A 40535-nucleotide genomic window follows, 5' to 3' on the forward strand; every position below is an offset into this window, starting at 1 on the left:
CCGCGAGGACCGCCGCCGAAAGACCGGCGGCGCCCGCCACCCACGAGCCCGGGGCGATGACCGAGAACGCCGGCAGCATCGCCGCGGCGAGGGCGACGAACAATCCGATGCTGAGCAGTGTCGCATCGCGTCGGCGCCGCGGGGAGCGCAGCACCGTCACATCACCGGTCGACACGGGTGTACCCCTGTTCCATCGCTGCGTCCCAGCTCTCGGCGATGTCGCCGCGGGGTCGCAGGGTGCTCGCGCGCCAGCCGGCGTGCCGAAGCGCGTCGAGCTCGGTGTGCTCGGCCACCGCGAGCAGCACCGCGAGAGACGATCGCGGAGCGGTCGATCCGAGAGCGGCGCGGTCGTCGGGGGTCAGCGCGCCCGTGACGACCACGAGCGGTCCGAGCAGGGCGGCGGCCGAGGCGGGCAGCACGCGCCGCGATTCGTCGTCGGGCCGCGCCGTGAGCGTGGCGAACATCGCCGCGGCAGCGCGCGCCTCGACGTCATCGCCCCCCTCGACGGGGTCGACCAGCAGGGTGCCGTCGCTGTCGACGACGTCGACCGTGTACCCCTCGTGCACGAGGCGCGCGAGAACCGAGACGCAGGCGCTCACGGCCGTCTCGAACGCGGGGTCGCTCGCGGGGGCGAGCGCAGCGGCCGGCGACCAGCGCGAGACGGCGCGGTCGAGGACGACGGTCGCCGCGGGGCTGGACTCCTGCTCCTCCTGGCGCACCATGAGCATGTCGCGGTGCGCGGTGGCGCGCCAATGGATGCGGCGCATCGAATCGCCGGGCGCGTAGGGACGGGCGACGAGGTTGTCGGCCCCCTGTCCCAGCTGCAGCGCGGCGGTCTGCCGTGTTCCCCCGGCCTCTCCCGACGCTGACGGCAGGGCCGCGAGGTCGATCATGGCCGGGGCGACGGTGACGGGGGTCGGTCGGCCCAGGCGCAGGCGTCGCCGGAGCACCCCGAACGGATCGGTCGTGGTCACCTCGAGCGGTCCGAGCGAATGGATGCCGCGCGCCGCGCCGACGACGTCGTAACGCAGCTCCACCGCGGCGGCGGCGGGGAAGCTGCCCCGGGCGCGCCCCGCGAGGCCGGCGGGAACGACGTCGCTCCATCGCCCGGCCGACGCGGGGAGGGCGCTGCGCAGACCCGCGCGCACGACCACCTCGGCCCGAGCGCCGACCTCGGGCACATCGGGTGAGACCGCGCGGGTCACCTCGCCCGCGCCGCGGGTCAGCAGCAGCACGACGGCCGAACCCGCGAGCAGCGCGACGAGCAGCGTGCCGAAGTACATCAGTTCGGGGATGCCGGCTTGCCGCGCCACCACGAACGACGTCACCGCCAGCACCAGCGCCCCCGTGCCTCGCAGGGTGAAGGGCCAGAGTCGACTCACGCGGGGCTCACGGTCGCGGGGCGAGCGGCACGCGCACGCTGGCGGCGATCCGATCGAGCGCCTCGGCGACCACCGCGGCTCCGGCACGCCCACCGGCCGCCGAGCGATTGGCGATGAGGCGGTGGGCGAAGACGGGCGACAGCAGCGCGGTGAGGTCGTCGGGAATGACGTACGAGCGCCCGTCGAGGGCCGCGCGCACCTTCGCCGCGCGCACGAGCTGCAGTGTCGCGCGCGGGCTGGCGCCCAGACGGATGTCGGGGTGGCTGCGGGTGGCCTGCGCGAGCGCCACGACGTACTCTTCGAGCGCGGGGGCGAGGTGAACACCGCGTGCCCACGCGATCATCGCGGTCACCTGTTTGGCCGTGACGGCGGGCGTCAGGGCGTCGAGCGGATTGACCGTTTCGCGCTGGCGCAGCATGAGCGCCTCGGCCGCGGCATCGGGGTAGCCCATCGAGATGCGCAGCAGGAAGCGGTCGCGCTGCGCCTCGGGAAGGGCGTACGTGCCCTCCATCTCGAGGGGGTTCTGGGTCGCGACGACCAGGAACGGCGAGGGGAGCACGTGCGTGCGCCCGTCGACGGTCACCTGGCGCTCCTCCATCGCCTCGAGCAGCGACGACTGCGTCTTGGGGGAGGAGCGGTTGATCTCGTCGGCGATGACGATGTGGGCGAACACCGCGCCGGGGGTGAATTCGAACTGCCGCTGGACCGGGTTGAACACCGACACGCCCGTGATGTCGCCGGGCAGCAGGTCGGGGGTGAACTGGATGCGACGGACGTCGGCGTCGACGGTCGCGGCCAGCGCCCGCGCGAGCATGGTCTTACCCACGCCCGGCACGTCTTCGATGAGCAGGTGGCCCTCGGCCAGCAGCGCGATCAGGGCACTCCGCACGGCATCCGGCTTGCCGTCGATGACGCGCGAGATGGATGCGACGATCTCCCCGGTCAGACGGGCGAACGTCGCCGCGGTGAGCGGCTCGTCGATCCCGGGGCGTGCGGGGGCGGTGTCGGAGCGGCGCATCCGTGAGGCCGCATCGGGCATGACCGTCTCGTCCATGGCATCCCTTGGGTCGCGAGCGGAGGCGCGTCGTGGCCACCGTGACCTGATCGTAACCCGGGCCGCGGACACCGGGGCCCGAAACCAGCGGGTGCCCAGGCGTCACTCGGCCGATGCACCGGCCCCTAGGATCGGGGAGCGTTGATCCACCCGAGGAGCCGCGCATGTCCGATGCCACCCCGTCCCTGCCCGCTTTCACCCACGTGCTCGCCGTCGACATCGGCGGGACCAAGGTCGATGCGGCCCTCGTGTCGGTCTCGGGCGAGGTGGTGCGCGAGAGCGTGACCCGCCGTCCGACCGGCCGCGAGAACGATCGCGCGACCATCGCGAGCAACGTGCGCGCAGCCGCCGAAGAAGCGCTCGCCGCGGTCCCCGGGGCCACCGTCGGGGCGATCGGGGTGGGCAGCGCCGGTCCCGTCGACCTGCCGTCGCGCTCGGTCTCGCCGCTGAATCTGCCGCTGGCGGCGGGCCTTCCGATCGACGACGTCCTGGCGGGCCTCGTCGACGGCCCCCTGCACCTCGCCCTCGACGGCACGTGCATCGCGCTCGCCGAGCACTGGCGCGGCGCCCTGGTCGGGTGCGACGACGCGATGGCCATCGTCGTGTCGACCGGGGTCGGCGGGGGCTTCGTGCTGGGAGGCCACCCCGTCACGGGTGCGAGCGGCAACGCGGGGCACCTCGGTCAGACCTTCGTGCGCACGATCGAGGGCGATGAGGTCGTGGCCTCCACGCTCGAGGCCGTCGCCGCCGGGCCCGGCACCGTCGCGTGGGCGCGCACCCAGGGCTGGACGGGCGAGACGGGTCTCGATCTGGCGGCCTCGCACGCCGCGGGAGACGCGATCGCGATCGCGGCCGTGAGCCGCTCGGCGACCGCGGTCGGGCAGGCGATCGCGGCGGCGGCGACGCTCTGCGACTTCGAGGCGGTGGCCATCGCCGGCGGGTTCTCCCAGGTCGCCCCCGACTACGTCGATCAGGTGCGCGCCGCAGCCCACGCGGCGTCGTTGCACGCCTACGCCCGCCGGTGCCGCGTGGTGGGTTCGGGTCTCGACGGTGACGGTCCGCTGCTCGGCGCGGCGGCGCTGGCGCTGCAGTCCTGACCTCCCACGGTGTCGCTGCGCCGCGTGGGGTCGATCCCCGCTCGGGCGTAATCTGAGGCGCAGGGCCCGCGCCGCGGACCGACGAGCGGAGGCGGGGCCATGCGTACGGGATCCAACCTGCCCGCCGTGGGCGAGTACAACCAGACGCTGGTGCTCGACCTCATCCGCCGCTCGCCCGAGGGGCTCAGTCGCGTGGAGCTCTCGGCACGCACGGGGCTGAGCGCCCAGACGCTGAGCAACGTGACGCGCCGTCTCGCCGACGAGGGACTCATCGTCGAGGCCGGCAAGGTCATCTCGGGACCGGGAAAGCCCCGCACCCTGCTCAAGCTGCAGCCGCGCTCGCGTTTCGCGGTCGGGGTGCACCTCGACCCCGTCGTCGACACGATCGTGGTCGTCGACATGGCGGGCGAGGTGATCGCGCACGACGAGATCCCGCGTCTGCCGCACGCCGATGCCGCTGAGCTCGTGGAGGCCGTGGGCGCCGCCGTCGACGCGATCGTCGAGCGCGCCGGCATCCCGCGGGAACGCGTGCTCGGCGTCGGCGTTGCGGCCCCGGGCCCCTTCGACGCGCGCGGGGGCCGGCTGCTCGACCCGCCCCTGCTTCCGCAGTGGCACAACGTCCACGTTCGCGAGGATCTCGGGGCGGTGACCGGGCTTCCCGTCGTCGTCGAGAAGGACGTCACCGCGGCCATGATCGGCGAGATGTGGTTCGACCGCTCCGACGTGCTGAGCGACGCGATGTTCCTGTACTACGGCGCCGGAGTCGGCCTGGGAGTCGCCATCTCGGGCGCTCCGGTGCGCGGACGCACCGGCAACGCCGGCGGCATCGCGCACGTGGTCGTCGATCCCGACGGACCGCCCTGCGCGTGCGGGTCGCGCGGGTGCCTCGGGGTGTCGATCGAGCCGCGCGTGCTGTTGGCCGAGGCGGGCTACGACGCGGTCTCCGCCGACGACACGCGCCCCGATCTCGACCGTCTCGTGCGCGAAGCACGCGACGGGCACGCTCCCGCCGTCGCGGTGCTGCAGCGCACGGGGGAGCGGATCGCGCGCGCGCTGGTCGTGACGAACAACCTGCTCGACGTCGACGAGGTGGTGCTGGGGGGGCCCGTCTGGGAGCGTCTGGCCGAGGTGCTGCACGACACGGTCGCCACCCGCGTGGCGACCGACCCGGTGTCGACGTCGACGCGGGCGATCGTCGTCCGCGCCTCGAGCGTGGGCCTCGACGTCGCGGCCGTCGGCGCCGCCTGCCTCATGCTCGACGGGGCCTTCGCGGCTCGCCCGGCGCGCATGATGATCGCGATCTGACCCGGAATCCCGCGGGTCATAGCGCGCCGTGTCCGGATCGTTACGTCGGTGGCAGCCGCGCGACTTGCCGAGTTAGTCCATTTGATTTATAAAAGGTTCTGGCGACGCGGTGTCTCCACCCGAGCAAGGGAGCTTCCATGAAGAAACTGACGATGGCGGGCGGTCTTCTGACCGCGACCGCCCTGACCGTGGCCCTGGCCGGCTGCTCCGGCGGCAGCGGCGACGCGGGCGACGCGAACACCATCCGCGTGGCGTACCAGACCACGGCGACCTTCAACTCGATGCAGACGTTGATGGAGAACGCCAAGACGCAGTACGAGGCCGCGCACGAGGGCATGACGGTCGAGCTCGTCCCGATCCAGGCCGAGGGCGCCGACTACTACACGAAGCTCGCGCTGATGAACAAGTCGGCCAGCACCGCCCCCGACGTGCAGTACGAAGACACGTTCAAGATCCAGTCCGACGCGGCCGCCGGCTACCTGCTGCCCCTCGACGACTACCTCGCGAAGTGGGAGGACTGGTCGCAGTTCGCCGAGGGCGCCAAGCAGGCCGGCCTCGGACCCGACGGCAAGACCTACGGCGTCTCGCTCGGCACCGACACCCGCGGCCTCTGGTACAACAAGGCCGTCTTCACCGCCGCCGGCATTCCCGTGCCGTGGCAGCCGAAGACCTGGGACGACGTGCTCTCGGCCGCCGAGAAGGTCAAGTCCTCGAACCCCGACGTCATCCCCCTCAACGTCTACTCCGGCAAGACCGCCGGTGAGGCCGCGTCCATGCAGGGCCTCGAGATGCTGCTCTACGGCACCGAGGACACGCTCTACGACACCGACGCCAAGAAGTGGGTCGTCGGCAGCCAGGGCTTCAAGGATTCGCTGCAGTTCGTCTCCGACGTCTACCAGGGCGGCCTCGGCCCGTCGCTGCAGCAGGCGCTCGACCCCAACATCTTCACCAGCGTGACGGCCGATTGGCTGCCGTCGGGCAAGCTCGCCATGGCGCTCGACGGCTCGTGGCAGTCGGCCGCGTGGGTCGAGGGCGGCTCGGCCGCGTGGCCGGAGTGGAGCGACGCCCTCGGCATCGCCGCCATGCCGACCCAGGACGGTCAGGCTCCCGGCTCCACGAGCATGTCGGGCGGCTGGACCCTCGCGATCGGCAAGAACACCAAGAACGCCGACGCCGCGTGGGACTTCCTCTCGACCGCGGTGAACAAGGACAACGCCACCGCGTACGGCATCGACAACAGCCAGATCGCCGTGCGTGCCGACGTCGCCGAGTCGAGCGAGTACCTCGACGCGAACCCGAGCTTCAAGACCTTCTCGAGCTTCGTCGACACCACCCACTTCCGCCCCGCCACCGAGGACTACGACAAGATCTCCAACCAGATCCAGGTCGCCATGGAGGCCGTCATGACGGGCCAGTCCAGCGTCGATGACGCCGCCGCCGCCTACGACCAGGCCGTCATCGGCATCGTCGGCGAAGAGAACACCCAGCAGGGCTGATCGTGACCGCCCTGGCTTCCCCCGGGGCGACCGGAACCGGCCGGGGGTCGCGCGTGAAGACGCGCGGCCTCCGGTCGTCGGCCCGGGCGCTCCCCCTTCTGCCGGCAGCCCTGCTGCTCGCGGTGTTCCTGCTCGGCCCCATCCTGGTGTCGCTGTGGGGTTCCCTCACCAACGCCACCCTCTCGGGGTCGACGGCCGTGGACTCGCAGTTCATCGGGTTCGACAACTACACGCAGCTCTTCCAGGCCCCCGACTTCCCGGTCTCGGTGATCAACACGATCGTGTTCGTGTTCTTCTCCGCCGTGATCGGTCAGAACGTGCTCGGCCTCGCTCTGGCGCTCATGATGCGCTCGGCGAACCGGGTCGTCACCGCGGTGGTCGGCACGATCGTCGTGACCGCGTGGGTGCTGCCGGAGATCGTCGCCGCGTTCGCCGCGTACGCCTTCTTCCGCGACAACGGCACGCTCAACGGCATCCTCGCGATCTTCGGTGCGGAGCCGGTGAGCTGGCTGTTCACGATGCCGGTGCTCATGATCATCTTCGCCAACATCTGGCGGGGCACGGCGTTCTCGATGATGGTCTACTCGGCCGCCCTCGCCGACGTCCCGCCCGAGATCACCGAGGCCGCCGAGGTCGACGGTGCCAGCGGCATCAAGCGCCTCTTCTTCATCACGATCCCGATGATCCGTTCCACCATCGGCACCAACTCGATGATCGTCACCCTGCAGACCCTCTCGGTCTTCACCCTGATCTTCGTCATGACCGGCGGTGGCCCGGGCAACAAGAGCACGACGCTGCCGATCCTCGCCTACCAGCAGGGTCTGAAGTTCGGCGAGCTGGGCTACGGCACGGCCATCGCGACGATCATGCTGCTCATCGGTGCGGTCTTCTCCTTCTTCTACGTCCGCGCCCTGCGCGAGGAGGTCTCGTCATGACCACCGCCACACTCCCCGAGGTGTCGGGCCGCACCCGGTCCGCCGCCCGAGCACCGAAGCGCACGAAGGCGTCCCTGTCGTCGCCCCGCACCCGCGTGCTGAGCTGGCTCTCGAACACGCTGCTGATCGTCGTCGCCATCCTGTTCGTGGTGCCGCTCATCTGGCTGGTCACCGCCTCGCTCGACGCGCAGCCGACGCTGGCGATCAAGATGCCCGAGGTCGTCACGCTCGACAACTTCGCCGCCGTGATGAAGCCCGACCTGCTGTTCCTGCCGCTGTGGAACAGCGTGATGCTCGCGGGTGGCACCGCGATCGCGACGGTCGTGCTCGCGTCGCTGGCGGCGTATCCGCTGTCGCGCTACAAGATGCGCGTCGGAAAGCCGTTCCTCTACGCGGTGCTGTTCGGCACGTGCCTGCCGATCACGGCGATCATGGTGCCCGTCTACAGCCTGTTCGTTCAGCTGAACCTCATCGACTCGGTCGGCGGGACGATCCTGTTCCTCACCGCCAGCGCGCTGCCCATCGCGATCTGGATGATGAAGAACTTCATGGACGGCGTCCCCGTCGAGCTCGAGCACGCCGCATGGATGGACGGCGCGGGTTCGATGCGCACGCTCGTGCAGATCGTGCTCCCGCTCATGCGCCCCGGCATCGCCGTGGTGTTCATCTTCACGTTCATCCAGGCGTGGGGGAACTTCTTCGTGCCCTTCGTACTGCTGCTCAGCCCCGACTACCAGCCGGCGGCCGTCAGCATCTTCAACTTCTTCGGGTCGTTCGGAGCCGTGGCGTACGGCCAGCTCGCCGCGTACTCGATCGTCTACTCCCTTCCCGTCCTCGGCCTGTACGTCCTCGTGCAGCGCGGCCTCGGTGGCCCGTCGGCACTCGCCGGCGCCGTCAAGGGCTGACCCGTCCCCCCAGACAAGGAACATTCCATGCACGACCGCACCGCGCTCATCGAGATGCGCATCGACCGCTTCATCCGCGAGCGGCTCGCCCCCGCCGTCTACCGCACGCGCGAACCCCTCGACGTCTCGGCCTGGGAGGCCCCGGGCGAGCCCGTGACCTTCGCCGAGGCCCGGGATGCCGCATACCGTCCCTTCGCCGTCGGCACGCCGTGGGGCCGGGCGTGGGGGACCACCTGGTTCGCCGTGTCGGGTCGGATCCCGACCCACTGGCGCGACGCCGCGGGCGACCTGCCCGAGGGCACGGTGGCCGAGCTGGTCATCGACCTCGGCTTCACCGCCGGCCAGAGCGGCTTCCAGTGCGAGGCCCTCGTCTGGAACCGCGACGGGGCGCCGATCAAGGGCGTCTCGCCGTTCAACAACGCCACCCCGGCGGCCCTCGACGCGGACGGCCGCGTCGACGTGCTCGTCGAGGCCGCGTCGAACCCCGACGTGGGAAGCCTCTTCACCTTCGAGCCCACGCACCTGGGCGACCTCGCCACCGCGGGCGACGCTCCTCTCTATACGCTCCGCGACATGTCGATCGGTCTGCGCGACCTCGCCGTGTGGGAGCTGCTGCAGGACTTCCGTCTGCTGCAGGGCCTGCTCGCCGAACTCGACGCGACCTCCGCGCGCCGCGCGACCCTGCTGCAGGGCATGGATGCCGCGATCGACGCGGTCGATCCCGACGACGTCGCGGGCACGGCCCCGGTCGCCCGCGAGGTGCTGGCTCCGCTGATGGCCGCGCCCGCGGCATCCAGTGCGCACGTGCTGCACGCCGTCGGCCACGCCCACATCGACTCGGCCTGGCTCTGGCCGGTGCGCGAGACCGCTCGCAAGGTCTCGCGCACGTTCAGCAACGTGCTCTCGCTCATGGACGAAGACCCCGAGTTCGTGTTCGCGAGCTCGTCGGCGCAGCAGTTCGCCTGGATGAAGGAGCACTACCCGGCCCTCTGGGAGCGGCTGAAGGCGCGTGTCGCCGAGGGGCGCTTCGTGCCCGTGGGCGGCATGTGGGTCGAGTCCGACACCAACATGGTCGGCGGCGAGGCCATGGCCCGTCAGTTCGTCGAGGGCAAGACGTTCTTCCTCGACGAGTTCGGCATCGACACCGAAGAGGTGTGGCTCCCCGACTCGTTCGGTTACAGCGGCGCGCTGCCGCAGATCATGAAGGCCGCGGGGGCGCGTTGGTTCCTCACGCAGAAGATCTCGTGGAACGAGACCAACCGCATCCCGCACCACACCTTCCGCTGGGAGGGCATCGACGGCTCGCGCATCTTCACCCACTTCCCGCCGGTCGACAAGTACAACTCCGAGGTCACCGCGGCCGACCTCGCCCACGCCGAGCGCAATTTCTCGGACAAGGGTCGTGCGCGCACCTCGCTCCTGCCCTACGGCTTCGGTGACGGCGGCGGCGGACCCACCCGCGAGATGACCGCGACGATCGCCCGCACGCACTCGCTCGAGGGCGCGCCGATCGTGAAGCACTCCACCCCGCGGGAGTTCTTCGAGACGGCCGAGGCCGAGTACGCCGACCCCGCCGTCTGGGCGGGGGAGCTGTACCTCGAGTTCCACCGCGGCACCTACACCAGCCAGCTCCGCACCAAGCAGGGCAACCGTCGCAGCGAGCACCTGCTGCGCGAGGCGGAGCTGTGGGCGGCGACCGCGACCGTGCGCACGGGAGCCGCCTACCCGGCCGAGACGTTCCAGCGGCTGTGGCGTCTGGTGCTGCTGCAGCAGTTCCACGACATCCTGCCCGGCACCTCGATCGCCTGGGTGCACCGCGACGCCGAGCGCAACTACGAGGCCATCGCCGCCGAGCTCGAACAGGTCATCGCCGACAGCCTCCGCGCCCTCGTGGGCACCGGCGACCGAGCGGTCGTGGCCAACGCCGCCCCGCACCGTCGCGCCGGCGCCCCCGCGCTCGCGATCGCCCCCGTCACGCCCGCGGGCGACGTCGCCCCGCGCGCCGCGGGCGAGGCGTTCGTGCTCGACAACGGCATCGTGCGCGCCGAGATCGACGGCCGGGGCCTGATCGTCTCGCTCGTGGATCTGGCATCCGGTCGCGAGGTCGTTCCGACGGGGCAGGTGGCGGGACTGTTCGAGGTGTTCCGTGACACGCCCACCCAGTGGGACGCGTGGGACATCGACGAGACGTACCGCCGACACGTCACGCCCCTCGACGCGGCCGACAGCGTACGCATCGAGGGCGACGCCCTCGTCGTCGAGCGATCCTTCGGCGAATCAACTCTCGTCACGCGCATCGCGCTCGGCGAGGGGGCGCGCACCGTGCGTCTGTCGCTCGACGTCGACTGGCACGAGCAGCAGAAGCTGCTCAAGCTCGGCGTCCCCGTCGACGTGCACACCGACCGCGCGGCATCCGAGATCCAGTTCGGGCACATCGTGCGCCCGACCCACACGAACACGTCGTGGGATGCCGCGCGTTTCGAGACCGCCGCGCACCGCTGGGTGCGTGTCGCCGAGCCCGGCTTCGGCGTCGCGGTGACGAACGACTCCACGTACGGCCACGACATCACGCGGCACGAGCGGGCGGCGGGCGGCACGTACTCGCTGGTGCGCCTGTCGATCATCCGCTCGGCGGTCTTCCCCGACCCCGGTCAGGATCAGGGCGCGCATCACCTCGAGGTGGGCATCGTCGTCGGCGCCGACGTGGTCGACGCGGTGGCCGAGGGCTACCGCACCAACCTGCCGGCCCGCGTCGTGGCCGACGCGGCCGAGGAGTCGGTCGCCCCGCTCGTCGCGATCGACGAGCCCGGCGTGGTCGTCGAGGCGGTCAAGCTCGCGCAGGACGGCTCGGGAGACGTGATCGTCCGCCTGTACGAGGCCCTCGGCCAGCGCTCGCACGCGCGGCTCGAGGCGGGCTTCGAGGTCGACGGCGTCATCGAGACCGATCTGCTCGAACGCGAGACCGACGCCGTCGCGGTGTCGAACGTCGCGGGCGGCGCGGTCGAGCTCGACCTGCGCCCCTTCCAGCTGGTGACGCTGCGGCTGAAGCGCTGACGACGGGCGCCGTCGGGCGCGAGAGAGACGCGGTGCGGCCGGGGTGCGAGATGCCCCCGGCCGCATCGTTCGTTCGCGGGTGCCCTGCCGGGGACGGTGGGGGTGACCACGAGCGCCCGTTCCCGTCGGGTAAGCTGTACACGGCTCTCCGCGTGGCGGTATCCCGGCCAACTCCCCCAGGACGGAAACGTAGCAAGGGTAACCAGGCTCTACCGGGTGCGCGGAGGGTCTTTTCTTTTGCCCCGACGCCCGTGCGGCGCCTCGTCTCAGGCCCGCGCGAAGGGTCCGTCGAGCACCGCCCACTGCAGCAGCAGGATGGTCTTCGCATCCTGGATCGCGCCGCCGCGGATCATCGACAGGGCGTGATCGATGTCGTACTCGAGGATCTCGATCTCTTCGCCCTCCTCGATCAGACCCCCGTGTGCGCCGACTCCGCTCGCGCCGTCGTAGGGGGCGGCGAAAAAGTGCAGGCGCTCGGTGACGGAGCCGGGGCTCATGTAGACGTCGAACACGTCCTGCACCTCGGCGACCCGCACCCCGGTCTCTTCCTCGGCCTCGCGGCGGATCGCGGTGACGGGGTCGTCGTCGTCGAGGAGCCCCGCCGCGGTCTCGATCAGCATCCCGTCGGGGTGGTCGTTGACGTACACGGGGTAGCGGAACTGCCGGGTGAGCAGCACCGTGCGCCGTGACGGGTCGAACAACAGGATCGTCGCCCCGTTTCCGCGGTCGTAGGTCTCGCGCGTCTGGGTGGACCACTCGCCGCGATCGTCGCGGTAGCGGAAGGTCGTCGCGCGCAGCACGTGCCACCCGGCGGCGAGGAGCTCCACGTCGGTGACCTGCACGCGGGGGTTGCGGTCGAGGTCGAGTCCGGTGAGGTGCAGGCCCGTGCGGCCGCGGTGGTCGGGGACGGTGGTGCCGGGGTGTGCGGGGGAGAGGTCAGCCATGATTCGGAACGATAATGCAGAAACGTGAAAGAATGCGAAGCGTGTTGCTCCCCGCCGCTCGCAGAGACGCCCTGCTCGACCGCCTGCGCCGAGACGGGCGCCTCGTCGTGAAAGACGTCGCGCTCGACCTCGGCCTCTCCGAGGACAGCATCCGTCGCGACCTCCGAGAATTGGATGCCGCGGGCCTCGCCGTGCGCGTCTACGGCGGTGCACTGCCGGCCTCGCCGGCGGTCGCCGACTACGACACCCGTGCCCGTGTCGCCCGAGACAGCAAGACGCGCGTGGCCGAGGCCGCGGTGGCCCTGATCGAACCCGGCGCCACCGTGCTGCTCGACGGCGGCACGACGACGCTCGCGCTCGTCGACGCGCTGCCCCGCACGTTCGCTGGCACGCTCATCACGCACTCGCCCACGGTCGCGGCGGCGCTGCTGCACCACGACGCCGAGGTCGTCATGCTCGGCGGGCGCCTCTTCAAACATTCCGCCGTGGCGTGCGGGGCTGCGGCCGCGGAGTCCGCCCGGGGGATCAGCGCCGACGTGTTCTTCCTCGGCGTCACGGGCGTCCACCCGTCGGCGGGATTCACCACCGGCGACGCCGACGAGGCGGCGATGAAACGCGTGCTCGCCGAGCGGGCCGCCGAGACGTTCGTGCTCGCGAGCGAAGAGAAGCTCGGCGCGGCCTCGCGATTCGGCATCCTCCCCCTCGACGCGGTGGCGGGAGTGGTCGCCGATCTCGATGGCGACGCGGTCCTCGCCGACGAGCTGACCCGGGCGGGCGCGCGGCTGATCGGCACGGGGGCGCGCCGCGAGACCTGAGCGGGCGAATCCCGATCACTCGACGCCGAAGCAACCCCGGTGCGATGTCCCCGGGCCGCAATAGGCTGGCTGCGTGACGCAGAGCATCTACATCACGTCCGCCGAGGGGCACTCGGGCAAATCCTCCGTCGCGCTCGGAGTGCTCGACGCACTCAGCCGCGTCACCCCGCGCGCGGGGGTGTTCCGGCCCATCGCGCGATCCACCGCCGAGCGCGACTACGTGCTCGAGATGCTGCTCGACCACGACAGCGTCGACCTGGCGTACGACGACTGCGTCGGCGTCACCTACGACGACGTGCGCGACGACGCCGACGCCGCGCTCGCCCGCATCGTCGAGCGCTACAAGGCCGTCGAGGCCCAGTGCGACGCCGTCGTCATCATCGGCAGCGACTACACCGACGTCGGCAGCCCCGCCGAGCTCGCCTACAACGCGCGCATCGCCGCCAACCTCGGCGCACCGGTGCTGCTGGTGCTCGGCGGTCGCGCGCAGCAGGGCCACAGCGAGACCCTGGGCCTGTCGGTCGCGCGCACCCCTCAAGAGGTCGGGCAGATCGCCTCGCTGGCGATCTCCGAGCTGCAGCACGAGCGCGCCGCGCTGTTCGCCATCATCGCGAACCGCGCCGACGCCGACCGGCTCGACGAGGTCGTGGCATCCGTCCGCCAGGTCGTCGACGCAGCGCACGTGGCAGACACCGCCGAGCGGCGCCGCGTGCCGGTCTGGGCCCTGCCCGAAGACCGCTTCCTCATCGCCCCGTCGGTGCGGGGCGTGCTGCGCTCGGTCGAGGGCGAGCTGATCAAGGGCGATCCGGCCCTGCTCACCCGCGAGGTGCTGGGCGTCGTCGTCGCCGGCATGTCGATGGTCAACGTGCTGCCCCGGCTGAAAGAGTCCGCGGTCGTGGTGATCCCGGCCGACCGCTCCGAGGTGCTGCTCGCCGCCCTGCTCGCCAACGCGTCGGGCACCTTCCCCTCCCTGGCCGGCATCGTGCTCAACGGCGGGTTCGAACTGCCCGACGCGATCGTTCGTCTCATCGACGGTCTCGGCTCGCCGCTGCCGATCATCGCCACCGACCTGGGCACGTACGACACCGCCGTGCGCATCATGAACACCCGCGGGCGCCTGGCCGCCGACTCGCAGCACCGGTACGACACGGCCCTCGCGCTGTTCGAGCGTCACGTCGACACCGAGCTGCTCACGAGCGAGCTCGGCGTCGCGCGCCCGAGCGTCGTCACCCCGCTCATGTTCGAGTACGGCCTGGTCGACCGCGCGCGCACCGACCGCCGCCGCATCGTGCTGCCCGAGGGCACCGACGATCGCGTGCTCCGCGCCGCCGCCACCGTGCTCGCGCGCGGCATCGCCGATCTCACCATCCTCGGTGAACCCATCGAGGTGCGCGGGCGGGCCATCGAGCTCGGCATCGACATCCGCGACGCCGAGGTGCTCAGCCCCTTCGACGCGGTGCACGTCGAGAAATTCGCCACCGAGTACGCACGGCTCCGCGCGCACAAGGGCGTCACCCACGCGCAGGCCGCCGACACCGTCACCGACGTGTCGTACTTCGGCACGCTGATGGTGCACCTGGGCCTGGCCGACGGCATGGTCTCGGGTGCCGCGCACACGACCGCTCACACGATCCGCCCCGCGTTCGAGATCATCAAGACCGCCCCCGGCGTCTCGGTCGTCTCGAGCGTGTTCCTCATGGCGCTCGCCGACCGCGTGCTCGTCTACGGCGACTGCGCCGTCATCCCCGATCCCACCAGCGAGCAGCTCGCCGACATCGCCGTGTCGTCGGCCGCGACCGCCGAGCAGTTCGGCATCGAGCCGCGCGTGGCGATGCTGTCGTACTCGACCGGTGAGTCGGGCACCGGCGCCGACGTCGAGAAGGTGCGCACCGCCACGGCCCTCGTGCGCGAGCGAGCCCCCGAGCTTCTCGTCGAGGGCCCGATCCAGTACGACGCCGCCGCCGACGCCGCGGTCGCCCAGGCCAAGATGCCCGGATCCGAGGTCGCGGGCCGCGCGACCGTGTTCGTCTTCCCCGATCTGAACACCGGCAACAACACCTACAAGGCCGTGCAGCGCTCGGCCGGAGCCGTCGCGATCGGCCCCGTGCTGCAGGGGCTCAACAAGCCCATCAACGACCTGTCGCGCGGCGCCCTCGTCGACGACATCGTCAACACGATCGCCATCACCGCGATCCAGGCCCAGGGGAGCCCCGCGTGAGTGTCGTACTGGTCGTCAACAGCGGTTCGTCGTCGTTCAAGTACCAGTTGCTCGACATGGAGCACGAGCAGGTGCTCGCCTCGGGACTGGTGGAGCGCATCGGCGAGCCCTCGACGGGGCCGGGGACCGGCGGAGTCGCCCAGCACACCGTGAAGGCGGCGGCCCTGGCCGCCGGCGACGGCCCCGCACCCGCGGTGACCGACGCCACCTTCACCATCGAGCGCGAGATCCCCGACCACACGGCGGGCTTCGCCGTCATGCTCGAGGCGTTCGCCGCGCACGGACCCTCGCTCACGCAGCGCCCGCCCGTCGCCGTCGGCCACCGGGTGGTGCACGGAGGCGCGCGCTTCTTCGAGCCGACGGTGATCACGCCCCTCGTCGAGATCAACATCGACGAGCTCTCGGTGCTCGCCCCGCTGCACAACCCCGCCAACCTCGCGGGCATCGTGGCGGCCAAGAAGGCCTTCCCCGACGTGCCGCACGTCGCCGTCTTCGACACCGCGTTCCACCAGTCGCTGGCGCCCGAGGCGTACACCTACGCCATCGACCGCGAGGTCGCCGAGGCCCACCGCATCCGCCGCTACGGGTTCCACGGCACGAGCCACAAGTTCGTCAGCGAGTCGGCGGCGGCCTTCCTCGGCCGCCCGCTCGGCGAGCTCAAGCAGATCGTCTTCCACCTCGGCAACGGTGCGTCGGCCGCCGCGATCGAAGGCGGTCGCTCGGTCGACACCTCGATGGGCCTGACCCCCCTCGAGGGGCTCGTGATGGGCACGCGGTCGGGCGACCTCGATCCCGCGGTGCTGTTCCAGCTCGCGCGCCGAGCCGACATGTCGATCGCCGACCTCGACACCCTGCTCAACAAGCAGTCGGGGCTCAAGGGGCTCGCCGGGGTCAGCGACATGCGCGACATCGGCGAGCGACGCGATGCCGGCGACCCGGCCGCCCAGCTGGCCTTCGACGTCTACATCCACCGGCTCCGCGCGTACGCCGGTGCCTACCTGGCGCAGCTCGACGGCGTCGACGTCATCTCGTTCACCGCCGGGGTGGGCGAGAACTCCTTCCGCGTGCGCGAAGAGGCGATGGCCACCCTGGGCTTCGCCGGCGTCGAGATCGACCCCGAGCGCAACGCGCGGCGCGAGCGCGGCATCCGTCGAATCTCCTCCGACGCCTCGCGCGTCGAGGTGCTCGTGGTTCCCACCGACGAAGAGCTCGAGATCGCCCGCCAGACCCTGTCGGTCACCTCCTGAGTCACCCCTCGCCGCTACGCTGATCACCGCGGCGCCAGGGGCGGCCGTTCGCCCTCTTCGCCGATTCGGAGCCCGCCATGACCGACACCTCCACGTTGCCCGATCTCACCGCCTACGACGCGGTGCTGTTCGACCTCGACGGAGTGCTCACGCCCACGGCCGAAGTGCACATGCGCGCGTGGAAAGAGATGTTCGACGAGCTGTTCGCCGTGTGGAAGATCGAGCCGGCGTACACCGATCGCGACTACTTCGAGTACGTCGACGGCAAGAAGCGCTACGACGGCGTCGCCAGTCTGCTGCGCAGCCGTGACGTCGAGGTGCCGTGGGGCGATCCGTCGGACGACCCGTCCGAAGACACCGTGTGCGGCGTCGGCAACCGCAAGAACGCCGTGTTCTCACGCATCCTCCGCGCGGAGGGCATTGCTCCCTACCCCGGCTCGGTCGCGCTGCTCGACGTGCTCGAGACCGCGGGCATCCCCGTTGCCGTCGTGTCGAGTTCGAAGAACGCGGTCGAGGTGCTCGAGGCCGCGGGCCTGCGCGAGAGGTTCCCCGTCGTCATGGACGGCATGGTCGCCGAGCGCGACCACCTGGCGTCCAAGCCGGCCCCCGACGTGTTCGCCGAGGCCGCGCGCATGCTCGGCGTCGACCCGGCCCGGTCGGTCGCCGTCGAAGACGCGCTCAGCGGCGTGCGCTCCGCCGTCGCGGCCGGATACACCGTCGTCGTGGGCGTCGATCGCGGCGTCGGAGCCGAGGACCTCGCCGCAGCAGGCGCCACGGTGGTCGTCGACGACCTCGCCGCGTTCGTAGACTGAGCCGTCGCCACCCGCGACGCCCCCACCGTCGTCCCCACGACGAACCCGAGCTCCACCCGCGCGAACGGCATGCCGTCCTCTCGCGGAGACCCGAACCCGCCACCGGAAGGCATGCCCCGATGATCGATCGCGATCGCTTCCCCATCGACGAATGGCGCCTCGTCGAAACCGAGTTCTCGCTCGACGACGTCGGCGTCACCGAGACCCTCTTCGCCCTCGGCAACGGCTACCTGGGCCTGCGCGGCAACTCCATCGAGGGTCGCTTCGCCCTCGAGCAGGGCACCTTCATCAACGGCTTCCACGAGACGTTCCCCATCCGTCACGCGGAGCAGGCCTACGGCTTCGCCGAGGTCGGTCAGACGATCATCAACGCGCCGGATGCCAAGGTCATGCGCGTCTACGTCGACGACGAGCCGCTCTCGCTCGACGTCGCCGACGTGCGCGAGTACGAGCGCGTGCTCGACATGCGCCAGGGGATCCTGCGTCGAACCCTGCTCTGGGTTACCCCCTCGGGCAAGCACGTGCGCATCGAAGACGACCGCTTCGTGTCGTTCGACGAGAAGCACCTCGCGGTGCTGCGTCTCACGGTGACCGTGCTCGACGCCGACGCGCCCGTCACCATCAGCAGTCAACTGCTGAACCGTCAGGACGGCGAGGGCATCTACGGCGGCTCGCCGATGGCATCGAAGCAGTCCGGTTTCGACCCGCGCAAGACCGAGAAGCTCAGCGACCGTGTGCTGCAGCCGCGCGAGTACTGGCAGGACGGCAACCGTTCCGCGCTCAGCTACGAGGTCACCGAGTCGAACATGACGCTGGCCGTCATCGCCGACCACCTGGTCGACACCGAGAACGACTACACCGCGCGCCAGCTCATCGAGCCCGACATCGCCAAGAACGTCTTCCGGGTGCACGCGCGCGCGGGGGTGCCCACCACGATCACCAAGCTGGTGAGCTACCACTCCTCGCGCGGCGTCCCCACGGGGGAGCTGCTCGACCGGTGCCGCCGCACCCTCGACCGCGCGGTCGAGACCGGCATCGACAAGCTCATCGAGAAGCAGATCGCCTGGTACGCCGACTTCTGGGAGCGCTCGGACGTGCGGATCGGCGGTCACGGCGACCTGCAGCAGGCCACCCGCTGGTGCCTGTTCCAGCTCGCCCAGGCGGCGGCGCGCGCCGACGGCCAGGGGGTCCCCGCCAAGGGCGTGACCGGGTCGGGCTACAGCGGCCACTACTTCTGGGACACCGAGGTCTACGTGCTGCCATTCCTGGCGTACACGTCACCGCAGTGGGCTCGCAACGCCCTGCGCATGCGGTACCTGATGCTTCCGGCTGCGCGCAAGCGCGCGCACCAGCTGAACGAGGCCGGGGCGCTGTTCCCGTGGCGCACGATCAACGGCGAGGAGGCCTCGGCGTACTACGCCGCGGGCACCGCGCAGTACCACATCAACGCCGACGTCGCCTTCGCGCTGGCGAAGTACGTGCGCGCGACGGGTGACGAGGAGTTCCTCGCCCGCGAGGGCGTGGACATCGCCGTCGACACGGCGCGGCTGTGGTCGACGCTGGGCTTCTGGCGCTCCAGCGACTCCGCCGAAGACGGTGAGCAGGACTCGTTCCACATCCACGGCGTGACGGGTCCCGACGAGTACACCACCGTCGTCAACGACAACCTCTTCACCAACGTCATGGCCCGCTTCAACCTGCGCTTCGCCGCGCGGACGGTGCGCGACCTCGCCGACAACAACCCCGACGCGTACGCCCACATGGCCGACCGCATGAACCTCGACCCCTCCGAGCCCGAGCGGTGGGAGCGCGCCGCCGAGGCGATGCACATCCCCTTCAGCCCGGCCCTCGGCATCCATCCGCAAGATGCCGTGTTCCTCGAGCGCGAGATCTGGGACCTCGAGAACACCCCGCCCGACCAGCGCCCCCTGCTGCTGCACTTCCACCCGCTGGTCATCTACCGCTACCAGGTGCTCAAGCAGGCCGATGTGGTGCTGGCGCTGTTCCTGCAGGGCAACCACTTCACGGATGCCGAGAAGCTCGCCGACTTCGAGTACTACGACCCGCTGACCACCGGTGACTCCACGCTGTCGGCGGTCGTGCAGTCGATCCTCGCCGCCGAGGTGGGGTACCAGGACCTGGCGCTGGAGTACTTCCGTCAGGCCGCGTTCGTCGACCTCGGCGACCTGCACCACAACGCCTCGGACGGTGTGCACGTGGCGTCGGCCGGTGGCGTGTGGACGGCGCTCGTCAGCGGCTTCGGCGGCATGCGCGACCACTTCGGACTGCTGACGTTCGACCCGCGCCTGCCCGCCGACTGGCCCGAGCTGTCGTACGTGCTGCACTGGCACGGCACTCGACTCAACGTCACCGTCACCGCCGATGCGCTCACGTTGCGCGCCGGGCACGAGGGCGACCCCGTCACCTTCGCCGTTCGCGGCGTCGACTACACCGTCGCGCCCGGCGCCACCGTGCGGGTGACCCTGCACGGACAGGGCCCGGTGCGCCCGGGACGCCCCTCGATCCGTCAGCTCGAGGGTTCGGTGCGCGAGGACGGCACGCTGCTGTCGGCCTCGGTGCCGATCGTCACGGCGACGATCCCGGTCCTGAACGACGACGACGCCCCCATCGCGGTCGGCCTCGACGGAGGTTTCTGACCCGCGCGCACGCGGCGGCTCCCTATGCGGGGGTCGCCGCGTGCGGCGTTTCCGGCGTGCCGGGTCTCCGGCCGTGAGGGGCGGGTGGTCGGGCCGCGAGGTGCGGGTGGCCGCGGATGAGCGGGAGCATGCCCGCGCCCGTGCGGGGCGCAGGGTCGGGGACCGGGGGAGGACCCGGGTGCCCGTGGCATCCTCCGCTCGTCCCTCGTCCTCCCCTCGCCCCGCGTCGCTGCTCCTTCGCGCCCCGCGCGGTCGCTGTGCCTGCGCTCGCGGCGCGCTGTCGAGGTTTCGAACCCGGACGGACGAGGCCGCGGAGGCGATGTCGGAGGTACGCCGTAGGCTGTTCGGGTGACGACAGCCCTGTACCGCCGATACCGCCCGCAGGCGTTCGGCGAGATGATCGGGCAGTCCCAGGTGACCGACCCGCTCATGACCGCCCTGCGCAGCGACCGGGTCGGCCACGCCTACCTGTTCTCGGGTCCGCGCGGGTGCGGAAAGACCACCTCGGCCCGCATTCTCGCCCGCTGCCTCAACTGCGCGGCCGGTCCCACCGACACCCCGTGCGGCGTCTGCGACAGCTGCGTCGAGCTCGGTCGCGGCGGGGGCGGATCCCTCGACGTCGTCGAGATCGACGCGGCCAGCCACAACGGTGTCGACGACGCGCGCGACCTGCGCGAACGCGCCATCTTCGCGCCGGCCCGCGATCGCTTCAAGATCTTCATCCTCGACGAGGCCCACATGGTCACGCAGCAGGGCTTCAACGCTCTACTCAAGCTCGTCGAAGAACCCCCCGCGCACGTGAAGTTCATCTTCGCCACCACCGAGCCCGAGAAGGTCCTCGGCACCATCCGCTCGCGCACGCACCACTACCCGTTCCGGCTCGTTCCGCCGGCGGCCATGCTCGAGTACGTCCAAGAACTCTGTGAGACCGAGGGCGTCGCCGTCGAGGCCGGAGTCCTGCCTCTCGTCGTCCGAGCCGGCGGGGGATCCCCGCGTGACACGCTCTCGCTGCTCGATCAGCTCATCGCGGGGTCCGACCCCTCGACGGGGTCCGAGACCGCGCAGGCCGGACAAGTGCTCGTGCGGTACGAACGCGCCGTCGCCCTGCTGGGGTACACCCACTCGGAGCTGCTCGACGAGGTCGTCGACGCGTTCGCCGCGAACGACGGCGCCGGCGCCTTCGCCTCCATCGACCGCGTCGTGCAGACCGGCCAAGACCCCCGGCGCTTCGTCGACGATCTGCTCGAGCGCCTTCGCGATCTGATCATCGTCGCCGCCACCGGGGCCGGAGCCGCGGCCGTCCTGCGCGGCGTCCCCGATGACGAGCTCGAGCGCATGTCGCGTCAGGCCACCGCTTTCGGTACCGCGCGTCTGTCGCGCACGGCCGACCTCGTCGTCGCCGCCCTCGACGAGATGACGGGGGCCACGTCACCGCGTCTGCAGCTCGAGCTGTTGGTCGCGCGCGTGCTCACCCACGCCGGGGTGTCGCAGGGGACGTCTCCCGCCACCGCGCACGACGTCGAAGCCTCGCGCACCTCCGCACCGGCGACGGGGCGTCCCGCCTCGCCGGCGGGCGAGATCGCCGCGCCGGCTGCTTCCCAGTCGCCTGCCGCCCCGTCATCTGGCGCCGCGTCGCCTGCCGCTCCGCGCGTCGCGTCGCCGGGTGCGGCGTCGCCCCGCGTTGCTTCTCCGGGCGCATCCGCGCCGGGGGTCGCGAACCCCGGCAACGCCTCGTCGGGCGCCGTCGCAGCTCCCACGCGCGTCACCGCGCCGGTGGCCGCACCGGGCATCGCGTCACCCGGCATCGCCTCGCCGAACGTCGCGTCGCCGGGCATCGCGTCGCCGGGCATCGCCTCACCCAGCGTCGCGTCGTCGGGAGTCGCATCGCCGACGGTCGCCGCGCCCGGATCCGCGGCACCCGCCGTCGCGTCGCCGGGGGCCGCACAGCCGCCGCGTTCCACCCCGACCCCGGCGCCCGCGTCGAACACGTCCGACGATGACGCGCCGCCGCCGTTCACCGACGACGATGCTCCTCCGCCCTACGGCGACGACGACGGTGCGCCGGTCGACACCGGGTCGTTCCGGTCCGGTGCTCGTTCGGGAGCAGGTCGCCCGACGGCTTCGGCTTCGAGCACGGCCCCCGCGGCCGAAACCGAGGAGCCGGTGACGTCCCGTCCGACGGCGGCCGCCAGCTCGCCGCCCGCGGCGGCGTCCGACACCATGTCACCTTCGTCCGCCGGGTCGCGCCCCGCGCCGGCCGAAGAGGCGCACCCGTTCGACACGGCGCCGACTGCCGCCGATGACGCGTCCGACGTCGACGCGTTCCCGGCCGCCCCCACCGACACCGGTTCGGCCGACGCGGCGGATGCTCCCGCGGTGGATGCTCTCGCGGCGGATGCTCCCGCGGCGGAACCTCGCGCGGCGGGTGCTCCCGCGGCGGGTGCTCCCGCGGCGGGTGCTCCCGCGACGGAAGCCCCCACGGCGGATGCTCCCGCGACCGAAGCCCCCACGGCGGAAGCTCCCGCACAGACGGCACCAGCGACGGACGCCCTCACGGCGGACGCCCCCGACGCTTCGGCGGCCCCCGAGGCATCGCCGCTCGAACCGTCGGCCCCCACCCTGCCGGCCACGCCCGTCGGGCCGATCGAGCTGGGCCACGTGCGTGACGCGTGGCCCGAAGTGCTCGGCCAGCTCGAGGTGGCGAGCCGCTCGTCGTGGCTGGTGGTCTCGACGTCGACCGTCGCCGCCTTCGACGACGATGTGCTCACGCTGTCGTTCCGCACGGCGAGCGACCTGGGCGCCTTCAAGACGCGAACCCCCGAGGGAGGCCCGAGCGAAGACCTCCGCCAGGCCATCCAGGCCGTGCTGGGCGTGCGGGTGAAGTACCTCGCCCGTCTCGAGGGCGACGCGCCCGGAGCCGGTGGTACGGGTCCGGGACGCCCCGGAGGACCCTCCCGTGGCCCTGCGAGCCCTCCGCCCCCGTCGGCGAGCCCGTCGGGCGCGCGGTCGTCGGCGCCGTACGCGTCATCGGTCACCGAGTGGGCCGTCGCTCCCATCCCCACGTCCGGTGGTGCCGCTCCCGAGGCGCGGCGTGCGCCGATCGCCCCGACCACGGCTCTCGCCGTCGACGACGAACCGGCCGACGCGGCGGGCTCGGCTGAGGCGGTCGTCGTTCGCGAGGGTGCCGTCCTTCCCCCGCGCGATGTCGTGGCCTCCGTTCCGGCCCCCGACGAGGTCGACGACGACGACGTCATCCCGCCCGCCGACGAGGTCGAGGCGCCGCTGCCGCCCGTCGTCGTGCCGCGCATGGCACCGCTCGGTGGTGGCGTCCAGCGCTACGGCGAGGCGGTCGTCCGCCAGATGCTCAGCGCCACCTACGTGCGCGACGAGCCCTACGAGCCCCCGACGAGGTTCAACTGATGTACGACGGAATCGTTCAAGACCTGATCGACGAGTTCGGACGCCTGCCCGGCATCGGGCCCAAGTCGGCCCAGCGCATCGCGTTCCACATCCTGCAGTCGCCCTCGTTCGACGTGTCGCGACTGTCGACGCTGCTCGGTGAAATCCGTGACAAGGTCAAGTTCTGCGAGATCTGCGGCAACGTCTCCGAACAGGACCGCTGCTCGATCTGTCGCGACCCGCGGCGCAACCCGGCGCTGATCTGCGTCGTCGAAGACGCCAAGGACGTCTCCGCGATCGAGCGCACCCGTGAGTTCCGTGGTTTGTACCATGTGCTCGGGGGCGCGATCAGCCCGATCGCCGGCATCGGTCCCGACGACCTGCGCGTCACGCAGCTCATGCAGCGTCTCGCCGACGGAACGGTGCAAGAGGTCATCCTCGCCACCAACCCCAACCTCGAGGGCGAGGCCACCGCCACGTACCTCAGTCGGCTGCTCCACACCCTCGAAATCCGCGTCACGCGTCTCGCATCCGGCCTGCCCGTCGGTGGCGACCTCGAGTACGCCGACGAGGTCACCCTCGGTCGCGCCTTCGAGGGCCGCCGCACGCTCTGACTGCCGCCGCCCGACCCGCGCGACGCGGCGGCGCCTACCGCCGCGTCCGCGAACGCGCCCGCACGACGCTCGACAACGTCGCCCGCAACGGCTGCCCCAGATAAATGCCCAGCGAGGCGCCCACGGCCAGGGCGATACCGATCGTGGCCGCCCCGGCCAGAGTGGTGACGCCCGTCATGAGCACGGCCGGGTCGTCGCCCGACTCCACGATGCCGAGCAGTCCGCGAAACACCGCGGCACCGGGAACGAGCGGCAGGATCGCCGCCGTCGTGATCGCCACCGAGGGCACGTGCAGGCGATAGGCGACCACGATCCCGATGAAGCTTCCGATAAAAGCGCCCAGCCCGCTGGCCGCCGCCACCTCGAACCCGAGGGTCGAGGCGCCCACGTACCCGGCCCAGGCCACCAGGCTGAGAGCTGCGCTGACGACGATGATGCGCGCGCCGGCGCCGTTGAAGACGGCCACGGCGATGGCGATGACCGCGGCGCCGATGAACTGCACGGTGACGGGGCCCAGCGGCAGGGCGTTCGACGGCGGCGACATCCCGAGTCCGATCACCCGCACGGTCTCGAGGCCCGCGAGGATGCCGAGCACCACGCCGAGCGTCTGCGTGGTGAGTTCGAGGATGCGCCCGGTCGCGGTCAGCGCGAATCCGTCGATGGCATCCTGGGCCGCGCCGACCACGGTGAGTCCCGCGAGCATGAGCACGATCCCGGATGCCACGATCACCGACGGGCGGATCGCCGCGGCGGCGTCGAGCCCGGTGTACTGCAGCAGCGGTGAGAGCGCCGCGACGACGGTGAGCACGAAACCCCCGGCGATCTGCGCGAAGAAGTAGGGAACGCGGGCGCGGGCCATCAGATGCTGGGTCGTGGCCGCCAGCGCGGCCGCGATGAACGACAGCACGAGGGCGAGCCAGTTCGCCCCGAACATGATGGCGACGCCGGCCGCGAGCGACGCCTGCGAGGCGATGACGATCGCGGGGCGGTACCGGAACGGCAGACGCCGGATGGCGCGGCACCGGCTGATGGCATCGTCGAGCGCCAGCCCGCCCGTGATCTCGGTGATGAGCGCCTGGAGGCGCTGGAGCTTGGCGTGGTCGGGCACCGATCCGCGCACCACGCGCAGCAGCGTCGTCGGGCGGCTCGCCCCCGGCCGACTGTGCGCGATCGTGATCGAGTTGTAGGTGACGTCGACGTGCACCGGGTCGAGTCCGTACGCGCCGCAGACCCGCACGATCGTCAGCGTCACCTCGCTGGCGGGCGCCCCGACGACGAGCATGGTCTCGCCGATGCGGATCGCGAGGTCGAGGATGCGCGTCGACAGCGCCTCGTCGATGACGGGCAGCAGCTGCGTGTCGGGGCTCGCCTCGTCGTCGGTGTGCACGAGACGGCGAAGCGACGACAGCAGTCGACGCGAGGTGGGGGACAACCGCGGGCCTCCAGGAACACGAACCGGGCGGGAGGGCTCGATCCTATCCGCGCGGGGCTGGGTGCACGCATGACGGGGGCGGCATGCGGCCGCCCCTAGGATGGGTCCTCGGGCGCGGCATCCGAGCGCCCCGTCGTGGCATCCCGACGCCCGACCCATCCGGGAGTTCCTCTTATGGCGCTGATCGTCCAGAAGTACGGCGGTTCCTCCGTCGCCGATGCCGAGAGCATCAAGCGGGTCGCGAAACGCATCGTCGACACGCGTCGCGCCGGTCACGAGGTCGTCGTCGCCGTCAGCGCCATGGGCGACACGACCGACGAACTGCTCGATCTGGCGAACCAGGTCGCGCCGATCCCCGCCCCCCGCGAGCTCGACATGCTGCTCTCCAGTGGTGAGCGCATCTCGATGGCGCTGCTGGCGATGGCGATCCACTCGATGGGCTTCGAAGCGCGCTCCTTCACCGGCAGCCAGGCGGGCATGATCACGGATGCCACGCACGGCGCCGCCCGCATCGTCGACGTCACCCCCGTGCGCTTGCGCGAAGCCCTCGACGAGGGGGCGATCGTCATCGTCGCCGGTTTCCAGGGCTTCAACCGCGACACCCGCGACATCACCACCCTCGGCCGTGGTGGCTCCGACACGACCGCCGTCGCGCTCGCCGCCGCCCTGAAGGCCGACGTGTGCGAGATCTACAGCGACGTCGACGGCATCTTCACCGCCGACCCGCGCGTCGTGCCGCTGGCCCGCAAGCTCGACCGCGTGGGCAGCGAAGAGATGCTCGAGCTCGCCGCCAACGGCGCGAAGGTGCTCTACATCCGCGCCGTCGAGTACGCCCGCCGTCACGGCGTGCTGATCCACGCGAGGTCCACGTTCAGCGCGGGCGAGGGCACCTGGGTGCTCGACGCCTCCAAGAAGTCCCCGCTCGTCCCCGAGGGAGCCACCATGGAAGAGCCCATCGTCGCCGGCGTCGCCACCGACCTCAGCCAGGCCAAGATCACCGTGATCGGTGTTCCCGACGTCCCCGGCAAGGCCGCCGACATCTTCAAGATCGTCGCGAAGTCCGGCGCCAACGTCGACATGATCGTGCAGAACGTGTCGGCCGCCGCGACCGCTCGCACCGACATCTCGTTCACGCTTCCCAAGACCGACGCCGCGACCGCCCTGCGCGCCCTCGCCGGCGAGCAGTCCGAGGTCGGGTTCGAGAGCCTGGTGCACGACGACCAGATCGGCAAGCTCTCGGTCGTGGGTGCCGGCATGCGCACCCACTCGGGCGTCTCGGCGACCCTGTTCGAGGCGCTCAGCCTCGCGGGCGTGAACATCGAGATGATCTCGACCTCCGAGATCCGCATCTCGGTGGTCGTGCGCGGCGTCGATCTCGCCGAGGCCGCGCGCCTCGTGCACACCGCCTACGGCTTGGACGGCGAGGCCGAGGCCACCATCCACGCCGGCACCGGTCGCTGACACTCCCGTCCGCGCGTCGCGGGTGCGAAACTCCTGAGTTCCGCGGCGCCGCTCGCGCGCATCCGCGCAATACCGCCATCCACCGGCGCATCCAGGTCGACTTCTCCGGAGTTCGGCCCCCGGCAGACGACCTGTCCCGGCCCGCGCGCTAGCCTGACCCGAACGCCGCGTTCGCGGCATCCACTCCCGAACACCCGAGGACCTCGCATGACCCGCATCTCCGATTCCGGAATCTCCCTCGCCGTCGTCGGCGCCACCGGCCAGGTCGGCACCGTCATGCTCGAGATCCTCGCCGAGCGTGCGTTCCCGATCCGCGAGCTCCGTCTGTTCGCGACGGCCCGCTCCGCCGGCTCGTCCATCGAGTTCGCCGGTCACTCCGTCATCGTCGAAGACGTCGCCACGGCCGACCCCGCCGGTGTCGAGGTCGCGCTCTTCTCTGCCGGTGCCACCGGCAGCCGCGCGCACGCCCCGCGTTTCGCCGAGGCTGGCGCCCTGGTCATCGACAACTCCAGCGCCTGGCGCATGGATGCCGAGGTGCCCCTCGTCGTGAGCGAGGTCAACCCCCACGCCATCGACCAGGCCGTCAAGGGCATCGTCGCCAACCCGAACTGCACGACGATGGCCGCGATGCCCGTGCTGAAGGTGCTCGACACCGAGGCCGGCCTCGAGCGTCTCATCGTCAGCACCTACCAGGCCGTCAGCGGCTCCGGTCTCGCCGGAGCGCAGGAGCTGCTCGGTCAGGTCGAGGGCGTGCTCGCCCAGGGCGGCGTCGAGCGCCTCGTCCGCGACGGTTCGGCTCTCGACTTCCCGGCGCCCGAGAAGTACGTCGCGCCCATCGCCTTCGACGTCATCCCCTTCGCCGGCAACCTCGTCGACGACGGCCAGAACGAGACCGACGAAGAGAAGAAGCTCCGCAACGAGAGCCGCAAGATCCTCGAGCTCCCCGACCTCCGCGTCGCCGGCACGTGCGTGCGCGTGCCCGTGTTCACCGGCCACTCGCTCAGCATCAACGTCGAATTCGCCCGCGACATCACCCCGGAGCGTGCGCGCGAGCTGCTCGCCGAGGCCCCCGGCGTGCGCCTCGAAGAGGTCCCCACGCCGCTGCAGGCCGCCGGCACCGACCCCAGCTACGTCGGCCGCATCCGCGCCGACCAGTCCGCCCCCGAGGGCAAGGGACTCGTTCTGTTCATCAGCAACGACAACCTGCGCAAGGGCGCGGCGCTGAACGCGGTGCAGATCGCCGAGATCGTCGCGCAGAAGCTCTCCGCCACGGTCTGAGCCTCGGCATCCGGATGCCGTTACCCGGGGTTGTCTCGACATCGAACCGACCGATCTCTCGATGTCGAGACACCTCTCGGCGCGCACCTAGAATCGTCGGGTGACTGAAAACGTCGATGTTCTCCTCATCGGTGGCGGCATCATGTCCGCCACTCTCGGCACGCTGCTGAAAGACCTCCAGCCCGATCTGAAGATCGCTGTGCTGGAGCGCTTGAGCGACGTCGCGCAGGAGAGCTCCAACGCCTGGAACAACGCGGGCACCGGACACGCGGCGCTCTGCGAGCTGAACTACATGCCCGAGGGCAAGGACGGCTCGATGGATCCGGCCAAGGCCGTCGCCATCAACGAGCAGTTCCAGCAGAGCCGCCAGCTGTGGGCCTCGCTGGTGGCCGAAGGCGTGCTCGATGAGCCGTCGACGTTCATCAACGCCACCCCGCACATGACGTTCGTCCGCGGCGAGAAAGACGTCGCGTTCCTGCGCAAGCGCTACGAGGTGCTCAAGCTGCAGCCCCTGTTCGCGGGCATCGAGTACAGCGAGGACTCCCGCGTCATCAACCAGTGGGCTCCGTTGCTCATGCAGAAGCGTCGCAAGGGCGAGCCCTTCGCCGCCACGCGCGTCCCCGCCGGAACCGACGTCGACTTCGGCTCGCTCACGCGCCAGTTGTTCACGAACCTGCGCGAGAAGGGCGTCGACGTCGCCACGAACCACGACGTCAAGAAGCTCAAGAAGCAGAAGGACGGGTCGTGGCAGGTCTCGTACCGCCACGTCATCGGCGGTACGCCCGGATCGATCAATGCGAAGTTCGTCTTCGTGGGGGCCGGTGGCTGGGCGCTCAAGCTGTTGCAGCGTTCGGGCATCCCCGAGATCAAGGGCTACGGCGTCTTCCCGATCGGCGGACAGTGGCTGAAGACCTCCGACCCCGGCATCGTCGCCCAGCACCAGGCCAAGGTCTACTCGCAGGCGTCGGTAGGCGCGCCGCCCATGTCGGTGCCCCACCTCGACACCCGCGTCGTCGACGGAGAATCGGCTCTGCTGTTCGGCCCGTTCGCGACCTTCAGCCCCAAGTTCCTCAAGAACGGCTCGATGCTCGACATCGTCACGCAGGTGCGTCCGCACAACCTGCTGCCGATGCTCAAGGTGGCCGTCGACAACCCCGGTCTCATCAAGTACCTCGTGAGCGAGCTGGTGAAAACGCACGCGAAGAAGGTCGACAGCCTCCGCGAGTTCATGCCCACCGCGAAGGACGAGGACTGGGAGCTCCTCGACGCCGGTCAGCGCGCCCAGGTCATGAAGCGCGACAAGGACAAGGGCGGCGTGCTGCAGTTCGGCACCGAGGTCATCACCGCCGAAGACCGCTCGATCGCGGGACTGCTCGGCGCCTCGCCGGGAGCCTCGACCGCCGTGTCGATCATGCTGGGACTCATCAAGACGTGCTTCCCCGAGCGCATGGCCGAGTGGGAGCCGCGTCTGCGCACGCTGATCCCCAGCTACGGCGAGACGCTCAACACGCGTCCCGAGGCCGCCCGCACAGAGCTGGATGCCACGGCCCAGGCGCTCAAGATCAACGCCTGAGGTCGTCGTGGCGAAGCTGTACTTCCGCTACGGGGCGATGAATTCGGGCAAGTCGACGGCCCTGCTGCAGGCGGCGTACAACTACGAGGAGCGCGGCCAGCGCGTGCTTCTGGCCAAACCCGAGATCGACACCAAGGGTGCCGACCAGATCGACAGCCGGCTCGGTGTTAATCGCCCTGTCGACTTCCTGGTCGCTCCCGACGACGATCTCCGCGCCGTGTTCCAGAGCGCGGCGGGGCACGCCCCGGTGGCGTGCCTGCTGGTCGACGAGGCGCAGTTCTTCACCCCCGCGCAGGTCGACGACCTGCTGCGCATCGCGGTGCTCGACGGCATCCCGGTGCTCGCCTACGGCATCCGCACCGACTTCCGCACCGAGGCGTTCCCGGGGTCTGCGCGGCTCATGGAGATCGCCCACAGCCTCGAAGAGCTCAAGACCATCTGCCGGTGCGGGCGCAAGGCGATCTTCAACGCGCGGCTGGTCGGCGGTCGGTTCGTCTTCGACGGCGATCAGGTCGCGATCGACGAGGGCCAGATCGCGGGCGAGGTCACCTACGAGTCTATGTGCGCCGTGTGCTACCTGCGCGAGTCGGGCGGCCGGCTCGACGGTCGCTGACGGGCGCCCCGCTGCGAGGGCCGCGGGCGCCGGGCGATAGCCTGGGGTCATGCGCGTACTCCTGGCCGGCGGTGCCGGTTATATCGGAACCCACACGGCCGTAGCCCTTCTCGAAGCCGGGCACGACGTCGTCCTCCTCGACGACCTGTCGGGCACGCACGCCGTCGCCGCTGAGCGCGTCGAGCGCATCACCGGTAAGCCGGCGCCGCTCGTGGTGGGCGACGCCGCCGACGACGCGGTCGTGTCGGCCGTCTTCGACGAGCACGGCCCGATCGACGCGATCATCCACCTGGCGGCGTTCAAGGCGGTGGGGGAGTCCACGCAGAAGCCCCTGGAGTACTACTCCAACAACCTCGACACGACCTTCGCCCTGCTGCGCGTCGGTATCGCCCACGGCATCCGCTCGTTCGTGTTCTCGAGCACCGGCACGGTGTACTCCGACCCGGCCGACCTGCCGTTCACCGAGGAGTCCACCACGAGCGTCGACCTGTCGAACGCGTACAGCAAGTCCAAGCGCATGAACGAGGTCGTGCTCGCCGACGTGGCGCGCGTGAACCCCGAGCTCAACGTCACGGTGCTGCGCTACTTCAACCCCGTGGGGGCGCACCCGTCGGGCCTGATCGGCGAAGACCCCGCCGGCATCCCGAACAACCTCATGCCGTTCGTCTCGCGCGTCGCGATCGGAACGCTCGACGAGATCGGCGTCTTCGGCTCCGACTACGACACCCCCGACGGCACGGGCCTGCGCGACTACATCCACGTCGTCGACCTGGCCGAGGGGCACGTCGCCGCCCTCGAGCAGGCACAGCCCGGCCACCAGGTGTTCAACCTCGGTACCGGTCGCCCCGTGAGCGTGCTCGAACTCGTCGCGTCGTTCGAGAAGGCCGTCGGTCACGATCTGCCGAAGAAGATGCTCGACCGTCGTCCCGGCGACGTCGCCGCGACGTACTGCGACCCGACGAAGGCCGCCGACGTCTTGGGGTGGCGCACGCGCTTCTCGATCGACGACGCGTGCCGCGACTACTGGAACTGGCAGACGACCAACCCGGCGGGCTACGCGAGCGCCGACGCCTCCTGAAGAGGGCACACGTAAGGTGGTGTGGTCCGGCCACGCCGCCTCGGTCGGTCGAACGGGGGATGCCATGCCGGACACCGCACCGCGCGCCTGGCAGGTCGTCCTGGAGCGCATCGAGGCCGACCTGCGCGATGGACGCCTCGCCGCCGGTGATCGGTTGACGCCCGAGCGCGAACTCGCTGCCCAGCTCGGGGTGGGACGTTCCAGCGTGCGCGAGGCCATCCGCGTGCTCGAGGTGCTGGGCGTCGTCCGCACGGCCACCGGCTCGGGACCGAACGCGGGGGCGATGATCGTCACCACACCGCGTGGGGGACTGGGGGCGTTCCTGCGTCTGCAGGTGGCCGCCAACGGCTTCCCACTGGCCGACGTCGTGCGCACCCGCGTGGTGCTCGAGTGCGACGTCGCCGAGCGCCTCGCCCGGGGCGACGCCGACCTCACCGAGGTCACCGGGATCTTGGATGCCATGGATGCCGCCGACCTCGACCCCGTCGAGTTCCTCGCCCTTGACGCGCGCTTCCACCAGGCGCTCGCCGAGGTGTCCGGCAACGCGGTCGTCTCGGCGATGATGGCGGGGCTCCGGAGCTCCATCGAATCGTACACGCAGGCGGGGGCCGCGCGACTGAGCGACTGGCCCGCCACCGCCGCCCGGTTGCGCGGCGAACATCGCCGCATCGTCGCCGCCGTCGCGGCGGGCGAGGCCGCGCAGGCGCGCGAGAGCGTGCGAGCGCACATCGCCGACTACTACGCCCAGGTGGCTGTCGCGCTGAGTCCCGACGACCGCGGCGACGCCGCCGTCGCCGGTGCGGCGCGAGACGCCGCGACCGTGGACCGGGCCTCGATGCCCGCGAGAGAGGACCCCTCATGACCGACCGTCCCGCGCGCCCGCCGCGCCCCCAGCACGTTCTGCACGTCGTCGCGACGGAGCGGCTCACGCCGCACCTCGTGCGCGTGCGGGCACGGGGCGACGACCTCGCCGCGTTCCGAGAGAGCCCGCACACCGACAAGTACGTCAAGATCACGTTCGCCAAGGCGGAACTGGGATTGGAGCCGCCGTACGACCTGGCGGCGCTGCGCGAGACGCTGAGTCCCGAGGATCTTCCGGTCACCCGCACCTACACGGTGCGTCGGGTCGACGGTGACGAGCTCACCATCGACTTCGTCGTGCACGGTGACGAGGGCCTCGCAGGCCCCTGGGCGGCGTCTGCGCGTCCCGGCGACCGCCTGGTGGTGTCGTCACCCGGGGGAGGCTATGCGCCCGACCCGGCGGCCGCCTGGCACCTGTTCGTCGGAGACGAGTCCGCCATCCCCGCGATCGCCGCCGGTCTCGAGGCGCTCGCCCCGGATGCCGTGGGCACGGCCTTCCTCGAGGTGCAGAACGCCGACGAGCAGGTCGAGCTGGTCGCCCCGGCCGGCGTCGAGGTGCACTGGGTGTACCGCGGCGCGGCGCAGGCGGGTGCGTCAGCGGTGCTGGCCGACGCGGTGGGCTCGTGGCATCCGCTTCCGGGGCGGGGCCAGGTGTTCGCCCACGGGGAGCGCGAGGCGATGAAAGCCCTGCGCGACATCGTCTTCACCCGGTGGGGTCTCGCCCGCGATCAGGTCTCGCTGTCGGGCTATTGGGCCTACGGCCGGACCGAGGACCGGTTCCAGGCCGAGAAGCGCGAGCCGATCGGTCAGATCCTCTGACACGGGCATCGCCGCGGCCTCGGCCCGGCTCACCGAGCCGGGCGCGACGTCAGGCGCCGGTGCGCTCCGGCAGCGTGGGCACGAGCGTCTCGAGGAACGCGGCGGTGTCCTCCCACCCGTGCACGGCCTGGCACTGCACACCCATCGCCAGCACGGGGTAGTCGTTGCCGTCGGGGTCGAGGCGGTCGCCGACGAAGAGCATGTCGTCGAGGGGGATGCCGGTGGCCTCGGCCAGCTTGTTCATGCCGTAGGCCTTGTCGATGCCGCGGTGGGTGATGTCGACGGACGTCGACCCGCCCGAGCGCACCTCGAGATCGGGGATGCGGGCGGCGACGGCTTCGCGCAGGGCGTTCTTCTTCTCGCCCGTCGGGTCCCACGCCATCTTCGCGTCGAGGGGAGCCGACTGTCCGAGCGCCGAGAAGGTGATCTGCGAGCCCCGGTCCTCGAGGATGTCGCCCCAGGGCTCGGCCTCCCACAGCCCCAGGCGCTCGGCCTCTTCCTGCACGGCGGCCAGGGCGCGCTGCTTCTCGTCGTCGGTGAGCGAGTGGGCGTAGACGGTCTCGATGCCGTCGGTCGACAGGCGGTAGTACTGGGTGCCGCACGTGGGCATGAGGTGCAGGTGTGCCAGAAGGGCCGGGTCGGCCTGCGGCAGACGCTCGACGACCTGGCTGCGGAACTGCTGCAGCTGCCCACCCGAGATGATCGCGACCTCGACGCGCTCGGCGAGAGCCAGGAGCAGGTCGCCGATGCGCGGATCGATCGCGGACTTCGACGGGGCGAGGGTGTCGTCGAGGTCGAAGGCGACGAGGCGGGGCGAGGCGTCGGACACGGTTCTCCTGAGGAGGTCGGTGGTCGTCGCCACGCGGACGTGCGAGGCGCGGGCCCGCGGAGTGCACGGCCTTGTCGATTCTACGGGCGAGGGTGTGCTCGCCCCGTCGGCCGCGGAGACGGCCGAGGCGGGTGACCCGGTGAGCTGCGGCGTCTCACGCCGCGCGGGTCAGGGTGCCGATGCGCGTGCCGTCACGGTCGAACACCGTCATGGTGTCGCCGTCGACGCGCGCGCAGGCGGCGGTCCGCAGCCAGGTGTCGACACCGAGGCAGGCCTTCATCGTCGACATCCCCCGCCGGAACTCGAGCGCATCGCCGTCGCGCACGTAGGAGCCGGCGACCCCGTTGCAGCCGTCGCTGCCGCGCAGATCGCCATCGGTGAACTCGAGGAATTCGGAACCGTGCCCGTTCCAGCGACCCTCTTCTTCGGCGGGGGAGGACCCATTGATCCGCCCGCCGCCGGACACCATTCCGATTCCGACGAATGCAGTTGCGGCGAGGGCGAGAATGCGGGGGAACATGAGAGTCTCCTCATTTACGAACGAATGCGGAAAAAAAGTCATAAAGAACTATCAGGTTGTCGTAGGGTAGGCCGCGACGCTGAGAGGTGGGTGGGGACCCGAATAGCGATCCCCGTCCTTCTCGTTGTGCGTTTTTCCATCAAACACATGAGATGAGACGATGACACGAAACATGAAGCGTTTGGGGTGGGCCGGAGCATCGGCCGCCGTCGCGCTCACCGCGTCCGGTCTGCTGGCCCCTGCTGTGGCCTTCGCCGGTGAAGACCAGTCGACCGCCCCCACCACGGGCCCCGAATTCGATGCCACCGCGCAGCGGCTCATGACGAGCAGCGACCAGGTGCAGGGCGTCGCCAAGGACGGCTCGGGCAACGTCGTGGTGTACACCACGGCCGACGAAGCCGACCTCCAGGGTGAGGCCAAGTCGTTCGTCGACACGAAGTCGAACGTCGTCGTCAAGAAGATCGACCCCATCAAGGCTGCCGCGACCAACGACCTCGTCGGTGGCGCCGGATACCTTTCCCCCGCCGGTGGCAACTCCGTCGCCCTCTGCTCGGTCGGTTTCACCGGCTGGACGCCGCAGGGTGACCCCGCGGTCATCACCGCCGGTCACTGCAACGCCGACGGCTCCCTCACCGAGAGCCTGCTCTCGCTTCCCTCGGGCGACCCGGCCGGCGGCGGCGACAAGAACAACGCCGACATCGCCGTCAAGGCGCCGCTCGGCACCCTGGCGTTCTCGCAGTTCGGCGGACCGGGCAACACCCCGGGCGCCGAGGGCGACACCTCGTCGGTCGACATCGCCACCATCGATGTGACCAACACCGACCTCGACCTCCTCCCCGAGATCACCGACTGGACCACGGCCTCGTCCGAGGACCTGTCGGCGTCGACGACCGACGTCCGCGCCATCGGCTCGGCGCAGGTCAACCAGCCGGCTTCCAAGTCGGGCCGCACGACCGGTCTCACCACCGGTAACGTCACCGGCGTCGAGGGCTGGATGCGCGTCGCCGAAGAGAACGACGTGCGTTGGGTCTACGGATTCGCCGTCGAAGGTGACATCGACACCGTTCAGGGTGGCGACTCCGGTGGAGCCGTCTTCCAGGGCACGACCGCTGTCGGCGTGGTCTCCGGTGGTAACGAGACCGGTACCTTCCTCTGGGCCGCCGACCTGCAGGCCGGCCTGGCTCGCACCGACGGCTACTCGGTCGCCGTGAAGGTCGACGCTCCCGCACTGACGACTCCCGCCGATGGCGGCACGGTCGGCGTCGGCGGCGCCATCTCGGGCACCGCCCCCGCGGGCACCACCCTGAAGGTCACCCCCGAGGGTGGCGACACCTTCGACGTGGCCGTCGACGGTTCGGGCAACTGGAGCTTCACCGCTCCCGACAAGCTCGGCACCTTCTCCTTCTCGCTGCGCGCGGTCAACGGCTTCAACAAGTCGGCTTCGGTCGACGCGTCGGTCGAGGTCAAGGCGGAGGCCCCGGTCATCACGAGCCCGGCCAACGGTTCGACCGTCGAGAACGAGGTCACCTCGATCTCGGGCACCGGCCTCGCCGGCGCCACCGTGACCCTCGCGGGTGACGCGAAGGGCAGCGCCAAGGTCGCCGCCGACGGCACCTGGTCGGTCACCACCGACCTCGCCATCGGCACCTACTCCGTCACCGCCACGCAGGCGCGCGACGGTCAGACCTCGGCCGAGGCCACCTCGTCGTTCACGGTCGCCCCGTCGGCTCCGACCATCACGGGCATCCAGGACGGTGCCTCGTACTCGGGTGCGGCGATCCCCACCTCGATCTCGGGCACCGGTCTCAACGGTGCGGCGATCTCGGTCACGATCAACGACGCGAAGGTCGGCGAGACCACCGTCAAGGACGGCAAGTGGTCGATCGTGCTGAAGAACGCTCTCGGTGAAGGCGCCTACGCGGTCGTCGCCACCCAGACGGTCAACAGCGTCTCCAGCTCGGCTTCGGTCAGCTTCTCGGTCGCCGCGGCTCCCGCCCCGGCGCCCTCGCCCTCCGGTACCCCTGCCCCCGGTGGCAACCCCGGTAACGGCAACGGCAACGGTGGCGGCGGCCTCGCCGTGACCGGTATGGGTGACCCGACTCCGCTGGCCTGGGGTGCTGTCGCGCTCCTGCTCGGTGGCTTCGGTGCCTTCGGTTACCGTCGTCTGCGCCGCGCAACCCGCTAAGCGCATCTGAAGAGCACCCCCGGTGCCTCCCCGTTTCGGGAGGTACCGGGGGTGCTTTTTGTTCGCGTGGGCCGTTCCCGTCGCCGCGCGGACGTCGTGTCCTCGAAGGTCCCCCGGAGGGCACGTTCATTCCGGTTGATCGAAGGGGCGCAGAAGAATGCGGGAGCCCAGGGATCATTCCTCGCGCCTGGGCTTCGCCGGCCGACCCGAGAATGCGGGCTTCACAGCTGCTGGCGTCCACGTCGCTGTGACGGTCGCCGCACGCAGAGAATGCCCCCGCTCTCTCGCGAACATTCGCGCGACCCCGAGAAAACCAGAAAGGCCCCCCGCTTCGCGGAGGGCCTTCTGTGATGCAGTGGTCGACCTGATACACCTCTGTTCCCAATATTCGACAACGGTGGTCGACCGCCCCGTAGCGGTCGCGTTCGGGACCGCATGTGAACCGACCCAGGCAGTGGAAGTGCCGTCTGCGCCGCGTCGTTGGACACGCCTGAGCCTCGCCGACCGTGTGCGAGTGGTCGAGCGGTACGAGGCGGGGGAGATGTCGACGGACCTAGCCATTGAATTCGGAGTTGCGAAGTCCACGATCCTCGCCATCCTGCGTGAAGCGAGTGTTGTGCGACGTCGGCAGCCACTGACTCCGCAGCAGGTGGCCGATGCTAAGGCGCTCTATGAGTCGGGCCGCTCGCTGTCACATGTCGCCATGAAGATGTCGCTCAAGCAGGACACGATCCGGCTGGCGTTGAAGGCCGCTGGTGTCAAACTGCGGCCGCCAACGGGAGGCTAGCTCTGCATCGATTCTTCGACGGTCATCACCGTCCGACGATTGTTCGAGTAGCGCTCACAGGGCGGGCACGGTAGGACCAGCCTCTAAAAAATCGGGAGGGCTGCTTCCACCTCTAGAAAGGCTACAGAAGCTGGCTGAACTCGCTGCGGTCGTGCCTGCAGATTCCACCGCTGACCTGGATGAAAAGAGTCGCACCTGGCTCATTCGCCGTCGTCTCAGCGACAAGCAGGTTGCAGGGTTGGTGGAGCTGTATCGATTGGGGCCTTGGCACGCCGGCACTTTCCGAGCGGTTCGGCATCTCGAAACCGAGTGTCCTCTACCTACTTCATGATTATGGTTTTCGTATGCGTCGTCAGCCACTGACGAAGACGCAACGAGCTCGCGCGGTGCAACTGTACGACGAGGGTCTCGCGATCAAACCGATCGCGGCTGAACTTGGCTCCAGCTTCGGCGCGGTGCATCGAGTACTGAAGGCGGAGGGTGTCATGCTGCGTCCGCGGCCTGGTCGGTGACGAGACGCTCGGGTGACTGGTTTGATCAAGGACGGGTTGTCCGGCCCGTGCGGCTGGAGCCGGAAATGAAGAAGGCCCGCCTCCCGCGGGCGGAGGAGTTCACGGGGAACTCACTCCACCCGGCGGGGTGCGGGTTACAAAAGGCCGGCGTCACTGAGTACCCGACGATCCTTGGACTTCTGCGGTGTTCGCACCGCCACGCGCCGCGGATCCTCCGCGACGCGGTAGAAGTGCAGCGCGGTGATGCTGTCGATACCGCTCGAGACGTACTGCGGCTTCAGCCCCAGCCCATACTCGGCGAGCTGTTCCTCGAGTGCGATCTCGAGTAGATCGGTGAGGTGGTCGATCTCGAGACGATCTTCGGTGAAGCTCTGCGCGATCTTCCAGAAGACGCCCGTCAGATCACTCGATCCGAACCCGACGACCTGCATGTCGAGCTCGAAATGGCCGTTCTCGTCGAGATAGTGCGGCAGGTTCCCGAGCCACACCCATTCGGCTAACGCCCGGAACGCCTTCCAGTCGAGCACGGCTCGTTGATGATCCAGGTTCTTTGCTTCTGCGTCTCCAGTCACTTGAACTCCCATTGTCATGGCCAGCTAATGCTTGGCGACCTGCGCGGTGCAGGGATCCGGACTTCGGAAAATCAAGATCTCTGCATCGCACGTAGGGAAGTGTGACTCTCAATAGTTATGAATGATCGGCGGGGAAGTTGCAAGCACAACCAATTCAGGGCGCGTCCGCGCCCTGGTTGCTAGAGTCGGCTTTCTCGGCTTCATTGCGGGCATGCTCGAGTAGTGCCCGGGCGAGTTTGTCGTAGTCCGGTGTGGGGCGTGCGAGCCCACGAACACGGATGTTGTAGATCCGCTTGCGTCCAACTCGTCGAACAGGTGCCGCCAGGCAGAGGGTGTTGTCGTCTCTCCTCTTCATGAGCGATCTTTCGGAGCAGTAGCGCATAGATCTTGCCGGCTCGCGGGGGAGTGAGGGTGATTCATGCCCCGCGCGTCGTCGATGGGTGAGAGCTTCATGGTCTGTCAGCTGCTCGGCTGGACGGTAGTACTCATGGAGCGTCAACTGATCCATGTAGTCGAGAAGGATGAAGGAGTGACCGCCCCGTTGCCAATCCTCAACAAGAGCACGGCGTTGCTTCAGGTAGGCGGGGTCGGTGAGACGAGGCATAGCTGTTGATTACTATGCGCCGATGCGGATCGAATGGCAACCGAGGGGCATTTGACGATGCCGTACAGTCTACTTACGTTCCGATCCTTCGGGCCAAACGATTGATACTTTGCGCCCAAGTTTTCTGGCATAATCGACCACATCAGCGGTCCCGCCTAGCCCAGCGGCAGGCTTTCCGTTCCACACCGCAATTATTCGATCTGAATTTTCAACGACGTATCGGCCTGCGGCCCAAAACGCTTCTTCGTTTGACTCAGCGTTGCCCATCTTGATGACGGACTCTGCCATAGCCAGGAGGCGGCGGTACCTGATCAAACCTGCTTCGTCGAAAGTGCTGTCGTAGTCCTCAGAGGGAATAACTGCTGTCAGTATTCCTCCATGTTTGAGAATGAGGTCGGCAAAGATTTGGTCGGCTCCTTCTGCGAGGGAGGAGAGACCTACGACTTCTGCGTCTGAAGACAGTACGCGGTCGATCTCATTGCGAACAAGCGTCTCTGTCTGCTGTGTTAACCCTTGATGTCCGGTGAAGCCGATCCGTTCTACTCCATGGGTCATATACGTCGCTCCGCTGCTAGCTTGCGATATCTCTGTCCCAACAAAGTAAGTTTACATCCGGTGCTATTCATGGCCGCAAAGTATAGGAACTCTTCGTCGACCGCCTCCACCAATTTTGCATCGCGACACTTCTGAAGCTGCTTGAAGATGGCAACTTTTGTCGGATCGGAATTTGGTTGGGTATCTTCGTATTCTGGGTCGAGGGGAAAGATGTGATCTGCGGTCGGGAACCAAGTTGGCAAGAGTCTCAACGTTTGCACCGAAACAGATGGAGAGGTCTTTCGGAGTGACTCAACCTTGCCAAGATGAGCCTTGAAGAGAGGCCTTTGGTCCCAGGCCCCGAGAGCTTCTTCAACGTACGTATATACAGCTGCTGCTGACACGTTGCCCAACACGTCGGCTGCTCCGCCTTCGAGGGCCGCGCATACCAACTCTGTGAACATGCCATTGCCATTAATTTCGGCTGCAGTTTGTCCCGCTCGAGCTGCGGTGAGGATGGACACGCCCTCACTCACCGACGCTGCATTGTTATTCGCCGATGGTGAAGCGCCGAGCGCCCCACTCATGCACGAGTCAAGAATAATGACGCACTCTTTTGCGGCGGACGCGTTCGCTCGGGACAGTATTTCCGACAGGTTTACACCTTCGTCTCCCGACTCGAAGTCGGGCGTGACTATGTACCCGCCGAGATCGTTTTCGGTGCCATGGCCAGCGAAGTAAAAAAGTGCAACGTCCGTGTCGCTGCCGTGTGCAAAAAGTCTTTCAAGATCGGAACGAAGTTGCGCGCGCGTAATCTGGGCAGTTTCAGAAGTTCGTAGAACCACTTCAAAGTTAGGTGAACCGTCATGGTTGGCCTCGAGGAGTGATGCGATTGCATTTGCATCGTTTACGCAACCGTGAAGCGGCATGCTGGGGTAGTCGT

General features: G+C 69.7%; 34 protein-coding genes, 1 other RNA gene and 1 pseudogene (1 of these 36 running past the window's edge). 25 read left to right on the forward strand and 11 right to left on the reverse strand.

Annotated features, from left to right (window positions below):
• The 3 genes in view from IFR11_RS09600 to IFR11_RS09610 are tightly spaced (at most 7 nt apart) and all read right to left on the reverse strand, a layout consistent with a single transcriptional unit that may run on beyond the window.
• On the reverse strand, positions 1-175 hold the beginning of the coding sequence (locus tag IFR11_RS09600) for a transglutaminase TgpA family protein (protein WP_342030280.1). The gene continues 2132 nt to the left of window position 1, outside the view; only the first 175 of its 2307 coding nucleotides appear in the window; its start codon is at positions 173-175; its stop codon lies off the left edge, out of view.
• Complete coding sequence (locus IFR11_RS09605) at positions 162-1382, reverse strand: DUF58 domain-containing protein (RefSeq protein WP_191915996.1); 1221 nt, start codon at positions 1380-1382, stop codon at positions 162-164. Before IFR11_RS09605 ends, IFR11_RS09600 begins: the two co-directional genes overlap by 14 nt.
• Before the next feature lie 7 nt (positions 1383-1389).
• Positions 1390-2400: an AAA family ATPase gene (locus IFR11_RS09610; protein WP_191916026.1), complete on the reverse strand. Its 1011-nt coding sequence runs from the start codon at positions 2398-2400 to the stop codon at positions 1390-1392.
• Between the two features lie 200 nt (positions 2401-2600).
• On the opposite strand from IFR11_RS09610, the gene IFR11_RS09615 reads away from it, so the two are divergent.
• The 8 genes and pseudogenes from IFR11_RS09615 (at position 2601) to ffs (ending at position 11464) form a co-directional block, all read left to right on the forward strand.
• Complete coding sequence (locus IFR11_RS09615; RefSeq protein WP_055838521.1) at positions 2601-3533, forward strand: ROK family protein; 933 nt, start codon at positions 2601-2603, stop codon at positions 3531-3533.
• Between the two features lie 93 nt (positions 3534-3626).
• Positions 3627-3797, forward strand: a pseudogene (locus IFR11_RS16780) (MarR family transcriptional regulator); the annotation flags it as partial.
• A gap of 123 nt (positions 3798-3920) precedes the next feature.
• Positions 3921-4838: an ROK family protein gene (locus IFR11_RS09620; RefSeq protein ID WP_342030283.1), complete on the forward strand. Its 918-nt coding sequence runs from the start codon at positions 3921-3923 to the stop codon at positions 4836-4838.
• Between the two features lie 137 nt (positions 4839-4975).
• Entirely contained in the window at positions 4976-6334 is a 1359-nt protein-coding gene (locus IFR11_RS09625; protein WP_055838514.1) for an extracellular solute-binding protein, read from the forward strand.
• 2 nt (positions 6335-6336) lie between these two features.
• Positions 6337-7269 carry a carbohydrate ABC transporter permease gene (locus IFR11_RS09630; RefSeq protein WP_055838512.1) on the forward strand — a complete coding sequence of 311 codons (933 nt, stop codon included), beginning with the start codon at positions 6337-6339 and terminating at the stop codon, positions 7267-7269.
• A complete protein-coding gene (locus IFR11_RS09635) occupies positions 7266-8174 on the forward strand; it encodes a carbohydrate ABC transporter permease (protein ID WP_244630687.1) in 909 nt (302 codons plus the stop codon). Before IFR11_RS09630 ends, IFR11_RS09635 begins: the two co-directional genes overlap by 4 nt.
• A 27-nt stretch (positions 8175-8201) precedes the next feature.
• A complete protein-coding gene (locus tag IFR11_RS09640) occupies positions 8202-11228 on the forward strand; it encodes an alpha-mannosidase (RefSeq protein WP_191915997.1) in 3027 nt (1008 codons plus the stop codon).
• Between the two features lie 139 nt (positions 11229-11367).
• An RNA gene (gene ffs, locus IFR11_RS09645) (signal recognition particle sRNA small type) lies at positions 11368-11464 on the forward strand.
• Between the two features lie 30 nt (positions 11465-11494).
• Here ffs and IFR11_RS09650 read toward each other — a convergent pair.
• Positions 11495-12172: an NUDIX domain-containing protein gene (locus IFR11_RS09650; protein WP_191915998.1), complete on the reverse strand. Its 678-nt coding sequence runs from the start codon at positions 12170-12172 to the stop codon at positions 11495-11497.
• Between the two features lie 41 nt (positions 12173-12213).
• Here IFR11_RS09650 and IFR11_RS09655 point away from each other — a divergent pair, with 41 nt between their 5' ends.
• From IFR11_RS09655 to recR, 7 genes are all read left to right on the forward strand, one after another.
• The gene (locus tag IFR11_RS09655; protein ID WP_342030281.1) at positions 12214-12987 is read left to right on the forward strand and encodes a DeoR/GlpR family DNA-binding transcription regulator; all 774 of its coding nucleotides are present in this window, start codon (positions 12214-12216) and stop codon (positions 12985-12987) included.
• A gap of 73 nt (positions 12988-13060) precedes the next feature.
• A complete protein-coding gene (pta, locus tag IFR11_RS09660) occupies positions 13061-15205 on the forward strand; it encodes a phosphate acetyltransferase (RefSeq protein ID WP_191915999.1) in 2145 nt (714 codons plus the stop codon).
• Positions 15202-16452, forward strand: coding sequence for an acetate/propionate family kinase (locus IFR11_RS09665; protein WP_191916000.1), 1251 nt, complete (start codon positions 15202-15204; stop codon positions 16450-16452). Before pta ends, IFR11_RS09665 begins: the two co-directional genes overlap by 4 nt.
• A gap of 77 nt (positions 16453-16529) precedes the next feature.
• Complete coding sequence (locus IFR11_RS09670; RefSeq protein WP_055838494.1) at positions 16530-17264, forward strand: HAD family hydrolase; 735 nt, start codon at positions 16530-16532, stop codon at positions 17262-17264.
• A 119-nt stretch (positions 17265-17383) separates the two neighbouring features.
• On the forward strand, positions 17384-19921 hold the full coding sequence (locus IFR11_RS09675; RefSeq protein ID WP_191916001.1) for a glycoside hydrolase family 65 protein: 2538 nt from the start codon (positions 17384-17386) through the stop codon (positions 19919-19921).
• Positions 19922-20269: 348 nt separating this feature from the next.
• Positions 20270-23341 carry a DNA polymerase III subunit gamma and tau gene (locus IFR11_RS09680; RefSeq protein WP_342030282.1) on the forward strand — a complete coding sequence of 1024 codons (3072 nt, stop codon included), beginning with the start codon at positions 20270-20272 and terminating at the stop codon, positions 23339-23341.
• Positions 23341-23934 carry a recombination mediator RecR gene (recR, locus tag IFR11_RS09685; protein WP_055838486.1) on the forward strand — a complete coding sequence of 198 codons (594 nt, stop codon included), beginning with the start codon at positions 23341-23343 and terminating at the stop codon, positions 23932-23934. Before IFR11_RS09680 ends, recR begins: the two co-directional genes overlap by 1 nt.
• Before the next feature lie 34 nt (positions 23935-23968).
• Here recR and IFR11_RS09690 read toward each other — a convergent pair whose 3' ends face one another.
• Positions 23969-25366: a threonine/serine ThrE exporter family protein gene (locus IFR11_RS09690; RefSeq protein WP_055838483.1), complete on the reverse strand. Its 1398-nt coding sequence runs from the start codon at positions 25364-25366 to the stop codon at positions 23969-23971.
• A 174-nt stretch (positions 25367-25540) separates the two neighbouring features.
• On the opposite strand from IFR11_RS09690, the gene IFR11_RS09695 reads away from it, so the two are divergent.
• The 7 genes from IFR11_RS09695 (at position 25541) to IFR11_RS09725 (ending at position 33049) form a co-directional block, all read left to right on the forward strand.
• The gene (locus tag IFR11_RS09695) at positions 25541-26827 is read left to right on the forward strand and encodes an aspartate kinase (protein ID WP_055838480.1); all 1287 of its coding nucleotides are present in this window, start codon (positions 25541-25543) and stop codon (positions 26825-26827) included.
• Between the two features lie 207 nt (positions 26828-27034).
• Entirely contained in the window at positions 27035-28105 is a 1071-nt protein-coding gene (locus tag IFR11_RS09700; RefSeq protein WP_191916002.1) for an aspartate-semialdehyde dehydrogenase, read from the forward strand.
• A 100-nt stretch (positions 28106-28205) separates the two neighbouring features.
• Positions 28206-29678, forward strand: a complete 1473-nt coding sequence (locus IFR11_RS09705) for a malate:quinone oxidoreductase (protein ID WP_055838473.1) — start codon at positions 28206-28208, stop codon at positions 29676-29678.
• 7 nt (positions 29679-29685) lie between these two features.
• The gene (locus tag IFR11_RS09710; protein WP_055838470.1) at positions 29686-30291 is read left to right on the forward strand and encodes a thymidine kinase; all 606 of its coding nucleotides are present in this window, start codon (positions 29686-29688) and stop codon (positions 30289-30291) included.
• Between the two features lie 49 nt (positions 30292-30340).
• Positions 30341-31369, forward strand: a complete 1029-nt coding sequence (gene galE, locus IFR11_RS09715; protein ID WP_191916003.1) for a UDP-glucose 4-epimerase GalE — start codon at positions 30341-30343, stop codon at positions 31367-31369.
• A gap of 64 nt (positions 31370-31433) precedes the next feature.
• Positions 31434-32231: a FadR/GntR family transcriptional regulator gene (locus IFR11_RS09720; protein WP_083285856.1), complete on the forward strand. Its 798-nt coding sequence runs from the start codon at positions 31434-31436 to the stop codon at positions 32229-32231.
• Positions 32228-33049 (forward strand): siderophore-interacting protein, encoded by an 822-nt coding sequence (locus IFR11_RS09725; RefSeq protein WP_191916004.1) that lies wholly within the window; start codon positions 32228-32230, stop codon positions 33047-33049. The genes IFR11_RS09720 and IFR11_RS09725 overlap by 4 nt, the downstream gene beginning before the upstream one ends.
• Positions 33050-33098: 49 nt before the next feature.
• On the opposite strand, the gene IFR11_RS09730 is transcribed toward IFR11_RS09725, so the two are convergent.
• Together IFR11_RS09730 and IFR11_RS09735 are read right to left on the reverse strand one after the other, a co-directional pair.
• Entirely contained in the window at positions 33099-33878 is a 780-nt protein-coding gene (locus IFR11_RS09730) for an HAD-IIB family hydrolase (RefSeq protein ID WP_191916005.1), read from the reverse strand.
• Between the two features lie 154 nt (positions 33879-34032).
• Positions 34033-34398: an META domain-containing protein gene (locus IFR11_RS09735; RefSeq protein ID WP_191916006.1), complete on the reverse strand. Its 366-nt coding sequence runs from the start codon at positions 34396-34398 to the stop codon at positions 34033-34035.
• Positions 34399-34558: 160 nt separating this feature from the next.
• Between IFR11_RS09735 and IFR11_RS09740 the strand changes: the two genes are divergently transcribed.
• The 3 genes from IFR11_RS09740 to IFR11_RS16880 all read left to right on the forward strand — a co-directional run bounded on the left by IFR11_RS09740 (position 34559) and on the right by IFR11_RS16880 (position 37882).
• The gene (locus IFR11_RS09740; RefSeq protein ID WP_206755302.1) at positions 34559-36583 is read left to right on the forward strand and encodes a S1 family peptidase; all 2025 of its coding nucleotides are present in this window, start codon (positions 34559-34561) and stop codon (positions 36581-36583) included.
• A 514-nt stretch (positions 36584-37097) separates the two neighbouring features.
• Positions 37098-37370, forward strand: coding sequence for a hypothetical protein (locus IFR11_RS09745; RefSeq protein ID WP_191916008.1), 273 nt, complete (start codon positions 37098-37100; stop codon positions 37368-37370).
• Between the two features lie 344 nt (positions 37371-37714).
• A complete protein-coding gene (locus IFR11_RS16880; protein WP_441005408.1) occupies positions 37715-37882 on the forward strand; it encodes a helix-turn-helix domain-containing protein in 168 nt (55 codons plus the stop codon).
• A 134-nt stretch (positions 37883-38016) separates the two neighbouring features.
• On the opposite strand, the gene IFR11_RS09750 is transcribed toward IFR11_RS16880, so the two are convergent.
• The 4 genes from IFR11_RS09750 to IFR11_RS09765 all read right to left on the reverse strand — a co-directional run.
• Positions 38017-38409, reverse strand: a complete 393-nt coding sequence (locus IFR11_RS09750) for a hypothetical protein (RefSeq protein ID WP_191916009.1) — start codon at positions 38407-38409, stop codon at positions 38017-38019.
• Between the two features lie 199 nt (positions 38410-38608).
• Positions 38609-39058 (reverse strand): hypothetical protein, encoded by a 450-nt coding sequence (locus IFR11_RS09755; RefSeq protein ID WP_191916010.1) that lies wholly within the window; start codon positions 39056-39058, stop codon positions 38609-38611.
• Positions 39059-39127: 69 nt separating this feature from the next.
• On the reverse strand, positions 39128-39613 hold the full coding sequence (locus tag IFR11_RS09760; protein ID WP_197978909.1) for a hypothetical protein: 486 nt from the start codon (positions 39611-39613) through the stop codon (positions 39128-39130).
• A partial coding sequence (locus IFR11_RS09765; protein WP_191916011.1) for a caspase family protein occupies positions 39610-40535 on the reverse strand: 926 nt, incomplete at its 5' end. The genes IFR11_RS09760 and IFR11_RS09765, both read right to left, overlap by 4 nt.

The organism is Microbacterium sp. CFBP 8801 (genome assembly GCF_014839455.1).
Lineage (GTDB): Bacteria > Actinomycetota > Actinomycetes > Actinomycetales > Microbacteriaceae > Microbacterium.

Excerpts from the sequence above, each read along its gene's own strand:
- IFR11_RS09610 (WP_191916026.1), bottom strand. The coding sequence starts at position 2,400 with ATGCGCCGCTCCGACACCGCCCCCGCACGCCCCGGGATCGACGAGCCG.
- IFR11_RS09615 (WP_055838521.1), top strand. The coding sequence starts at position 2,601 with ATGTCCGATGCCACCCCGTCCCTGCCCGCTTTCACCCACGTGCTCGCC.
- IFR11_RS09625 (WP_055838514.1), top strand. The coding sequence starts at position 4,976 with ATGAAGAAACTGACGATGGCGGGCGGTCTTCTGACCGCGACCGCCCTG.
- IFR11_RS09635 (WP_244630687.1), top strand. The coding sequence starts at position 7,266 with ATGACCACCGCCACACTCCCCGAGGTGTCGGGCCGCACCCGGTCCGCC.
- IFR11_RS09640 (WP_191915997.1), top strand. The coding sequence starts at position 8,202 with ATGCACGACCGCACCGCGCTCATCGAGATGCGCATCGACCGCTTCATC.
- IFR11_RS09650 (WP_191915998.1), bottom strand. The coding sequence starts at position 12,172 with ATGGCTGACCTCTCCCCCGCACACCCCGGCACCACCGTCCCCGACCAC.
- IFR11_RS09670 (WP_055838494.1), top strand. The coding sequence starts at position 16,530 with ATGACCGACACCTCCACGTTGCCCGATCTCACCGCCTACGACGCGGTG.
- IFR11_RS09675 (WP_191916001.1), top strand. The coding sequence starts at position 17,384 with ATGATCGATCGCGATCGCTTCCCCATCGACGAATGGCGCCTCGTCGAA.
- recR (WP_055838486.1), top strand. The coding sequence starts at position 23,341 with ATGTACGACGGAATCGTTCAAGACCTGATCGACGAGTTCGGACGCCTG.
- IFR11_RS09695 (WP_055838480.1), top strand. The coding sequence starts at position 25,541 with ATGGCGCTGATCGTCCAGAAGTACGGCGGTTCCTCCGTCGCCGATGCC.
- IFR11_RS09700 (WP_191916002.1), top strand. The coding sequence starts at position 27,035 with ATGACCCGCATCTCCGATTCCGGAATCTCCCTCGCCGTCGTCGGCGCC.
- galE (WP_191916003.1), top strand. The coding sequence starts at position 30,341 with ATGCGCGTACTCCTGGCCGGCGGTGCCGGTTATATCGGAACCCACACG.
- IFR11_RS09720 (WP_083285856.1), top strand. The coding sequence starts at position 31,434 with ATGCCGGACACCGCACCGCGCGCCTGGCAGGTCGTCCTGGAGCGCATC.
- IFR11_RS09725 (WP_191916004.1), top strand. The coding sequence starts at position 32,228 with ATGACCGACCGTCCCGCGCGCCCGCCGCGCCCCCAGCACGTTCTGCAC.
- IFR11_RS09735 (WP_191916006.1), bottom strand. The coding sequence starts at position 34,398 with ATGTTCCCCCGCATTCTCGCCCTCGCCGCAACTGCATTCGTCGGAATC.
- IFR11_RS09740 (WP_206755302.1), top strand. The coding sequence starts at position 34,559 with ATGACACGAAACATGAAGCGTTTGGGGTGGGCCGGAGCATCGGCCGCC.
- IFR11_RS16880 (WP_441005408.1), top strand. The coding sequence starts at position 37,715 with ATGCGTCGTCAGCCACTGACGAAGACGCAACGAGCTCGCGCGGTGCAA.
- IFR11_RS09755 (WP_191916010.1), bottom strand. The coding sequence starts at position 39,058 with ATGCCTCGTCTCACCGACCCCGCCTACCTGAAGCAACGCCGTGCTCTT.
- IFR11_RS09760 (WP_197978909.1), bottom strand. The coding sequence starts at position 39,613 with ATGACCCATGGAGTAGAACGGATCGGCTTCACCGGACATCAAGGGTTA.